The organism is Methylomonas methanica, assembly GCF_001644035.1.
GTDB lineage: Bacteria > Pseudomonadota > Gammaproteobacteria > Methylococcales > Methylomonadaceae > Methylomonas > Methylomonas methanica_A.
Genome location: NZ_LUUG01000090.1, coordinates 1 through 41,332, shown reverse-complemented (window position 1 = coordinate 41,332; position 41,332 = coordinate 1). Strand labels below are relative to the sequence as shown.

The following is a 41,332-nucleotide window of genomic DNA, read 5'->3' as shown; positions in this document are numbered from 1 at the left end:
CAGATTTAGTTATAACTCCCAACGGTGGCTTGCATAACCAAAGCCATCAAAAGTCCAGTAAATAGTTTTTTCATTCAGTTGCCTTTCTGTTGCCGGCTTAGGATTATGCTAATCAAGAGTGCTTTTAATATCGCACTCCAGGCATAAGCTATACCTGCCAGGTTACAGCCGCATGAACAATGCGACCTGCTTTCTTCAAAATTACGCGCTATCCATTTCAAAATGGCAGCCAAACGGCTTTCAGTATTAGCTAGTTTCGTTGCTTCAGAGTGCTGATCTTGGTTCTATATTCAGGCTGGAGCTGACCGTAGTATTTTGAGGTGATTTCCATGTGAATACCTTGCTAGCATTTTAGGTGCTGCCTTTTCTACTGCGTATCCGATAAACCCCGTCAAGCATGCCCATTGCCAAACCACCATTCATTCCGATACATATTCGGCCAGATTTTGAACGCCTCGTATCGGCCGATTGTGTTGAAAAAGGCCGTTTTGCACAAAAAGTGTTTTTTATAAAACTTTATCAGTTAAAACAATAGATTAGAAATTAGGCTGTTGGCAAAAATGGCCTAAAGTCACCCAAAACCGAGTTTTTCAACACAATCGGCCAAAACCCGCCGCGCGGGGGTAGCTTTCCAATTTCAATAGTTAACGCATCCCGTGGCCCAATCGAATGTCCGGTATTCGGCGAGCAAATTGACATTATCACTGGCTCTACTCAGCCTGCATATGGTTCTGTTCCCGACTAAGTCTTGCCTACTGATTCCGGGTCGTTCGGTTTAAGTTTCTATGGTAACTCGTTATACCTTTGTTCTGTTTTCCTGAACTAACAAATTGACCTGCTCCAACAAGGTATCGGTTAATTCCTGGAGTGCTGCCAGTCTGGTCAGCGCCTCTGAAGTCCGGGCAGACGCTTGTAGTTGACAAAGCTCTTTCGTCTGTAGATGCACATGGTCACACCACTGTTTGATAGCTTGAAAGGCGGGTTGGCCATTATATTGGGCGTGACCTTTGCCTTCTAACCATAGGCCGAGTCGAGATCGCAGATGGTTCAATGGCGCTGGCGTTTCTTGTCCACCTTTAAGGCATTTTTCCATGGCGGTGACCCAGGCACGGTGCTGAACACCCGCATATAACACGGATAAGTCATCGCGATTAACCAACACCAGATCGACCCAGCTCGGGTCCGGCGTCCAGGTGGAAGTCCAGTCCAATATTTTGTGCGCGGGCATGGGGCGTGCGATGCCGTAACCTTGAGCCAGTTCACAACCAAATTGGAGTAGTAGCCTGCCGTGCTCGATAGTCTCTACACCTTCGGCAATCGCATGACGATAGAAGGCGGTGGCCAAGCTGAGTACCCCTTCCACAATAGCGAGATCATCAGGATCAACCAGCATGTCATGCACAAAGCTTTGGTCAATCTTGAGCGAGCTGACGGGTAGGCGTTTCAGGTAGGTCAATGAGGAATAACCAGTCCCAAAGTCATCAAGTGCAAATTTTACCCCAATGTCCTGGCAGCCCTTAATAACATTGGATACATGCTCTAAATCCTCCAGCGCACTTGTTTCCAGCACTTCCAGTTCCAAGTCAGCGGGTTGCACATTGGGGTGGGCCGCCAAAATATCACTCAGATATTGGACAAAATCGGTCTGTTGTAATTGGCGAGCACAGACATTGACACTGATAGCTATATTCAACCCAGCAGCATGCCAGGTTTCCAGTTGCGTCAGGGCCGTATCAATTACCCAAGTGCCTAGTATAACAGCCAGCGGATGATCTTCAATCACCGGCAAAAACGCGGCGGGTAGCAACAGTCCTTTTTCCGGGTGATGCCAGCGAATTAAGGCCTCAGCGCCGATAACCTCTCCGGTGCGCATGTTCACTTTAGGTTGGTAATACAGTACAAATTCCTCTGCGCAAATGGCACGGCGAATATCCTCCACATTTTCATGATGACCACGGATACTGCTGTCTTGATGAGCATCAAAAATATGGTAACGGTTTTTGCCCGCTAACTTGGCTTGATACATGGCCTGATCGGCCTGACGTAATAGTTGATCCGCATCGATGTCTTCGCTTTGCGGATAAAAGGTGACTCCCAGACTGGCCGAGACCTGGAGTTGATGGTCCCCGTAATGAATCTGCTGCGCAGCAGCGGCCAGTAATCGGGTCAGCAACGGTTGGCAGGCGTTCACATCGGCCAAATCAACCAGTACCGCAACAAACTCGTCACCACCCAATCTGGCCAGCGTATCGCCGTCGCGCAAAGCCCGCTTCATGTGGTTAGCCAATGCGACCAACAACTGATCGCCAGCTTCATGTCCCTGCTTGTCATTGACTGCTTTAAATCCATCCAGATCAAGAAAGGCCACGGCAAGCTGCTGCCCGCGTCGCTGAGTTTGGGCCATTGCCAATTGCAAGCGGTCTGATAATAACACTCGATTGGGTAAGCCCGTCAGCGCATCATAGTGAGCGATGCGCTCCATCTGCTGGGCATGCATCTTGGTCGAGGTGATGTCAGAGAACAGGCCGACATAGTGGCGGGTTATACCATCAGCATCGCGAACGGCACTGATACTTAGATTTTCGGCATACATCTCGCCGTTCTTGTGCCGGTTCCAGAGCTCACCAAACCAGTAGCCTGTAGTGATCAGGCTATGCCACAAGGCTTCATACACCACTTTATCTTGTTTGCCGGAACTGAGCATGCGTGGGTTTTGGCCCATAGCATCATCACGGCTATAGCCTGTGATTTGGGTGAAAGCATCGTTAACGTCAATGATGGCACCATCCGCAGAAGTGATCAGAATGCCCTCGCGGGAGGTACTAAACACGCTGGCAGCGAGTTGTATTTTTTCTTCAGCCAGTTTGCGCTCACTGATATCGCGGGTGACAGCCAGTAACGCTAATTCACCGTGAGCCTGCATCGGCACGGCATGGGTCTCCATCCAGCGTCGCCGGCCTTTAAGGCCGACGATTTCATAGCGCATTTGCACGGGTTCGCCGGCAAGCACCTGTCGATGTAGATTGGCATAGGCTGAGCGATATTCGGGGGCGACGAAATCCAGAAACAGTCGTCCTGCCACCTGCGCCAACGCATCAGCTTCAATCATCGCCAGACCGGCGGGATTCATCTGAATCAATAGGCCTTGGGCATCCAATATATTGATGCATTCGGGTTCATTCTTGATAATGGTTTCTAGGTGATATTCGCTTTCTCTGAGCGACACTTCGGTGCTTTGGTCGACAAGGACTAACAAGGTGCGCATGTCTTCCTCGGATTCTTCGTGCAAGTGGATGACATGCACATCGCAAGGAATGGTTTGAGCCACTCCCACTTTAACGCCCAATAAATTAAGGATTTGCGGCGCCAGGTTGGTTCTATCGTGAAGTACCTGATAAATCTGGCTACGACTGTCCTGGTCGAACAGTTGCAACGCGGAACGATGTTGCAGTGCCGTATTTTGCCGCAAGCCAATAAACGTGCAGGCTTGACGGTTGGCCTCAACAATAAAACCGCGGCTATCTAAGATGATCCCTGGCAACGGCAGGTTTTCAAATAGAGCGCGATATTGTTCCAGTGCCGTCGAAATCTTGCTCTGTGCGCTGTTGAGCTCCTGATTTTGAATCTCAAGCTCTGTCTGATAGACACGCAGTTCTTCAACCAAATGTCCGATATCAATTTCTTCGAATCTTTCTGGTACAGAACTTAAACCCGAAGAGCCGTGTTCGATTACCTTTTCGGCCATCTCTCGCAACTTTGTCAGATTAACCTGTTGATGGCTCATGGCGTGTTCTGTAGATAGCTGCCGGAAATATTGACGTGACTGATCACAGCCCCGAATTCCTTTCCCGCCACAGGGGCGACATTCATGACGAACCAGCGTTGTTCGGTCGATGAGTGACAGGGATAGCCCATAGAAAACAAGGGCAAGGACCCTTCGAGCACACCTCGCAAGCCCTGAATGGCGGCCCTAGCGATAGCATCGTCTTCATGATTACCTGCTTGGCAAACATCGAGATAATTAACGCCTGGGCCGGAGCGTTTTAATTCTTTGTCGCCATTAGCCATGGCAAAACGCCGCCAGCCGGCGTTGATCATGACAATCGTACCTGCCGGGTCGACCACGGCGATATGTTCCGGCAGCGCGTCGATAATCGATTGCAGCCGATTGACATCGTGATAGGCCGTAACATCCACGAAAGTAGCGACGACGCCGCGCACTGTCGTCGACGCTACTTGGTAAGGTAAGATACGGACAAGATAGGTTTTCTTCAGATCCAGCGTGTTGATTTCGCGCTCAATCATGCGTTCGGTTTTGATCGTTGCCGTCAAGTCGTCCATAAGCTCCGGATAGTTCAAAACATTGGCAACTTCATCCAACGGCCGACCGATGTCCGCATCCCGCAGTTTAAAGATCAGGCTGGCGTCCGGACTGAATCGGGTAATCAGTAGTTGGCTATCAACAAACACCGTGGCTACCCCGGACGCTTTGGCCATGCCGTCAAGATCGGCATGGGCGCGGTTCAGCAGCAACATTTTTTCCTGAAACTCGTCGTTGACTGTATTCATTTCTTCATTAACTGATTGCAACTCTTCATTGGAGCTTTGCAGTTCCTCGTTGGAAGACATCAGTTCTTCGTTAGTCGCTTGAAGTTCCTCGTTGGAGGTTTCCAGTTCCTCAATGGTCGACTGCAAGCTGTCGCGGGTTGCGGCAAGTTCGCGCTGCAGAATGGCCACCCGCTCGACGGTGACGGCATCCAGATTGACCGACGCTATCTCCGAGACATTTTTCGTTTCTACAGCCTCGAAGCACAGCAGCGTCAGTCGCTCCTGATTTTCGTTTGGAACCGGGTGGACCGATATCCTTAGGGTTCGATGCTCACCGTTGTTTAGGGTTACATCCACCAAATCGGAAACTAAAGAGCAGCCATCATGGTTGGCTTTGTAAAGCAATGCCGAGGCGACCGGAATCAAGGGATCGGGTAACAAACGATTAATTTCCAAACTTGCCATGCCCTCCCGGTTATACAGATAGACATTGACATCACCATAGAGATGAACAGCCTCTTGATTTTCATTAACCATGATGGCGGGTGGCGCGAATTTGTTAATTAATGTGGCAAGCCCCGCATCTGACAAACTAACATCGCTTGAGCGCCGTCCGGATTTACTGACGACGGGCGACCTGCGTACTAACGGATGCGGATAAATTGCGCCACCTTGCCGATCCAGAAAAGGCAGCTTTGCCACGCCCTTTCGGCGAAACAACTTGTGTTTGGCGCTGATGCTCTGTAACCCTTCCGTTATAGTCGCTAACGATTCGCTCGGCCCCAACAGCAAAGCGCCATTCTGGTTGATAGCGTATTGCAGCGACCGCAAAGCCCGCTCTTGCGCGGCTGACTTGAAATAAATCAGCGTGTTTCGACACGAGACAAGATCTATTTTGGTAAAGGGTGGATCCGACAGCAGGTTGTGGCGTGCAAACACGATGCACTGGCGTAATTCCTTTTTTACCACGAAGCTATCGCCGTTCTTGTCGAAAAAACGTTCAAGACGTTCCGGCGATAATTCGGCCGCAGCCGACTCGGGATATTGGCCATTCGATGCGGTTTCAACACATTGTGGATCTACATCGGTCGCAAAAATTTTTAGATTGGGCCAGCGGCCTGCACACTCAAACGCTTCAAGAAACAACATGCCAATGGTATAGGCCTCTTCGCCGGATGCCACGCCAGCTATCCAGACCCTGATGGTGTCACCGGCCAGTTTTTTAGCGATCATGGGCGCAATCACTTTATTGGACAGCTCTTCAAAGGTTTCGGGGTCACGAAAGAAACTGGTCACCGAAATCAACATTTCTCTACGTAGCGTCAGCACTTCGCCACGATCATTTTCCAATAAATCAAGATATGCAGACAGTTCTTGCGTTTGGCGCACCTGCATACGACGTTCAATTCTGCGCATCACCGTGGCCGGCTTATAATCCGAGAAATCGATACCACCAATCTGATATAGCAATTGCAGGATGGCCGCCACTACGTCTTCTGGCGGCATCGCTGCATAGGGAATGACTTTTGATATCGCTAGGGCTTCCGTATAAGGCAGTCTGTTAATGTGAGCTACCAGGCGAGCAGGAAGTTCTTCCGCCGATAACACAGCGTCAACGACACCGGTACCGATTACGCTGCGTGGCATGCCGTCAAATTTGGCTGAATCCGGCTCCTGGGCCATCACAAATCCGCCCGCCGCATTGATCGCTACCGCACCACGCGTACCATCCGTCCCCGTACCAGACAAAATAATACCGACTGCCTGTTTGCCGTAGATGTCGCCCAAGGATGACAAAAATATATCGATTGCCAGCGTCAAACCGTGTGGGCTCTTCGGTGTCAGATGAAGATGACCGGCTGAGACATGCATGATGGCGCCGGGCGGTATCAGGAAGACATGATTGGCTTTAATCGGCATGGCTTCTTCAACCATGGTGACAGGCATTTTGGTGTAGCGCGTAAGCAGGTTGCTCATCATGCTTTTGTGATCTGGAGACAGATGCTGGACAACAACGAACGCTGCACCCGTATCGGCTGGACAGGCGTTAAAAAACTTTTCTAGCGCCTCCAAACCGCCTGCTGAGGCGCCTACGCAGACTATGTAACCGTCAAAGCCACTGGTTTTGATATCAGCGGGTAGATCTTTTTTCGATGTTTTTGGCATGATGATGCGTGTTCAATTGGGAGCGGCTGCATTCCGAACAGGGCAATCGCTACCAAAATTATCAAATTCCACAGGTGAATGAGATGGGTAGTAACAAATAAAGTTCGAAGTACTAATTGCACCATTCTGTGATGGAATGTCGGCTGGCGAGCAGAGATCTGCCTGGCATTTCTTTAACTTATTAAAGTGCACCATTTTGATCAAAATTTTTGTAAAAATTAAATTCGGGAGGAAACATGGCATTCGTAAAAAAAGAAAAAGCAGCTGCGATAAAAAATCTTCCACAACTACAGGCTCAGGAAATAACAGAGGAGCCGGTCCCACCATCTAGCCTTCAGTTCGCAGAGATTGCGTATTATAAAGCAGAGAGCAGAGGTTTTGCGCCGGGTTACGAACTGAGTGACTGGCTTGAGGCAGAGCTGGAATTAAGCCTCACCTAGCTCACTGGGTTTCGCCCTTTTAGTGAAAAGAGTGGTTATCCATAGCTGTTTTGACTTCGATTCCTGAAAGCGGCCAGTCTCCAATGACTGCTTTGTAGTCCTCCAGTTCGCGGTATATGGGTTCGGGTGTCTGGCCGGTTTGGAGAAGCGCGACAGCGATTTTGGTCGCCAGGTGACTGTCTTCTTCAGAGTTGTCACCGGAAAGTGGTCAATTGAATTCCGACACCCGAATGCAGCCAGTCTTCACTGCGTTCAACCGAGCCTTAAGAGACCTTGGCGAACGACCGCTATACCAGTCAATTCTCGGTGGCTAATTATTGCTTGGAGGTGCTCAATGTGCTTGCCAACAATCTCTCAAACTCATCGAGAGGCATCGGCCTGCCAAACAAATAGCCCTGTATCGCATGGCAGCCGTGTAGCTCCAGAAATACGCGTTGTTCTTCCGTTTCGACACCCTCTGCAATGACCTCCATACCCAAGCTCATTGCCATAGCAATGATGGTCTGAACGATGACAGCGTCATCCGGATCAGTCGTAATATCACGAACAAAACTTTGATCGATCTTTAGCTGATAAAGAGGTAGCTTCCTCAGGCTGGATAATGAAGAGTAGCCCGTTCCAAAGTCATCCATAGAAAAGCGGATGCCAATTTCACGTAAACTATGCATCTTGAGTATGGTGTTGTCGATGTCGTCAAGCACCAGGCTTTCGGTCAATTCCAGTTTAAGATTGCTTGGGTTAATGGCAGAGAGAATTGCGGTGGCGGGCAAAGCAATTCTCGATCCGGCCAGACCGACATTGGCTAACACGAGCACCATTTCGCGTGGACCTAGCTGAAATTCGAGAACCGTAAGGCTTGCTTCGTAAACGAGTAACAGGCAGGACAAGAAAGGCAAAATCAAGGCATTGAACCTTGTTTTGATTTTCGCAATGAGTTTTCGTTGCTATTTCCCGATCAATCCGGCGATTTTTTGGCCTAAGATAAACACTAGTTTTTCTAGCGGTTGGTATTTACAAGCCTGTCATACCAATGGTTACAGGGCAATTTTACACAGTTATGAAGCAATCCTTATGCTAACCCGACCACATTCAACACAGCCATTCGTCGATTAATGTCGCAACTAAGCTTGTCCAAGTTTGATGAGACGCACCCAGGCCTTGACCGGTTTCGGCATGAAAATATTCGTGAAATAGCAAATGGTCTCGCCAGTTCGGCAGTTGTTGAAAGTTCGGGTTGTTGCCGTAAATAGGCCGATGTTGGTTTGCATCCGGTAAAAACAGACTGATCATCCGTTTAGCCAGTTCCTCGGCCAAGCCGCCCAAACTCATCGAAACCGGCGTGAGTTTATCGTCCAAATGTACTTCAATTAGAAAATCGTCCCCCAGGGCCTTATTGAGTTTACGTAATGCTTCGATCATCAAAAAACCGGTCGGAAACCAGATTGGGCCACGCCAATTGGAGTTTCCGCCCTTTAGCTTCGACTCCGCTTCGGCCGGTTCATAACCCACTTCACCTGTCCCGTATTGAAAGGGCTGTTGCTGATGGATTTTGGAAAGGCTACGGATGCCGAATTGCGACAAGAATTCGTTCCGGTCGAAAACTCGGGCCAGGATACGCTTTATTTGGTTTTGATCTGGGATACTTAAGACGTACGTGGTTTGGCCATGGGGCGAGCTAATGTGATGAGTAAATTGGGCAAAAAAGCTGCGATTCTCTAAAAACCAGTTTAAATTGGCCCGGAAGTTGGGAAAGGGTTGCATCCAGTTTGTTTCCAGACGTTCCACCGCAAATAATGGTATTAGGCCGACTAATGATCTGACCCGGAATTGATGAAAGCTGTCGTCGGCATGGCGCAATACGTCGTAAAAAAAACCATCTTCTTCATCCCAGAGTTGGTAGTTGCGGCCGCCCATTTGTTTCATCGCGGCGCCTATGTAAACATAATGCTCCAGAAACTTGGTCGCCAGACCTTCGTAAGTCTTGTTTTCCTCCGCCAATTCCAACGCGATCCGCATCATGTTTAAACAGTACATCGCCATCCAGCCGGTGGCATCGGATTGCTCCAGTACTTCGCCAGCGGGCAGCGGTTGGCTACGGTCGAGCACGGTAATGTTATCCAGCCCCAAAAAACCTCCTTCAAATACATTATTGCCGCGGCTGTCGACTTTATTAATCCACCAGGCAAAGTTGATTAATAATTTGTGAAAACACCGCTCTAAAAATGCCCGATCCGGGGTGTGATGCCCGCGCTTTTCCATATTGTAAACTCGCCACACTACCCAGGCGTGCACGGGAGGATTCAAATCCGAAAACTCCCATTCATAGGCGGGGATCTGCCCGTTAGGATGCTGGAATTGCTCGAATAACATTAATCGCAATTGCTCTTTGGCAAACGCCGGATCGATTAGCGCCATCGGAATACAGGCAAATCCTAGGTCCCATGCCGCGAACCAGGGATATTCCCATTTGTCCGGCATAATCAGCACCCGCATTGAATTCAGGTGCATCCAGTGGCGATTGCGAATACCCAGTCTTGAGGTCGGTGGTGGGGCATGCGGGCTATCGCCCTTGAGCCACTTGTTTACATCGAACAGATAAATTTGTTTATTCCACAGCAAATTAGCGAAAGCTTGTCGCTGAACATCACGGAGCTCAGCATCCGCATTGACCGGATGAATTTTGTTATAAAAGGCATCAGCTTCCGCCTTCCGTTGACTGAAAACCGACGCGAACTCAGCGAACGGTGCTTCGCTTGCCTCTGGGGTTAAGCGCAATGACAATTGAACGTATTCGCCGGCCGGAATAGTCATCTGAAAATGCAGGCCGGCTTTACTACCTGATTGGGCGGGGTTGATACAGGCTTCCCCGTCGATAAGATAACGGTGGAAGGCATCTTTGGTATAGGGAGTGGTATCTATTGAAGAGGTACCATAGACGCGTTGTTGATTGGTCTCGTTATCGGTGAATAATGGGGTACAGTCTCCATCGGCATAAAGAAAATAGCTTGCCAGTTGATAGGGAAATAGTAGACCCGGCAGGGGTCCGCGTTCGGAGTTGTCGGCAAATAAACATGTGGTTTTAGTGGATTGACCTGCATCGATCAATTTAATCCTGGGTTCATAGCCGCGCGGTTCGCTCCACGCCCATGTATTACGAAACCAGAGTTGCGGCAAGACATGCAACGGCGCTGGTTCAGGTCCGCGATTAAATGCCGTGATGCGAATGCAAATATCATCCGGCGACGCTTTGGCATATTCCACTTCGATATCAAAATAACGCTCGTCGTTAAAAATACCGGTGTCCAGGAGTTCATATTCAGGGCCTTTGCCGGCGCGACGCCGATTTTCATCGATCAGCTCTTGGTAGGGAAAGCGGCCTTGCGGATATTTATATAGATAACGCATATAGCTATGCGTCGGGGTATTGTCCAGATAAAAGTAATAGTCCTTAACATCTTCGCCGTGATTGCCCTCCCAGGCATTGAGACCGAAGGCTCGCTCTTTCAGGATTGCGTCGCGGCCATTCCACAACGCCAAGCTAAAAACCAATAATTGGTAACGATCACAAATCCCCGCTAAACCGTCCTCACCCCAACGATAAGCCTTGCTACGTGCCAGATCATGCGTTAAATAACGCCAGGCGTCGCCATCCGGACTGTAGTCCTCGCGTACCGTTCCCCACGATCGTTCACTGACATAGGGGCCCCATCGCCACCAAGGCGGCATGTCCCCGGTATTCTGACTGATACGCAGATGCTCTTGAGTGGTCATGACAAGATTTTAAAGGTTGGCGGACGGAAAGAGAGATTTAGCTCGCGTAACGCGAGACCAGCATGTAAAAACAAAGCAAGATAGTCATACTGATCTTACCCCCTATTTGGGGTAGTGTGCACAGAGCTGCAAAAGCCGCTACGTAATTTTCGGGGTGCCGATTTACCTTTTTTCATTTTTATGTTTGGCAGTAAACCCAGCGACCCATTTTGAGACTGATTAGTCGAAGCACTAAACTTTACCCTAAACTTATTACAGTTATTTAAGACAAGAGTATCCTGGGCGTCTTATCTTTCAGTAGAATGCCATGGTCACAATTTCCCAGTCAGTCCTTTTATGGGGTCAGCAGTTGTCATGTAAAACCTGGCGAAATCGTGTCAGCCCATCAAGCGCTCATGAAGCCTAACAGCACCCCGCCGATTATCGGCATCGGCGCATCGGCGGGTGGATTGGAAGCCCTCCAACAATTCTTCGCGCACATTCCATTGGGGTGTGGCGCTGCATTTGTCGTCATTCAGCATCTCGACCCCACGCATAAATGCTTCCTACAGGAATTGTTGCAGCGGATCACACCCATGAAGGTCACCGAAGCCGGTGAAGGCATGCAGGTCAAAGCAGATGCGATCTATGTCATTCCCTCCAATAAAGACCTGTCTATTCGCCAGGGTAAACTGCATTTGCTCGATCCCAGCGCTCCAAGGGGATGTCGACTGCCAATCGATTTATTCTTCCAGACGCTGGCAGAAGACCAACATGAACGGGCTATTGGTGTAATTTTGTCGGGCATGGGCTCCGACGGGACAAAGGGCTTAAGGTCCATAAAAGACCAAGCAGGATTGACGTTCGTGCAATCCCCTGATTCTGCTAAATTTGATTCCATGCCGCTCAGTGCCATCGCGGTCGGTTTGGCTGATGTGGTCGCGCCACCCGATGAACTCTGGGAAAAAATAGCGACTTGCCTGCAGCAAATTCGGTGCGGAGAGCCTGTGGTCTTAGAACAAGTAGTGGCCATTGCGTCGCCCAGTGCTCTGGCCCAAATCATAAGCGTGCTCCTGGCGCGAACTGGTAACGACTTCTCTCACTATAAAGTAAACACCCTCTATCGGCGTATTGAACGGCGTATAGATATACACCAGATCAGCAGCATTGCTCTCTACGTTCGCTATCTAAACGAAAACACTCAAGAACAGGATTTGCTGTACAAAGAATTGCTGATTGGGGTCACCCAGTTCTTCCGGGATGCGGCCGTCTGGGAGCAACTCAAAAACCAAGTTATCCCGGCTTTACTGGCCGAATATCCACAGGGTAAGGAGATGCGTGCTTGGGTAGCGGGGTGTTCGACCGGCGAAGAAGCCTATTCGCTGGCGATAGTGTTTAAGGAAGCGTTGATGCAAAGCGGTCTTGAGCACCACTTCACGTTACAGATTTTCGCCACCGATCTTGATACCGATGCGATCGATAAAGCGCGGCAAGGTGTCTACCCTATAACTATTGCCAACGTCGTTTCACCTGAGCGTCTCAGTCGCTTTTTTATTCTCCAAGACAATGGCTACCGCATCCACAAGGACATTCGTGAAATGGTGATCTTTGCGCAGCAAAACCTCATCATGAACCCGCCCTTCACCAAACTTGACTTCCTCTGTTGCCGTAATCTGCTGATTTATTTTGACGTAGACTGTCAAAAAAAACTGATCCCCTTGTTTCATTACGCCCTAACCACTCATGGCCTGTTGTTGCTCGGCAATGCCGAGACGATCGGTAGCTTTACCCACTTGTTTACCTCGATCGATAATCAATTACGGTTATACCAACGCCTTAATGAACCCTTGCCTATCGCTAGTATCGAATTTCCAATCCACTATCTTCCTGTAACCGCCATGAGCCAGACAAACGTTCCTAGTACCCCAGCTGTTTTGAATCTGCAAAACGCAGTCGAGCACCTGCTACTGCAGCACTATTCACCCGCCGCGGTGGTCGTCAATAGCGAAGGGGATATTCTCTATATTCATGGCCGGACCGGTAAATTTCTCGAACCCGCTGCGGGTAAGAGTAACTGGAACATTCACGCCATGGCCCGAGAGGGACTGCGCCATCTACTCGCAGGTGCTCTCAAGCAAGCCAGGGAACAGCCGGAAGCAGTGGTATTACCCAACCTGACGGTAGGCACCAACGGGGGTAGCCAAATGATTAATCTTACCGTGCAGGTCATGACCACCCCGGAAACCTTGAAGGGCATGCTGTTAATCATCTTCACTGAGGTAGCGAAGCCAAAAGAGAGAAAGCGTAACAGCCACTCCCCAAATGCCGAACTACAGGCAGCACTGGATGAATTGCAAAAAGCCCGTGAAGAAAACCAAAGCTTGCGGGAAGAAGCGCAATCGGCTCAGGAAGAGCTGAAGTCGGCGAATGAAGAATTACAGTCGACCAACGAGGAACTACAGTCCACCAACGAAGAGCTCACCACGTCGAAAGAGGAAATGCAGTCTTTGAACGAAGAATGCCAGACCGTCAATGCCGAATTGCAAACCAAGGTCGCTGATCTGTCCTGGGTGAATAATGACATGAACAACCTGCTGAACAGCATGGAGGTGGCGACGGTATTTTTGGACAATGCGTTGAATATCCGTCGTTTCACCAATCACGCCTCGCATCTATTCAAATTGATCGCTGGCGATGCGGGCCGACCGCTGTCTGACATCGTGACCGACCTCGATTATTCGGAATTACATCAAGATGCACAGGGCGTGCTGCATACTTTGGTGTTTGTGGAAAAACAAGTCAGAACCCACGATGAACGCTGGTTCAAGGTACGCATTATGCCGTATCGCACCCAGGACAACGTGATTGATGGCGTAGTAATCACTTTAATAGACATTACTGAAACCAAGCGGTTGGAGGCGCAATTGCGCGGGCATGATGCATGAAAAATCAACCGTTAATCCCCACCCAATATCCTATCGAATTTCGTCGGCGCGCGGAACAACAACTCGCGGCAAAACCGGACATCGTTGCGACCACACTCAGCGACGACAAAGCGCTGATTCATGAACTGCAAGTGCTGTTGATTTGCGTCTAACCCCGACCCTGGTTGTATGATTTTATTTTATGAGAGCAATTTTTCAAATTGCTCTATTGAAACAGGCTTGCCGAATAGATGTAAGCGCCCTATTAACCACGTCTATACCTTCTGATTGAAAGAGCAGAAGATAGTGTCCACGGATAATGGGCTTTGTTGCACAAATCCTGTGATTACCAAACTACCCCTTACCCCAAATCAGCTAGGCGGATTTAGGGCATGGCAACGGTTATCGGCCTGCCCAGTTGGGTAAACCGATTGAGCAGTGCCGCTCGAATTTGCAGCTCAGCGACCTGGCTTTTGAAGAGTCGTGCCTTGACACGCTCTCCCAACAGTTTGAAACAGCGCATTTTGGTTTCGACCAAACTGCGACGATGATATCCACTCCATTTTTTCCAAATGGCCCGACCCAATCGCTGCATGGCCCGCAGCGTTTCGTTTCGAACGCTGGCGCCCGTGGTGTTTTCTCTCCAGGGCTGGCCATTTTTTCGCACGGGAATAATGGCCTGGGCCTCACGTTCTGCAATCGCGGCATGAGCCCTCTTGGTGTCGTAAGCGCCGTCACCGCTGACCGATTCGATGCGTTCGTCAGAGGGAATCTGATTCAGTAAATCCGGCAAGACTTGAGCATCGCCCACGCGATTGGAAGTCACTTCAATCGCCCGAATTTCTAAGGTTTCAGCGTCGATACCCAAGTGCACCTTGCGCCATTGGCGGCGATACTCGGCGCCGTGTTTCTTGGTTTTCCATTTATGCCCTTTGGGTACTCACCCTCGCCTAGCATCTTCACGCCTGTGCTATCAACGAGCAAATGCAGTCCCTTTAAGTTTGGGCGATAGGAAATGCAAACCTGTAAACGCTGCTGGCGACGACAAAGTGTTGTGTAATCCGGCGTCAACCAATCGAGACCTGACAACTTCAACAGACTGGCTACCATCCCACTAGCTTGACGTAACGCAAGCCCGAACAGGTTCTTGAGCATCAGGCAAAACTGGATGGCCGCATCGGAGAATTTATCAGCTCGTCCGCGTTTACCGCTGCCTGGCGACAGCCAGTGCATTTCTTTATCAATCCAAAGCAATAGCGAACCGCGTTGCTTCAAGGATTGGTTGTAGTCTCGCCAGTTGGTGGTTCGGTATTTCTGTGGTTGTGGCTTGGGCATTCGGGCTGCAGGTCAGTCAATTTGACCGTGACATGGGGATGGGATGACAGCGGATTTATGCAACAAAGCCCTCCGCAATCTGAATTAACTCTACCTAGCTGGCCTGAGGGTTATACCCACAGGGCACCTTGTCCACGCTTTGACCAACGCCGGAACCCTTCTCGCGCGTGGAGGGGTTGGGCAAAGGACGGATAACCCGGATTACGCTATGCGATAACAGCTTCATAAGCTCGATCCTGGCTAGCCATTGCCCATAAAGTTCGAGCATTTTTGTTAGCCAATGCCACGGCGGCTTTATTAAAATCGCGTCGTTCTACCAAGGCTTGTAGCCATCGGCTTAAAGGATCGGTTTTGCTACCGCAACATTTCACAACCGCTCGTGCACCGTGGATCAGTAGCGTTCGCAGATAGCTATTGCCGCGTCCAATAACACGTGTTTATCGCTACTGCTATGTTGACGCGGCACCAAGCTTAGGCTCGCGGCATAATCTAGGCTTTTGGCGTAACCTTTGCCTTCGCCGATTTCGGAAGCCATGATAGTGGCTGTGAGTGGGCCGATACCCGGCACCTCAAGAAAACGACGACTGAGCGTAGTTTGCTGACAGAGTCGGTTAGATTCGACAGTCCTGTGCTTTTATGGCGTCATCCAGCAATTTTAGTTGTTCATATTGTTCAGCAAACAGTTGTCGGCTTAAGGCTGACAACGTATTCTCCGCATCTTCCAAAATGAGCGGTAGGTGCCGTCTCACCTGATTAACGCCTTGAGGTAACGTAATGCCTCGTTCGCTCAGAAAACCACGAATTTGATTGACGAGCCCGGTGCGTTCAGCCACCCGTTGCTGGCGCAGGCGATGCAACATCTGTATGTCTTGCTGCGTCTGGTTTTTCACCGCAACCGTCCGCTTATTTGGGCGGGTCACTGCGGTGAAAATAGCCTCGGCATCGTTAAAATCGTTCTTGTTACCCACCACAAAGGCCTTTACGAAGCGAGCGTTTAGCAATATGACTTCGTGGCCAAGCTTGGTAAATTCGCCTGCCCAATAATGCGAACCGCCACACGCTTCGATGCCGATCAGACTTGCCGGCAAGTTAGCAATAAACGCCAGTAATTCGCTCCGTTTCAGTTTCTTCTTTACCACGTTGCCACCCGCAGATTGGCTGTACAAATGGAAAACGTTCTTTGCGATATCCAAACCCACTACGTTACTATTCATTTCGGACTCCTCTTTGTTCCGTCATTAATTGTCTGGTGCATTGTGACACCGTGGGAGTGAGGAGGAGTCCGTGTCATCATGTTGGGTCGAAACGAGGCGACGCGGACGAATCGTGGCGCCGCAGGCATAAGCGGTCGCGTAATTTTTGCCGATTTTTTCCTGCTGGGATGCTCGAAAAAATCTTTCGGCAAAAATAGCGACTCCCCGGTATCGTAACAGTCGCCTTTCCTGCGCATAATGCAAAACAACGGGTGTTTGCTCAACAGCATTTGGTGAGACGCTAAGTAATTCTGACTACCTTGATCCACATGCGGCATCAAACATTTTAGCTGGATCATAGGTACCCATCGGTTTGTACGGCACCGAACCGACATACCTCCAAATCAAACATTAGACTCTATGCTACGCCGTCAATTAACGCCGAGCATCAATAAAACAACATAGGGGATAACTAATGTTTAAAAAAATCGCGATAACCACAAACTTGATCGCCTGTTTGGCGAGTTTTTCGTTGGCTAATGCCGCTGATATCTGTATGGAAGTTAAAACTGAAAATACAGCTGCTGACATTTCCCCTATTGGTCAATTAGAAATTGCGGATTGCAAAGACATTTGGACAACACTCAAGGCAAGCCACAAATTCCCTGGTATTTTTTGGCAAACGCCGCCCAAACTGCTCAATCTCTGTTACGTTTCAAGCCCCGAAGGTATACGGGCAAAATTAGGTTCAAAGGATGTGCTTGTCACCAGCAAATCAGCCTGGACCTCGGATTTAATTCCCAACCCCGCCGGTGGAGACTTTTTGGCTAATGTCATCAGTGAGTGGACGATTCGGAATTCTATCAATAACGCCGTAATCGGCAAAATTCACTCGATGGAAACACTGGACGTCGTCAACTCCAAGGAACTCTCAGTCATCATTAGTGGAAGTGGAAAATTATCTGGCGCCAAAGGCTCCATTAGGATTCATTCCACCCCACTTGAAATTGATCCACTAACTCAAACCGTAACATTGCTAGAAATAAACCATCTTTCAGGTAATCTCTGCATCCAGAAATAAAGGTTTTAATTCGATCGGTTTCAACTTTAGATATTCAGCCGTCGAGCCCGACAGGGCCAGCGCAATACCAACAAGCCACTACGATTACTTCGTTGACGCTGCTCCATGCGCGTGAATACAGATCGAATCCCCGAGTTAGGATTGATTTGGAAAGCAAAATATCTAACGAGGTGGTTTGTAGATAGCAAATATCGATAGGTCTGATTCAACTTGGTTGAACGGCAGCTAGTTACCTGATATCGGCTCTGAGCTAGTACATGCGCGACAGGCCGGTTTGGGTCGAAACTGTTAATTCGTTACTTCCAAAAGCCGACATTCACTTCTGGCGTCATGGCATCGGAATCGATGGCCTTGGTTTGACTCGAAATCAATGGCGGTTTTCAATCGGAATGGGTGGCTGGTTTGGAGTGGAATATGCACCATTCCTTGAAATCGTCCGGTAATGGAATATCGATACCTGTTTTGCAACATCGGACAAAGCCTTCATTAGTGATATAACCAACGCCGCTCACTTCACGGGGTATTGGTTTTCTCTTTTTCTGTTTATCAGTTTCGCCTGGATGCCCATCGGTTATTAGTTCTTCAGTCATGATAATCATGTCTCCCGTAGGTATCTTCGTTAACCAATGTGGAGTGCGCATACCGGGTGTTTGCTGAATCAATAACAACCGCGGGGCTTGTTTTCAGTCGTCAGAAGCCGCAGATTGCGGGTGCAATCATGTCTCAATCGTTCGGGCTGATTTGCCACCAGATGATCGGACTGGACGGCATTACCATAAGCAGTAATTAACCATTAACTATCGTTCCACCGTTGGTATGGAGAACTTGCCCGGAAATATACGAAGCATCTTCGGACGCTAAGAAAACAAAGCAGTTGGCAACTTCTACCGGTTGCCCGGTCCTGCCCATCGGTACATTTTCACCAAACGATTTGACGTGCTCAGAAGAAAAAGTTGAGGGAAAAGCGGTGTCCAGATAGGTCCCGGAGCGACACCATTTACTCTGATGTGTTGTTCAGCTAGAGCGAGAGACAAGGATCGGGTAAATCCCACGATAGCTCCCTTCGTAGTCGAGTAGCTGTGGACTACCTTTGTAGGTAGTTACCGAAGTGGTATTAATAATCGTACTTCCGAGGGTAATGACGGTTTTCTCCACTGCCTCCCGGCAAAAATGTTCATCCCCAATATCTCCCGCGATAACCAAGCATTTTTGGCCATCCTCGCTGACCAAGCGCTTAGTCTCTTCAGCATCTTGATGCTCGTTGAGATACACGACAGCCGAATCAGCACCTTCCTTTGCAAAGGCCACGGCAACAGCTCGACCAATACCGGAGTCTCCGCCGGTAATTAAAGCTACTTTACCTTTGTTTGTCCTGATAGTTCGGATCATGGGATTGGGGCTTTGGATTCATCTCGGATTCCAGTCCAGGCTGGCGATCCTGATGCTGGAGAGGATTAGGGGGTTCTGGATGTTGCTTATCGGCCACGACGCCTCCACTATAATGTTTTAGTCAACAATAATTCAAAAATATTTCGACAGAGCATGAATGTTCAGATCTGCCCGGATGCAAAATGGGCTGACCTATCTCCCTATTGAATGATTGCCGTGTGCTTGGAGAATCGATTAAACATAGCTCCTTCTCCATTATTTAACAACGCATAGATTTAAGATAAGTTCTTCTGTGCAACAACGCGCATAAAATTAAACTTTGAAATACGGGAACGAAATATTGGTAAGCGGCCCGTGCTACCGCGTTAACAAACCAAACTTGAAGCGCTGTTGCCCTGACAAGGTGGTCGATCACCCAAGGGCTTGACAAGGCCGATATTGTAGGAGCATAAGGATTGCTTCGTAAACGATTAACAGGCGGGACAAGAAAAGCAAAATCAAGGCATTGAACCTTGTTTTGATTTTCGCAATGCGTTTTCTTGTGCTATTTTCCGATCAAACCGGCGATTTTGACCGTAAGATAATCGCTCGTTTTTCTTGCAGTTGGTATTTACAAGCCTGTCCTATCAACGTTTTCGGGGCAATTTTACGTATTACAAAGCAATCTTACGGTACCCCATGTTTAATCTGAAGGAATACAGATGCTTTCCGATGGGTTAAATAAAATACCGCTCTTGCCGCTAAAATCGGCCTCAATAATGTACGAAAAACTGCGTGGCTACGGTGTGTTATCGGAATCCGGGACAATTGACTTTCCGCGCATGATCATGGTCGCTATTGTCCAAATTCGCAAAAATACTTAAGGTCGCCACATGTCGACAGCTCTTCATCTGCATCCGATCCCAAAGCGCCCGGCTACTAATGCTGCTAACAATTTGCTGTCGGAATTGTGCAACCATGCATTCCCACTAGCGACGCCAACGCAAGAGTGAAACTCGATCAGCTCGTCTTCTCTCACGCTGGCAAGCCTCTGGCGCTCAGTTTCAACGGGTTTCACCTTTTCAACAACAGCGATACTAGGGTGTGGCCCGCGCCCTGGAGTCCACGGGATACTCCATGGGGTTGCCCTTGCCGTTCACGACCTGCCGGTTGTTGGCACGGGGGCGGCGCCTGGATTCGGCATGATCGGCCGCGCCGGCTTGTGGGCGCGGGATAGGGAATCCGGCTGTCATAATACGATGTCGTCCTCGTCCGCGATGTGTAACGTCTCCTTGGCTTCCAGCAAAGTGTTCTCACGGGTCTTGTCCAGGTAGCCTTTGCTTTTGTCGATTTCCCCGCTCAGCGATTCCACGGTTTTTTTCATGTTGGCGAGGGCTTCGAGCTTGTAATTGGCCACCATGTCCATGGTGTCGTAGATGTTTTTGAACGCCACGGCCAGTTTGTCCAGACTGACCGCCGCTTCGCCGGCTTGCTGCTGTATCTGCCCGGCCTGCTGTTTGAGCAATATCGACGTGGATTCGATCAGGTTGCCGGTGGTGGCGCGCAAGGCGCCTATCTGATCCAGCACCAGTTTCTGGTTGGCCAGCGCCTGCGCCACGATCACGGCTGTGCGCAAGGCAGAGACGGTGGTCGTGGTGGCCCGGTCAACACCCTTGATCAGTTCCAGATTGTTCTTGCGGATCAGATCCATCGCTAGATAGCCCTGGATGGTCACAGCGAGTTGGGTCATCAGGTCTTGCACCTTCTGGCGCAGGTAAAACAACATTTCCTCGCGAATGATGCGCGCCTTTTCCGGATCGACCGGCTCGATTTCGGCCAGTTTACCCTCCAGCGCCGCATCAATACTGCGGCCCACGTGGATGTACTGCTCCAGCTTCTCCATGCTCCGCCAGGCGTTGACTTTCTCCTCTTCAATGGCCGCATTGTCCTTGCGTAGCTCATCCTGGCCGCCGTAAAGAGCGACGATGATGGCATCGATATGACTTTGCGCCGATTGGTATTGCTGGAAATAATCGTGCAGCCGGTTACCCCAGGGAAACAGCCCGAGCAATTTGCGCGGTTGCAGCAGGTTGCCCTGGCGGGCGGGATCGAGTGCTTCCACCTGATTGCGCAAATCGACCAGCGAACGAGAAATTTTCGAACCCTCATTGAAAGCGCCAGCATCCAGCGCTTGTGCCGGACGCGCCAGCAGGCGGTTGGAAATGGCCGCCGCCTCCCGAGTTTCAGTGCCGCCCAGATTGTGAACGCTTTCGACCTTGGCCTTGAAGACAGGGCTTTGGCTGGATTCGGCCAACACCGTATCGATAAATTCGGCGACGCGCAGGTCCAGTTTGGCGACGGTGTCGGCCTGCAATTTGATCATGGAAACCGCTTGCTCCTTGGCTATCGGCAAGACCGGGGCCGGTGCGGTCAGGGTTTCCGGTGGGGTAAGTTCGGGGGTGTCGCTCATAGGTGTCTCCATGGTTCTGTCGTTGTTCGCGCGCTGGTCTGGAAAGGGAATCGACTCGCGGGGCCTCCACCGGTCGTTGTTGTCCGGCGCACAAGGCTATAATAACCCAGATTGCATTTGCGCCTTATCGGTGCCGGCCTTGCTTCCGGGGTGCGATTCAAACTGAAGTGTTTTTTATTTGGAGTATCATGGGTTTTCGACCAAGCTCACTTGAATATCGATTGTTTTGAGGGCACCATGCGATTTTTTTCGAAATCTTCCGAAACCCGCAAACTCGAGCGGGATCTCGACCATCGCCGCCTGGGCGGCGTGTGCAGTGGTTTGGCGCGTTATACGGGTTTCAGCGTTACCGCCGTTCGCTTCGTTTTCCTCGGTTCCGTATTCTTCAGTTTTAGCCTGACATTCTGGCTTTACCTTGTGTTGTGGATACTGCTGCCGGGCCGCCGGTCATCGGTTTCGGAACTGTCATGGCAACTGCGGCGCAAGGCCCAGCGCCTGGAAAAACTGATCGATGCCACCCATGCGCGATTGAGCCAGTCCTCGTCCCGGTTAGCGCTGGAGCATACCCATCAGCTCGTCCTCAGCTTGCTACCGGATTTCGATGGCCTACCCAATCGCAAGGACAATGAACTGGTCATGGCTAAACGCGCCGCACTGGAAGAACTACCGAATATATTGGAGCACTACCTGCGTCTGCCGCCTTCCCATTCGGAGCGTCCAGGCGGAAAAGCGGTCGAGGAACGTTTGGGGGAGGAATTAAGCCGCCTTGAAAACCTGTTGCGAGGGGTGACGGAACAGCGCTTTTATCAGCGGATTGAGGAAACCAGCGGCAATCCATATGTTTTCGAAGGTATATCGCGTAACCCTAGCCTTCTGTCCGTCAGGCAGGATCTGGAATCCCTGCAGCGACGCATCGCGGGCAGGGTTGACGGCGAGGTGGAACGGAAAATCGCAGGCATCATCGATGCGTTGCTGTCGCTGTTGTCCCGCCTCCCGCAAGACACCGACGCAACCGACCCCAATCTTTACAACGTCCGGCAAATCGCCCACGACTACCTGCCAAGCGCCATCGAGCGCTACCTTGCCCTGTCCCCCGCGCTAGCCCGCACAGAGCCAGTGACCCAAGGTAAAACGGCGCATGCCTTATTGTCGGAACAACTGGACGTACTCGACCAATCGCTAGGCAAAATGCTGACCAGTCTGCACCTGAATGACGCCCAGGGCCTGCTGATCCACGGACGGTTCCTGCGCGACAAATTTGTGGAACATCCGGACGATTGGCTCAAATAAGCATGCTGCCACACTGCCTTCTTGTAAGGTATAGTGTGTAACCCAGTCGTCTGTCCGATATTCGGCGGCAAAATTGACATCATCATTGCCTCACCCCGCCTATTTCAGTCATTCCACCATCCCAAATCAGTTCAGTAAATTCTCTTGCGGCTTTCAGCCCGTGAGCTTGAGACACAACCCATGATTTTCAGCACGGAAACAGTCGCGGTATGGGGTTACCTGTTCAACAAAACCGAAATGTAGTCGTCTGATTTCGGCAACTTTATTCATCTTTTCCACTCAAGGATTCTCGGAAAAAAGTTATTGAACAACCTGGGGGGTAAGAAATTTTTCGACACTTCTTTACGCCAGAGCTATGGAAAATTTTGCAGGCGGTTAAGCAACCTTCATCCATACACGCAGGATCTCCGCTACGCTCCAAGCCTGCGCGATACAGCCTCGCGGGGCGTATACACTTTCGGCATCGAACACTTCGCTGACGGAGCCGATACAAGCCTCATGCAAATGTCTCTCCAATAATTGATCGAGAAAATCACGCGCCTCTTTTCGCTGGTCTGGATAAACGCGTAACCAGGCATCGGTATAAGGTCCCAGTAGCCAGGGCCAGACCGTGCCTTGATGATAAGAGGCATCGCGGGCGCGAAGGTCGCCATGGTAATGGGATTTATAGTCGGGATGATCCGGGGACAAGGTCCTAAGCCCCACCGGCGTCAACAGCCGGTCTTTGACAGCCTGAAATACCGAGTGCCAATGCGCCTGATCCAATACCGGATGGGGTAGCGATAAACTGAATACTTGATTGGGCCGACACGCCGGGTCGTTTTGACCGCTTTCACCGTCGACCACATCGTACAGGTATCCAGTCTGGGCATTCCAAAACCGCTGATTAAAGCTAAGGCGGGTGACATCGGCACGCTTTGCCATCTCGATCGAGTTTGAGCTTAAGTTTTCCTCCTGCAGCCATTTTTCCATAAGACGCAGCGCGTTGTACCACAAGGCGTTGATTTCAACGGCTTTGCCGCGACGCGGTGTAACGACCCAATCGCCTAATTTGGCATCCATCCAGGTCAACGCGTAGCGCGGATCGCCCTGGACCAGCAGACCGTCACCGGGATCGCAATGTATCCCGAAGCGAGTGCCCCGAACATGATGTTCGATGATATCCAACAGTTTGGGCAGCAATTCCCTGAGCAAAGCCCGGTCTCCAGTACGCTCGATATAACGGTCCAGCGCATGGAAAAACCACAGCGTCGCATCGGCGGTGTAATACACGCCCTCGCTTTCTCCTTCCGGAAACAGGTTGGGAATCAGGCCGTCACGCAGATGATGGGCAAAAGTACGCAGAATGTGCCCCGCCTCGGAATGGCGTCCCGTAGCCAGCGTCAGGCCCTCGAGGCTGATCATGGTGTCCCGTCCCCAATCGGTAAACCAGTGGTAACCGGCAATGATAGTTCGCACATCGCCGCCGGTTGCACAGATACGAGACGTTTCGCTACCCCTTTCGACCGGCGCGATAATAAACTGGTCGGCTGCCAGCACCAACTGTTTGGTCAAGCCGTTATTCAGTTCCGGACGCGCCGCCGCCAGTAAACGTCGACGCCGTTCCAGTTCGGCCTGAAAGGTTTCCGCAGGCGTCAGCGCCATGGTGCTTTCCCGGCTTTCCGCAGAAGCTATCAAGGTGACATCTTTACCGACGGCCAGATCAACGCGAAAATAACCGGGGCTCCATAGATTACCCTGAGCTTCATAGCCTCTTTGTTCCTCTATACGGTAAAGAATGTCGCTGAAGCGTTTGGCTTCAATCGTGAATGCCGGGTTCTCGCCATCGACATACAGACGCAAAGGGGGCATTGAAAATCCATGGATTTCAAGACGTCCGGCGGAGGCTTTAAGATCGTAGGAATCCAGTGGAAAGCCTTCGGCCAAAGAAGCTTCATGGCGACGAAAATGCACGGCTAAACGAATCTTGAGCCTTAACGGCCCGGTGCCTGACACCAGGCGATATTTCACCAGAACGGTATTGCTCATATAAGGCATCATGATCCATTTTTCAATCACATGGTCTGCCACTTCATAGCGCCATACCGGTAAGCCCGATTCCAGGCGGAATTCGCGCAGACTGGACATGCCGTAAAGATCGAGCGATCCGTCCGCCAATTCGATGCCGCCTATTTTTTGGCTGCTGCCATCGGGAAACCGAACCAACTCGCTGAGTTGATTGAGCATCACGTAGCGGCCGCGAGGATCGGAAAGCGCAGCGGTTAAAAGGCTGTGGAAACGGCGGGTGGGTACGCCCGAAATGGTTCCTGACGCATAACCGCCAAGACCGTTGGTGACAAGCCATTCGCGTTTCAGTAACTCTTCCTGCTCCGCGGGGTCTCCGGTCCAAAGGGTTCGAATACCAATATCATTGTTCATGTTCAACACCATCCTTTGCTTGTTTAATAGGCTGTAACACCACGGCGGATTCGCCTTGAAGATACCACGGACCTTTCAAGGGCCAGCGCGGCATGCCCATTCCGCCGTAACGAGGATCGTCGCTGAACCACATGGCATCCCAGACACAGTCCTTCGGCGGGGCCAATAGCGGTTCCGGCGCCGGCACCAGATGAAGATCACGGCTCAGATTAACCAATAAAAGCCGGTCATCACCCGAATTCTCCCCGAAAAAACGTATCACCCAGGCATCCTGGCTTAACACTGCGCCATCGATGCGGCTGCTTCGCTGGCTGGCTTGAAACGCTTGATCGTTACGGCGCATACTTAACAAATCGAGGTGTAAGGCATATTCCTCCTGATGCTGAATACGCTCATTCAAATCCAGTTTTGAAGCGGTAAAGGTTTGTGGGTCACCGGGATCGGGTAGTTTGGCCTGCATTTCAGGTGTTGCCAAGGCACGAAATTGGGCTAGAAAATCTGCGCGTCCTCGCGCCACCAAATGGGCAGTTTCGTCCTTGTGGTCGGCGAAATAAAAGAATGGACTGGTGGCTGCAAACTCCTGGCCTTGAAACAACATAGGCGTCTGCGGTGCCAATACGAACAGGGTTGTCAAAGCCCGGTAGCGGTTAGGGCTGGTTAATAAGTGGACGCGTTTGCCACTGCCGGAATTGGCTAATTGATCATGGTTTTGGATGAAGTTGACGAACTTGGCCGGAGGCATGTCCAGACCTAGGGTTCCGCGTGCTTTGTTCTGCCATGAGTACCATTGACCTTGATACAAGAAACCTCGCTTCAACGTGGAGACAAATTCCTGAGCCACGCCCCGGTAATCGCTATAGTAAGCATCCGCGCGCCCTGTTAACGCCACCATCGCGGTGTGGTGGAAATCGTCGTTCCATAATGCATCGAGGCCGAAACCCCCGTGTTCGGTAGGCAAAAACAATTTTGCATCCTGCGGCTCATTCTCGCCGACAATAAATGTCTTACGCGGAGCTCCGGCGCTACGCACTGCCTTCACGATCGCGGCAATAATATTTTCAGCAGAGCTGTCGAAGATTTGCTGAGTTGCGTCAAGCCGCAGACCGTCAAGGTGAAACTCTTTAATCCAATAAGCGGCATTGGCGAGTACATATTCGCGCACGCCGACTGCATTCGTGCCATCAAAATTTAGCGGCTCTCCCCAATCGCACTGATAGCGACTAGAAAAGTAATGGCTGGAGAATTTCGATAGATAATTTCCATCCGGTCCCAGATGATTGAAGACCACATCCAGAATCACGCCAAGGCCCACGGAGTGAGCTTGGTTTACGAAATAGCGAAAATCGTCGGGGGTGCCATAAAGCCGTGTCGGCGCAAACCAGTTGACGCCATCATAACCCCAGCCGAACCGACCCGGAAAATCGGCCACCGGCATGATCTCCAGCACCGTCACGCCCAAGTTGGCCAGTTCAGGTAGCTCTCTGGCCGCAGCGAGCCAACTGCCTTCATGCGTAAATGTACCGATATGCATTTCATAAATGACCTGGCCATGGGGCTCAATACCTGTCCAGGCGGTGTCCGTCCAGTCGAAGGTTAAGGCATCGATCACTTGCGACGGCCCGTGAGGCCCCTGGGGTTGAAAACGCGAGGCGGGATCAGGATAGGGTTGCGGGTCATCATCCAGCAGGTAGCGGTATAGGCTCCCTACACAAGCATCTTGCAAAATCCCCGAAAAATAACCGTTTCCCTCGCTTGATAGTTCAATTTCGGTCGGCGGTTTAGGAGAATCAATCGCTTCAACCTGCGAATGAATGACCAATTTCACCGTTTTTCTTTCCGGTGCCCAGACACGAAAATGCACGCCTTTTCCGGGCACTCGCTCCGCTCCAATTGGGAAGCGGCGGCCATTGACTAATTCGCTGTTTATCGGTTCGCGCACGATTATTGCTCCAAGTAAGCCACTAAGGGTATCGTCATAAATAACTACCCGAAATTCGGATTATGCCGAATCACCCGATTATTGCTCCCCTCTTTGACAAAGACGACTGCAAGGATGCAGAAGGTAGGTCAACGCATGGAGCAGTTGGCGAGGGGCTGGGGGAATTTTTTAATAAATCCTCCCTTGATCCCCTTTATGCCCTGTGGGTACTTTTTCAAAGGGGGAAGTTATTTGTAGCGGGATCCTACAAATTCAAGTCAGGACGGCACTTTCTCTCCGATAACCAGTCCCACCGGAAACTCCGCCAGCACTTGCGCGATGGACATATGCCAATGAGACTGCCGTTTCTGAGGCTTAATTACCTTCCCGGTGAAGACGCAGGTATATGCCTTATCCTGCTGATGAATAGGTAGTTCCACCGAGGTATTCCCCCAAAACTTTTCTCCCAGCGGAAGCCCATCCGCTTCGCCCAGTCGCCGCGCGAGCAAGCGCGGCGCCACGGTAATGACGATACGCTCACCGGCAAGGCGTGCATAGGCGCACAAATGAGCTGCATGCTCGCCCCTGACTGTCAGGGGCAAATAGCTTCCCTGTTGAAACACTTTCGGCCAACGTTTCCGCAGCGCTAGGGTTGACTGGACAATCAGCAATTTGGCACGGCCGTCTTCCAGCGTCTCACTTAGCGCCCTTACCCCTGCACTACGTTGAGGCGATTCCTGGGCAACAAGCGTCTGCAATGCATTCAGCATGGTTTGTCGGGAATCGAAATCCACCGGCCGTCGGTTGTCGGGGTCCACCAAGCTGAAATCCCAACATTCGCAACCTTGATAAATATCCGGCACCCCCGGCGCAGTGAGCTTGATCAACGTCTGCGATAGGCTGTTGAACAGCCCGAGCCGCGCGATCCGCCGCTGAAAAGGCTGAAAATCCTTCAGGAATGCACCCTCTGCCGGCGAATTGATCAGCGCTTCGGCAAATGCTGTTACCGCATCTTCATAGGCTCTGTTTGGGTTTATCCAACTGGTATATACCTTAGCTTCGCGCAAGGCCTTGACCAGATATTCCCTGACTCGAACAGCGAGTCGCGCCATTTCATTGGCGCCGGGTTCACCTAGCGGCCAAATCCCTAGCAAGGTCTGATAGATGAAATATTCATCGTTGAGAGTGGGAACCACCACACCATCCACCATGCATTTAAGACGTTGGTTGGCACGGCTCCAATGTCTTAGCGCTAACCGCCAAGCAGCCGGCATTTCAGATAACACATTAATACGTGCGCGCATATCTTCACTGCGTTTGGTGTCGTGGGAGGCAGTGGCTAACATGGAATGCGGACTTAGTTCGGCGCGCCGCTGATTGGCACGGTGAAATGCGCTGCGGGTCACACCGAATCGACGCGGGTCGCCACCGACTTCGTTCAGCGACAGCAAGCGGTGATAGATATAGGCGCCGGTATCCTCCAGTCCCTTTGCCATGACCGGACTAGTGAACTGCTGAAATTTCATGGAAAACGCCAGCACCTGCGCGGCATATGAAGGCGACTTGCCCTCTGCTGTAACCAGCGTGAGTACATCTCGCACAAAATCGAAAATGCTGGCGTCTGCTGTGGTGCTTCGACGTTTTGCCGCTAGGGCGGCCTGTTCTATGTTACAGAGATCTTCCTGGGTTACTTCGCGGGCACTGATGTAGCCACGATAAACCGGAAAGCAGGCAACGATTTCAGCCAATGCCGTGCGCAATCCGTTCAAAGTGTAATCGCAGGTATGGCGGTCGGCTTCGGCAATTTTCGATAGCAAATTGGCCAACACATTTAACTCTCCCGACAGCGCAGACTTCATGATCAGCTTCTTGGATCTGTAGAGCAGATTATCGAAATCGACATGCTCGCCGATGAAGCTGTGATATGCACGCTGCATGCGTTCCGCGGCGCTGGTATCGACAAATAGCCCGTTAAGCAGATTGGTAAATTCATAACCCGTCGTACCGTGCACCGGCCAACTGCCGCGTAAATCTTCGTCTACCGCCAGTATTTTTTCGACCACCAGATAAGGTGCGCGTCCGACATGGTTACAATGTTCGACCAACTTGCGAAAATAGGCTTCCGGATCGTACAAACCATCAGGATGGTCCAGACGCAAGCCATCCAGTTTGCAGTCCTGAACCAGCCGCAACAATAACTGATGGGTCGCATCGAAGACCTCGTCGTTCTCCATGCGCAAACCAGCCAGACCGTTGATGTCGAAAAACCGCCGATAATTAATCTCATCCGAGGCTACCCGCCAAAATGCCAGCCGGTATGCTTGCGCCTCGATCAATCGGTGGAGATGATCGAAGCTCGAAGGTTCTCCGGCCTTACCATTTAGGATGCGTAAGTTCTCTTCCAAAAACCGAGCAATCTCGGCGAAATGCGTGACGAGACCGGCGAGTTGCCGCTTATGCACCTCCTTGTCGCGCCGGCGCTCGAGCTGGCGTTCAAGGGATACTTCACTCCGAGCAGGAAGGTTATGGAACGCGGTCACTAGACTCTGGTATTCCGCCAATAACGGGTTGCCCTCCCCTAAGCATGCGCTCAAAACATCCATCCGAAAAGCCAGAATATTCGGATATTCCGCCGGATCCACCGGAAAATGGTGCTCGTAGTAATAAATGCCAAATTCACCATGATCCGCATCAAAGTGCAGTTGTAGTTCGGCATTTTCCAGCACCGCGCCATAATGATTGCCCAGCACCGGCAACAATACCTTGCCGTGCAGTTTAGCCTTTATCGGCGCCCAGTCGATATCGAAGAACCTTGCATGAACGGCTGTCTGACCGTTTTCCAGTACGTCCAGCCACCAAGCGTTATCGCCACCCTGCACGCCCATATGGTTTGGCACTATATCCATGATTTGGCCCATGTCGTGCTGAGCGAGCGTTTCGCAAAGTCGCTCAAATTCTTCGTCCGTGCCTATCTCCGGATTCAGCGCGTTGTGATCGATGATGTCGTAACCGTGCCGACTGCCTGGCCGCGCCTTCAGACAGGGTGAGGCATAAAGGTGGGAGACGCCCAGCGCGCTCAGGTAGGGAACGATTTCACGCGCGTGATTGAAAGTGAAGTCGCCGTTGAATTGCAGGCGATAGGTGGCCAATGGAATGCGCGGTTCAGGCGGCGGTGGCAAGTCGGTTTGTTGTATTTGTACCAACCCGCCTTGATCACGTTCGGACGAAGGATCTTCAACAAAGTATTTCACATCATGATCATTCATGTTTGCCCATCCTCAATGAATCAGGCGGCCTACATCCAGCGACGCAAACAGCAGTACACCGTCGTAACCCCGGTTGCGATTCTCCTGAAAATCCGCGACCGGCATCAGCCCAATGGCGGAAACACCTAATTCCAGCAAATGATCGAGAAGCCGCATGGCGACCACTAAGCTACCTCCGGCAGTGAATGTGCCCATATGCGGTTGATAAATGATGGTCTCATGACAGTCATCATCCTGCCGGTCAAAGGCCTTGCCATCGGAAAGCACGCTAGCTTCAAACGGCATGTCCTGCGCGCGTTTCATGTGATCTACGCCTGCTTCAGTAATACCAGCGAGCGTCCGCCCAACGGATAAACTTGCTCGGATTTGTAACGTGTAACATCCGGCGTACCAATTGCATCCCGCGTGTCGAGCAGCACTTCCCAATGCTCATGATCCTCGAATTGCGGCAACATAAATGCGATCTCCTCATGATAAGCATTCAGCAGCAGCAAGAGATTATTGTCCTGTAAACGCCGTCCGCGCCCGTCAGTTTCGATCAGTTTGCCGCCTTCAAAATAAAGGCCCAAACAATGCGAAGTTGCCTGATTCCAGTCGTCGTCTCTGGTTTCGGAGCCATCGAAATTGAGCCAGACGATATCTTTTATCTCGCCGCCGTAATGGGGGCTTCCCTGAAAAAAATACCGTCGCCGAAACAAGGGATGCTGGTTGCGCAAGCTGATGATACGCCTCGTGAATGCCAGCAAATCCTTGTCTTGTTTCTTCAGTTCCCATGACAGCCAGCTAATCGCGTTATCCTGACAATAGGCATTGTTATTACCCAACTGGGTACGCCCCATCTCGTCGCCTGCCTGCAGCATCGGAACCCCTTGTGAAAACAGCAGCGTTGCAAGTAGATTGCGCTTTTGCCGGGCGCGCAAGGCATTAATTTCAGGATCGTCGGTTTCGCCCTCGACGCCGCAATTCCAGGAATGGTTATTGTCGGTACCGGAATTGCCTTCTTGATTGGCCTCATTGTGCTTGTCGTTGTAGGTTACCAGGTCATGCAAGGTAAAGCCGTCGTGGGCAGTCAGGAAATTGATGCTGGCATGTGTCCGCCCACTGCGTTCGTAAAGGTCGCTTGACCCTGTCAAGCGTTGCGCCAGTTCCCCGATCAAGCCTTCGTCGCCTTTCCAGTAGGCACGAATACTATCGCGATACTTGTCGTTCCATTCCGACCAGCCCAACGGAAAGTTTCCCACTTGATAGCCGCCCTCGCCCATATCCCAGGGTTCGGCAATCAGCTTGATGGTACTCAGCACCGGATCCTGACGGATGGTATTGAAGAAGGTGCCAAGCTGGTTCACGTCGTGTAACTCTCTTGCCAGTGAGGACGCCAGATCGAAACGGAAGCCGTCCACATGCATTTCCTGCACCCAATAACGCAGGCTATCCATCATCAATTGCAGCACGCAGGATTGTTGCATGTCCAAGGTATTGCCGCAGCCGGTATAGTCCAAGTAAAAGCGTGGATTATCACCGGCCAGGCGATAGTAGGACGCATTGTCGATACCACGGAAGGACAGTGTCGGCCCCAGGTGATTGCCTTCGGCGGTATGGTTGTAAACCACATCCAGAATCACCTCGATACCGGCTTTATGCAGGGTCTTGACCATGGTTTTAAATTCACTGACCTGGCCGCTGGCCGAATAGCGGGAATCGGGCGCCAGAAAGCCTATGGAGTTATATCCCCAGTAATTGCGCACGCCACGTTCCACCAGATGGCGATCATCAAGAAAAGCATGCACCGGCATCAGTTCAACGGTCGTCACGCCTAGCCGTTGCAGGTGCTCGATGACGGGGTCCATCGCCAAGCCGGCATAAGTGCCGCGCAACTTGGGCAGAATATCGGGATGTTGCATGGTAAAGCCCTTGACGTGCAGCTCATAAATCACCATATCGCACCATTGAATATCGGGGGGATGATCATTCCCCCAGGCGAAGGCCTGATCGATCACCCGGCACTTCGGCATGACATTGGCATTGTCGCGACGACTAAAAGACAGATCATCGTCCTTGGCGCCTATCCGATAGCCGAAATGGGCGTCGCTCCAGAGCGGCGTCCCCACAATATCTTTTGCATAGGGCTCTATCAGCAGTTTGTTCGGATTGAACCTATGCCCCTGTTGCGGACGGTAAGGTCCATGAACCCGAAAACCATAAAGCAGCCCGGGTCTGGCCTCGGGTAGATAGCAGTGCCAGACTAAATCGCTACGTTCTTTGAGTTCGACGCGCTGGACTTCGTCCTTTCCCCTGACATCGAACAAACATAATTCGACTTTTTCGGCATGTTCAGAAAAAACAGCAAAATTCACCCCTTCACCATCCCAAAATGCACCGCGCGGATAGGGTCGCCCCGGCCATACTGCCGTTATTGTCTTAGCCATCTTGAGCCTCTGGCCAAAATTTTCCGCGCTGCACTGTATTGCTTATGGTCATGATTGCGCCCCATGGCATGGTATTTACAATCGCGATAGTATGCAGTTGAGCGGAATCACTACCCAATCAGGGCGGTTAGCAAGTTCGTTGCGAACGTCATACAGCGCTTTTTCAAGTATAAAAAGATCGAGTAGATCACATGGCAGTGCGTCCGATGTATCCTCTGAATTGCCCACTGCTTCACGGTAGGCCGTAAGGAAAACCCGGCATACCTCTGCTTCCCAGTTACGCACAATTGGCTCAAACTTTGCCCTATCCGTTGGCTGTTCTGCGCAGTGCGCGAGAGCGGTGTTGGCGACATAGTTAAAGGATCTCAGCATGTCCGCGACATCCCTCAATGGAGAGTGTTTAGATTGGCGACCGACGAAAGTGCAAGTAGGATCACCCTTAAAATCGGTAATCACGAAATCATTCTGGCAGAGTAAGACGTTCCCCAGATGATAATTGCCGTGGTAACGTGTCTTGACTAATTTAAGCGGTCCGCTAGGCGCTTTGAGACGTTCTTCAAGCGCATTACGCTGCGCGAACAATGTTTGGGCAAGCTCATTAACCGACGCCGCAAGCCCTGCCCCCCGAATTTTCAGAAAATCCAATGCCGTTTGCGCTTCGACTTTTCCATGGTGGATCCAGTTCGAGAGATCAGAATCGTTAACTGGCTCGGGATCAAAGGCTGAATCACCGGTTATTTGTCCTAGCGCGTTGTGTAACTCGCCAGTCCGCTGACCAAGCGTGCGTATCAAAATTAGATAGGCAGCATGTACTTGGTTTGCGGATTTGGGTGACTCATCTGCTGTCCGGCTTGCCTCAAGGAATCGCCCAAGATATTCCAAGGTATAATTCCAAAAGTCACCTTGATTTCTGACATAGCCCTGCAACAAAGCCAGTGTCATTTTTCGACCTTCGCTGTCCTCATACTCAACTAGGCCAAATACTGGGGCTATATTGGGAAATTTGACCACCTCGGTTAAATAACGCCCCACTTCGAACTCCGGGTGCATGCCGATTTCCAGATGCCGATAGCCTTTCAGAAAATATTGTTCAGCTAATACGAGGGTAGTATTACTACCCTGTAGGCCAAGTAATCTTATTGAAAGATTGGCGGATGCCTTGCCGAGTGAAACAAAAGCGTCGGTAGCTGAAAAACGGATTGTGCCTTTTGCACAAGTTAGCGTGTCTCGTGAACGAATGGCCTCTTCCAACGCTTGACAAAACCACTCGTCGGCAAAAGCATCAGCCAGTATGCCAATTTGAGCCTGTTGGCGTACTTTGGCCACCGTGGTCGGCAACATGGCGCGCAGGTGTTTCTCGTCGCCGTTTTCCCACGCCAGTGCCAGTGACAAAAAGCAGAAATAAGGCTCGCCTAAATCAGCTTCAACGCGGCACAATGCTATCAGCCACTTTTTACCATCACGCTCCCACTCGGCATAATCGTTAATCACCACACGTCGTACCCCATCGCCTTTAGCGCCGGACCAGTGTTGCGCGGCGACAAAATGCGGTAATACCTCTTCTTCGAGCTGATGACGGACTTTCTCGGCAATGGCACTACGCGAAGGTACAACTTTATCTTTGAAGAAACTGTTCCAACCATCGAACAACACCAGTGTCGGCAGTTCCTCAGATAGTAAGTGCTCATCATGCCAAGCTGGAGCCTCTTGGTCACTGGCCAATTGGAACCAATAATGATTGTGGCCGGGTAAGGTAAGGAGATAGGGTAATTCACCAATGGGCGGAAAAGACGCTCGCCCCATTAATTCCACGGGTACGCAACCCTTATAAGAAGAAAGATCAAGCTCAACTGCCTGAGCGGCACGGGACAGATTGGCCACGCACAAGATAATATCGTCTTGATATAGTCTGAAATAGGCGAGTATCTTGCGATTTCTGGGATGCAAAAAAACCAGTTTCCCACGACCAAATGCCTGATGGTTTTTGCGTAGCGCCAGCATACGCTGCATCCAGTTCAGCAACGAACCACGTTCACGTTGCTGCGCCTCTACATTGACTGACCCGAAACCATAGACCGGATCCATGATAGGTGGGAGATATAGGCGTTGCGGATCGGCGCGCGAGAACCCGGCATTACGGTCCGGACTCCATTGCATCGGCGTCCGTACACCATTGCGATCGCCCAGGAAGAAATTATCCCCCATGCCAATCTCATCGCCGTAATAGATGCTGGGTGAGCCCCGCATGGACAAAAGCAAGCTATTAATCAGCTTGATTTTGTCGATTTCGTTATCCATTAGCGGGGCCAGTCGACGCCGGATGCCGACATTGACGCGCGCGCGCGGATCACCAACATACATCTGATACATGTAGTCACGTTCTTTATCAGTGACCATTTCCAGGGTAAGCTCGTCGTGATTTCGCAGAAAAAGAGCCCATTGGCAGTTCTCCGGAATATCCGGGGTCTGCGATTTGATATCAACGATGGGATGACGATCTTCCTGAGCAATCGCCATGTACATCCGAGGCATGAGTGGAAAATGGTAGGCCATGTGACATTCATCGCCGTCACCAAAGTAGTCGCGCACATCCTCCGGCCACTGATTAACTTCGGCGAGAAAAACGCAGTGAGGGTAATGCGCATCAAGCACCGCGCGCATTTGTTTGATAACGGCGTGTGTTCCCGGCAGATTTTCGTTTAGGGTCCGCTCCTGCACGCACAGATAGGGAATTGCATCCAAACGCATGCCGTCAACGCCTAAATCCAGCCAAAAACGCATCAGTTTTATGACGGCTTTCACCACCAATGGATTATTGAAGTTGAGGTCCGGTTGATGGTGGAAGAAACGATGCCAGTAATAAGCATGGGCTTCTTCGTCCCAAGTCCAGTTCGATCTCTCGGTATCTTTGAAGATGATCCGCGTCTCGGGAAATTTTTGGTTGGAATCGCTCCAGACATAAAAATCCCGTTTACTTGAACCGGCTGGAGCCCGGCGCGCAGCCTGAAACCAAGGATGCTGGTCGGAGGTGTGATTGATGACCAGCTCAGTGATAATTTTGAGGCCGCGGCGGTGTGCTTCCTTTACGAACAGTTTGAAATCGGCCATGGTGCCGTATTCGGGATGGATATTACGATAATCAGAAATATCGTAACCGTCATCACGCATGGGAGACGGGTAGAAAGGGAGTAACCAAAGCGTGTTGACACCTAAGTCCTGAATATAATCGAGCTTCCGGATTAACCCGGGAAAATCGCCGGTGCCATTATTATCGCTGTCATAAAAAGCTTTGATATGCAGCTCGTAAATGACGGCATCTTTATACCAAAGCGGGTCTCCCATCCATTGCGTAATATCGACCTGTTGTTCTTTAATAGCTTTGGACTTTGTCTGGTTCATAGTTCTCTTCAGAAAGCTGTCAAAACGCTGTCGGTTAACTTGCACCGAAGGTATTTAAGGATATGCGTAGTCCCATGCGATGGTAGGCTTTCTGCTGGGATAATCTATTGTCTGATTAAACGTAAACATGCATTATTCCCGCGCTAAAATAGCTATGCATTCGTATGTCAGGATGTTCAGCTAAACTTCCGATAGCTCGAAGAACACTCTTTCAATCAACCATTCCCCACAAGCACCGTTTGACTCAATTCTTATAAACCGTCTTGGAAAAGCACGGTCATTGTTTGTAATGATTTGTTCTGTTCAGCAGATCGGAAGTTATTGCTACCCAGTAGCAAATATAGCCAGTGCCACAATTGTCATGCTCGCGGTCGCCAGCCAGCCGAACCCCCTTAGTCGACGACCTTGCGAACAAAAATAGTCACTGACCAACACCAACCCAGAGCGGCATTTTTCGATGCAATTTAATCTTGGAGGCCATATGTATCAACAATCTCATGCTGTAAATTTAAGATATCTTCGCGCATTCTTGCTGGTAATTCATCAGCCCCCTCAGTGGCTAAACAGTCATTTCTGGAAAAAATCAGTTCGACCAGTTCTGGTTTTGTATACTCGTTTTTACAAGCGTCATCATGAGATTCCTGCAATTTTGAAATAACATTATTAACAACGTCTCGGTTTTGGTCCTTGATATCTAGATGGTCTGCCAAATCATTTATTTGTTGAATAATTGTTTTCATAGCGATCCTCTATAGGTAACCCCCGGAATCTGCCGGATCAGCCTTGGGTCTTTCAAGTCTGTATTGTATTTATCGCTTTTAGCCAAATTTGTATGTGCGCTTACTAACATAAAGCCTGGACTTGAAAATTTCGCTATTAGCGTAATTGCATTGCCCAACTCTGCTCCACCTGTGGCGCGTGCAATCTCAATCATCGGCGAATACCATCGAGATTGGCCGTCATCGGGTGCGCAGCCTGATGAAGGACTCCCGCTCAAGCCGATCTGGAAACCCAAGTTCTTGCATACCACCGATAGCAACCACAACCTGCCGGTGTACGAGAGCGTGTTGGATCGCCACAAGCCGAGGCCAACCGAGTTTGGCTCTAGGACATTACTTACATACGGACCTTTAGCGGTTGGCTTTATCTGGCGGTGGTGTTGGATCTTTCTTCGCGCAAAATCGTCGGTTGGGTCATGGCACCCAACATGCCGACGGAACTGTTCTGCACAGCCTTGCAGATTGCCATCGCCCAACGCCGGCCGGCGCAGGGCCTAATCGAGCATTCCGACCGGTGCAGCCAGTACGCCAGTCACCAATTTCGGGCGTTACTGGCCCATCATGGTTTTCAAGACAGCAAGAGTCGTAAGGGCAACTGCTGGGACAATGCCGTGATGGAGCGATTCTTTCTGGATCTGAAAAAGGAGCGCGTCTGGCACCGCCTGTATGCCAACCATACAGAGGCCATCCGCGACGTGGCCGACTATATCGTCAATTTCTACAACAGCCGGCGCCTACATTCGTGATTGGGCTACCTACCACCCAATCGCTATGAAATTAAAATGGCAGAGCAACAATCTATTTTGGTGTCCCAAAAAAGTTGACCGCTACAATCGATATACCATCGTGCTGAAATATTTGAACGCCCAGGAATAAGCTATTAAGTTTTTGATTTTTACTATCTCATTCACAACTAAAAAGGAGGCTGCGTCGAAATCTTCTTGCAGACTCATATTAAAATAAATCGTCGAATGCTCCTCTATTAAAGCCTATCGGTCTATACGTAAAAATACGGATCAACAAATTGTTAGCAAAAGGATAAGCTTGTAACGATACGTTGATTTCGATGTCAATAATTTAGCCATTGAAGCTGTGACTAAACTTAGAATTGATTTACACAGAGACCCACTTAATCCTCACTTGTTGCTCCTCCAAAACTTTTATTTGAGTTCGCCTTTTGACAATCATTAACACACCCACCGTGATCGGCGTAGGCGCTTCTGCAGGTGGTCTGGAGGCGTTAGAACAATTTTTTAGTCATGTTTCGACACCGTGCTATGCAGCCTTTGTCGTCATTCAGCATCTTGATCCTAATCATAGAACCCATCTGCAAGAATTATTACAGCGCATCACGCCAATGAAAGTCACCCAGGCGGGTGATGGTATGAATATTAAACCCAACTGGATCTATGTGATTCCGCCCAACAAAGACCTTTCCATCCTGCACGGCAAATTGCATTTATTGGAGCCGGTTACCGCCCGAGGCGTAAGGTTGCCCATAGATTTTTTCTTTAAGGCGTTAGCAGCAGACCAGCATGAACGGGCTGTCGGCGTGATTCTCTCTGGGATGGGCTCAGATGGCAGCTTAGGTTTGCGCGCCATCAAAAAAAATGCCGGGTTGGCGTGTGCACAAACGCCCGAATCGGCTAAATTCGACACCATGCCGCGCACTGTCATCTCAGTCGGACTGGCCGATATTGTGGCTGAACCAGAAGCGCTTTGGGGGCAAATAGACGCTAATCTGCATCGCATTCCCTCTGACAGTACCCCTCTGAAGGACGCGCTAGCCAAGCATAAATTGCAAAGTAACTTAGAACAAATTGTATGTTTGTTGAGAGAGCGCACCGGGAATGATTTTTCCCTGTACAAGAAAAACACGCTCTATCGCCGCATCGAGCGCCGTATGGATGTGCACCAAATAGATGCCATCGCCAACTACGTACTTTATCTACGCGAAAATCCACAGGAACAAGATTTTTTATTTAAAGAGCTACTGATCGGCGTAACGCACTTTTTTCGTGATATTGCAGTTTGGGAGGCTTTAAAATCCACGGTCATCCCGAATTTATTGGCCCACTATCCAGCAGGTAAGGAATTGCGGGCTTGGGTACAGGGGTGTTCTACCGGCGAAGAAGCGTATTCAATCGCTATTGCGTTTAAAGAAGTATTGGAACAAAGTCAGCTTCAACACCGGTTTAAGTTACAAATATTTGCGACGGATATCGATCAGGATGCGATAGCAAAAGCACGGCGAGGTTTTTATCCCGCCACTATCAAGGCCAATGTATCGCCAGAGCGACTGGACCGCTTTTTTATCTTAGAAGACAAGGGCTATCGAATCAAAAAACAGATTCGGGATATGGTGGTTTTTGCCACGCAAAATGTCATTATGGACCCCCCCTTCACCAAACTCGACTTAATTAGCTGCCGAAATTTATTAATCTACTTCAGTGCGGATTTGCAAAAAAAACTAATCCCGTTATTCCATTTTGCGCTGGCTGAAAAGGGCGTTTTGCTGCTTGGTAACGCGGAAACCATCAATAATATGAACTCGCTATTTGCTACCATCGACAGCCGTCACAGGCTCTTCGAACGTATTGAACAAGCACCATCATCACAGCCTAACATCGATTTCCCTATCAAGTATTTCCCTGTTGTCTCTATGAACCAACAAGACATCTCAGCAGTAAAACCCAGTAATAGCCTGCAAAGCCTGATCGACCAGTTATTGTTGCAGCGTTTTGCACCGGCTGCGGTCGTGGTCAATGCCGAGGGAGACATCCTCCATATCAGTGGCCGAACCGGAAAATACCTGGAACCGACTGCGGGAAAAGCCAACTGGAATATTCATACCATGGCGCGAGATGGTCTCCGCCACGAGCTTGCGATAGCCTTACGAAAAGCACAATTACAAACTGAGGCGGTTTTCCTGCCCGGATTAACCATAGGAACGAACGGCGGCACACAAACATTCAGTCTTACTGTACAAGCGATTAGCCAACCAGAAGCACTACGCGGCAAAGTAATTGTCGTGTTTAACGATTTACCGACTGCCGTTAAGCACAGGCGTTCGCGTAAAACAGTGAATGCTGATCATGAGACATTGCTGGCTGCATTCAATCAAGCCCGAGAAGAACTGCAAACTTTGCGTGAAGAGCGGCAGACCTCGCAGGAAGAACTTAATTCCTCCAATGAAGAATTGCAATCCACCAACGAAGAGTTGCAATCCATCAACGAGGAACTGACCACTTCAAAAGAAGAATTGCAGTCTCTAAACGAGGAATTGCAAACGGTCAATGCGGAATTACAAGCCAAGGTGACTAACCAATCGTGGGTTAACAATGACTTGAACAACTTATTGGACAGCATGGATATCGCCACGGTATTTCTTGACAACTCCCTAAATATCCGACGCTTTACCAGTCATGCTACTCAGTTGTTCAAGTTTATGAATTGCGACGTGGGACGGCCCTTGTCGGATATCGTGACCGTCCTGGATTATCCGGAATTGCATCACGATGCCCAGGAAGTGATGCGAACTATGGTGTTAGTTGAAAAGCAGGTACAAACTCACGGCGGTAAGTACTTTAAAGCCCGCATCATGCCTTATCGGACTCATGATAACGTGATAGACGGGGCGGTCATCACCTTTATCGACATCACTGAAACCAAAATCCTGGAGTTGCAATTACGCGAAAACAATCCATGAGAGATAACTCTCGCCGATTACCTGAGGCAGAAGAAAGATAGGAAAATTTCGGCGGCGATTCTCGTCAGGGGTCATAGGCACCGCCTAAATGCGCAGGCCGAAGGTGTCGAGATTGAAGAGAAAATTAATTTTCTCAAAATACAGGGTTACGAATTTTATCGGGACTACTACAAAAGTTCCCGATGCCGAGAGGCATTTTTTTTATTGCGCTAACAGGTCTGTTAGCCAGTCAGTTGCGGGGGCACCATTCTTGAACGAACAAAGCGACAAAGTAATTCAGCCTGCGGAGCTACGCAAACGCGCGGAACAGGAGATGCAAGCCCTTTCGGACGAGATCATTGATCCGTGGTTGACCGACGAAAAAAGGCTGTTGCATGAATTGCAAGTCCATCAAATTGAATTGGAAATGCAAAACGAGACCTTGCATGAAGCACTAACGCAAACAGAGGAAGCGTGCCTTGCCTTAGAACGTGAACACCAGCGTTATTTTGAACTGTTCGATTTTGCGCCAATCGCCTATTTCAAGCTTGAACAGAATCAGCTTATTCGCAAAGCCAATATCTGCGCGGCCAATTTACTGGGTTCTGACCAATCTCAATTAGTTGATCAGGATTTTTCCATTTATATTCCCTCCGCCTATCGTCCCGTTTTTCATAAATTTCTAAGTAATATCTTTTTGAGTGGAATTCGGCAAAGCTGCGAACTAGCACTACAGGTGGGTGAGACCCAGTATTGGGTAACGATTGAAGCGATTGTCGATATCTCCAAAAAATCGTGTCTTATGGCAGTATCCGATATCAGCGGGCGCAAAAGAAACGAGGAACTGTTACGGTGCGTATTCTGATTAATTTG

25 protein-coding genes and 2 pseudogenes are annotated in these 41,332 nt (G+C 50.3%); 8 read left to right on the top strand and 19 right to left on the bottom strand.

Translation table 11 applies throughout. The annotated features are described in order from the left end of the window. Positions 1-796 precede the first annotated feature (796 nt). On the bottom strand, positions 797-3,784 hold the full coding sequence (locus A1332_RS16555) for an EAL domain-containing protein (protein ID WP_082879740.1): 2,988 nt from the start codon (positions 3,782-3,784) through the stop codon (positions 797-799). Then, positions 3,781-6,714, bottom strand: coding sequence for a chemotaxis protein CheB (locus tag A1332_RS16550; protein ID WP_064009540.1), 2,934 nt, complete (start codon positions 6,712-6,714; stop codon positions 3,781-3,783). The genes A1332_RS16555 and A1332_RS16550 overlap by 4 nt, the downstream gene beginning before the upstream one ends. 236 nt (positions 6,715-6,950) lie before the next feature. Here A1332_RS16550 and A1332_RS16545 point away from each other — a divergent pair, with 236 nt between their 5' ends. Further along, a complete protein-coding gene (locus tag A1332_RS16545) occupies positions 6,951-7,154 on the top strand; it encodes a DUF2934 domain-containing protein (RefSeq protein WP_064009539.1) in 204 nt (67 codons plus the stop codon). 314 nt (positions 7,155-7,468) lie between these two features. Here A1332_RS16545 and A1332_RS16540 read toward each other — a convergent pair whose 3' ends face one another. Together A1332_RS16540 and A1332_RS16535 are read right to left on the bottom strand one after the other, a co-directional pair. Next, positions 7,469-8,056, bottom strand: coding sequence for an EAL domain-containing protein (locus tag A1332_RS16540; protein ID WP_331709883.1), 588 nt, complete (start codon positions 8,054-8,056; stop codon positions 7,469-7,471). Positions 8,057-8,243: 187 nt separating this feature from the next. Further along, on the bottom strand, positions 8,244-10,925 hold the full coding sequence (locus tag A1332_RS16535; RefSeq protein ID WP_064009537.1) for an MGH1-like glycoside hydrolase domain-containing protein: 2,682 nt from the start codon (positions 10,923-10,925) through the stop codon (positions 8,244-8,246). Positions 10,926-11,299: 374 nt separating this feature from the next. Between A1332_RS16535 and A1332_RS16530 the strand changes: the two genes are divergently transcribed. Beyond that, on the top strand, positions 11,300-13,849 hold the full coding sequence (locus A1332_RS16530; protein ID WP_231890333.1) for a chemotaxis protein CheB: 2,550 nt from the start codon (positions 11,300-11,302) through the stop codon (positions 13,847-13,849). Continuing rightward, positions 13,846-14,001, top strand: a complete 156-nt coding sequence (locus A1332_RS25380; protein ID WP_157204034.1) for a hypothetical protein — start codon at positions 13,846-13,848, stop codon at positions 13,999-14,001. The genes A1332_RS16530 and A1332_RS25380 overlap by 4 nt, the downstream gene beginning before the upstream one ends. Positions 14,002-14,213: 212 nt before the next feature. Here the strand turns inward: A1332_RS25380 and A1332_RS16525 are convergent. The 3 genes and pseudogenes from A1332_RS16525 to A1332_RS26080 all read right to left on the bottom strand — a co-directional run bounded on the left by A1332_RS16525 (position 14,214) and on the right by A1332_RS26080 (position 16,377). Continuing rightward, positions 14,214-15,163: pseudogene (locus A1332_RS16525) on the bottom strand (IS5 family transposase). Positions 15,164-15,554: 391 nt separating this feature from the next. After that, the gene (locus A1332_RS26085; protein WP_231890332.1) at positions 15,555-15,698 is read right to left on the bottom strand and encodes a hypothetical protein; all 144 of its coding nucleotides are present in this window, start codon (positions 15,696-15,698) and stop codon (positions 15,555-15,557) included. A gap of 76 nt (positions 15,699-15,774) precedes the next feature. Beyond that, the gene (locus A1332_RS26080) at positions 15,775-16,377 is read right to left on the bottom strand and encodes an IS110 family transposase (RefSeq protein WP_231890331.1); all 603 of its coding nucleotides are present in this window, start codon (positions 16,375-16,377) and stop codon (positions 15,775-15,777) included. A 454-nt stretch (positions 16,378-16,831) separates the two neighbouring features. On the opposite strand from A1332_RS26080, the gene A1332_RS16515 reads away from it, so the two are divergent. After that, positions 16,832-17,437: a hypothetical protein gene (locus tag A1332_RS16515; RefSeq protein WP_064009536.1), complete on the top strand. Its 606-nt coding sequence runs from the start codon at positions 16,832-16,834 to the stop codon at positions 17,435-17,437. Positions 17,438-17,817: 380 nt separating this feature from the next. Here A1332_RS16515 and A1332_RS16510 read toward each other — a convergent pair whose 3' ends face one another. The 5 genes from A1332_RS16510 to A1332_RS16500 form a co-directional block, all read right to left on the bottom strand. Continuing rightward, entirely contained in the window at positions 17,818-18,027 is a 210-nt protein-coding gene (locus tag A1332_RS16510; protein ID WP_157204033.1) for a hypothetical protein, read from the bottom strand. Positions 18,028-18,223: 196 nt separating this feature from the next. Beyond that, complete coding sequence (locus A1332_RS26350) at positions 18,224-18,346, bottom strand: SDR family oxidoreductase (protein ID WP_197492586.1); 123 nt, start codon at positions 18,344-18,346, stop codon at positions 18,224-18,226. Then, on the bottom strand, positions 18,322-18,489 hold the full coding sequence (locus A1332_RS26345) for an SDR family oxidoreductase (RefSeq protein ID WP_269454664.1): 168 nt from the start codon (positions 18,487-18,489) through the stop codon (positions 18,322-18,324). The genes A1332_RS26350 and A1332_RS26345 overlap by 25 nt, the downstream gene beginning before the upstream one ends. Then, positions 18,452-18,826, bottom strand: coding sequence for an SDR family NAD(P)-dependent oxidoreductase (locus A1332_RS26070; RefSeq protein ID WP_231890330.1), 375 nt, complete (start codon positions 18,824-18,826; stop codon positions 18,452-18,454). Before A1332_RS26070 ends, A1332_RS26345 begins: the two co-directional genes overlap by 38 nt. Positions 18,827-20,054: 1,228 nt before the next feature. Then, complete coding sequence (locus A1332_RS16500; RefSeq protein ID WP_064009534.1) at positions 20,055-21,275, bottom strand: toxic anion resistance protein; 1,221 nt, start codon at positions 21,273-21,275, stop codon at positions 20,055-20,057. Positions 21,276-21,512: 237 nt separating this feature from the next. Between A1332_RS16500 and A1332_RS16495 the strand changes: the two genes are divergently transcribed. Then, on the top strand, positions 21,513-22,565 hold the full coding sequence (locus tag A1332_RS16495; RefSeq protein ID WP_082879741.1) for a PspC domain-containing protein: 1,053 nt from the start codon (positions 21,513-21,515) through the stop codon (positions 22,563-22,565). A gap of 375 nt (positions 22,566-22,940) precedes the next feature. Here the strand turns inward: A1332_RS16495 and A1332_RS16490 are convergent, their stop codons facing one another. From A1332_RS16490 to A1332_RS16460, 7 genes are all read right to left on the bottom strand, one after another. Further along, positions 22,941-24,983 (bottom strand): amylo-alpha-1,6-glucosidase, encoded by a 2,043-nt coding sequence (locus A1332_RS16490; protein ID WP_064009545.1) that lies wholly within the window; start codon positions 24,981-24,983, stop codon positions 22,941-22,943. Next, on the bottom strand, positions 24,973-26,922 hold the full coding sequence (gene treZ / locus A1332_RS16485) for a malto-oligosyltrehalose trehalohydrolase (protein WP_197491489.1): 1,950 nt from the start codon (positions 26,920-26,922) through the stop codon (positions 24,973-24,975). The genes A1332_RS16490 and treZ overlap by 11 nt, the downstream gene beginning before the upstream one ends. A gap of 257 nt (positions 26,923-27,179) precedes the next feature. Continuing rightward, positions 27,180-30,167, bottom strand: coding sequence for a malto-oligosyltrehalose synthase (gene treY / locus A1332_RS16480; protein WP_082879738.1), 2,988 nt, complete (start codon positions 30,165-30,167; stop codon positions 27,180-27,182). Positions 30,168-30,179: 12 nt separating this feature from the next. After that, entirely contained in the window at positions 30,180-30,470 is a 291-nt protein-coding gene (locus A1332_RS16475) for a hypothetical protein (protein WP_064009533.1), read from the bottom strand. Positions 30,471-30,475: 5 nt separating this feature from the next. Further along, positions 30,476-32,593 carry a glycogen debranching protein GlgX gene (gene glgX / locus A1332_RS16470; RefSeq protein ID WP_064009532.1) on the bottom strand — a complete coding sequence of 706 codons (2,118 nt, stop codon included), beginning with the start codon at positions 32,591-32,593 and terminating at the stop codon, positions 30,476-30,478. 75 nt (positions 32,594-32,668) lie between these two features. Beyond that, positions 32,669-35,992: a maltose alpha-D-glucosyltransferase gene (treS, locus tag A1332_RS16465; protein ID WP_082879737.1), complete on the bottom strand. Its 3,324-nt coding sequence runs from the start codon at positions 35,990-35,992 to the stop codon at positions 32,669-32,671. Positions 35,993-36,456: 464 nt separating this feature from the next. Then, on the bottom strand, positions 36,457-36,732 hold the full coding sequence (locus tag A1332_RS16460) for a hypothetical protein (protein WP_064009531.1): 276 nt from the start codon (positions 36,730-36,732) through the stop codon (positions 36,457-36,459). Between the two features lie 211 nt (positions 36,733-36,943). On the opposite strand from A1332_RS16460, the pseudogene A1332_RS16455 reads away from it, so the two are divergent. The 3 genes and pseudogenes from A1332_RS16455 to A1332_RS16445 all read left to right on the top strand — a co-directional run. After that, positions 36,944-37,517: pseudogene (locus A1332_RS16455) on the top strand (IS3 family transposase); the annotation flags it as partial. 455 nt (positions 37,518-37,972) lie between these two features. Then, positions 37,973-40,480 (top strand): CheR family methyltransferase, encoded by a 2,508-nt coding sequence (locus A1332_RS16450; protein WP_231890329.1) that lies wholly within the window; start codon positions 37,973-37,975, stop codon positions 40,478-40,480. 250 nt (positions 40,481-40,730) lie between these two features. Beyond that, a complete protein-coding gene (locus A1332_RS16445) occupies positions 40,731-41,324 on the top strand; it encodes a PAS domain S-box protein (protein ID WP_064009530.1) in 594 nt (197 codons plus the stop codon). The last annotated feature ends 8 nt before the right edge of the window (positions 41,325-41,332 follow it).

Excerpts from the sequence above, each read along its gene's own strand:
- A1332_RS16555 (WP_082879740.1), bottom strand. The coding sequence starts at position 3,784 with ATGAGCCATCAACAGGTTAATCTGACAAAGTTGCGAGAGATGGCCGAA.
- A1332_RS16550 (WP_064009540.1), bottom strand. The coding sequence starts at position 6,714 with ATGCCAAAAACATCGAAAAAAGATCTACCCGCTGATATCAAAACCAGT.
- A1332_RS16545 (WP_064009539.1), top strand. The coding sequence starts at position 6,951 with ATGGCATTCGTAAAAAAAGAAAAAGCAGCTGCGATAAAAAATCTTCCA.
- A1332_RS16535 (WP_064009537.1), bottom strand. The coding sequence starts at position 10,925 with ATGACCACTCAAGAGCATCTGCGTATCAGTCAGAATACCGGGGACATG.
- A1332_RS25380 (WP_157204034.1), top strand. The coding sequence starts at position 13,846 with ATGAAAAATCAACCGTTAATCCCCACCCAATATCCTATCGAATTTCGT.
- A1332_RS26085 (WP_231890332.1), bottom strand. The coding sequence starts at position 15,698 with ATGGCTTCCGAAATCGGCGAAGGCAAAGGTTACGCCAAAAGCCTAGAT.
- A1332_RS26080 (WP_231890331.1), bottom strand. The coding sequence starts at position 16,377 with ATGAATAGTAACGTAGTGGGTTTGGATATCGCAAAGAACGTTTTCCAT.
- A1332_RS16515 (WP_064009536.1), top strand. The coding sequence starts at position 16,832 with ATGTTTAAAAAAATCGCGATAACCACAAACTTGATCGCCTGTTTGGCG.
- A1332_RS16510 (WP_157204033.1), bottom strand. The coding sequence starts at position 18,027 with ATGACTGAAGAACTAATAACCGATGGGCATCCAGGCGAAACTGATAAA.
- A1332_RS26350 (WP_197492586.1), bottom strand. The coding sequence starts at position 18,346 with ATGGGCAGGACCGGGCAACCGGTAGAAGTTGCCAACTGCTTTGTTTTC.
- A1332_RS26070 (WP_231890330.1), bottom strand. The coding sequence starts at position 18,826 with ATGATCCGAACTATCAGGACAAACAAAGGTAAAGTAGCTTTAATTACC.
- A1332_RS16500 (WP_064009534.1), bottom strand. The coding sequence starts at position 21,275 with ATGAGCGACACCCCCGAACTTACCCCACCGGAAACCCTGACCGCACCG.
- A1332_RS16495 (WP_082879741.1), top strand. The coding sequence starts at position 21,513 with ATGCGATTTTTTTCGAAATCTTCCGAAACCCGCAAACTCGAGCGGGAT.
- A1332_RS16490 (WP_064009545.1), bottom strand. The coding sequence starts at position 24,983 with ATGAACAATGATATTGGTATTCGAACCCTTTGGACCGGAGACCCCGCG.
- treY (WP_082879738.1), bottom strand. The coding sequence starts at position 30,167 with ATGAATGATCATGATGTGAAATACTTTGTTGAAGATCCTTCGTCCGAA.
- A1332_RS16475 (WP_064009533.1), bottom strand. The coding sequence starts at position 30,470 with ATGAAACGCGCGCAGGACATGCCGTTTGAAGCTAGCGTGCTTTCCGAT.
- glgX (WP_064009532.1), bottom strand. The coding sequence starts at position 32,593 with ATGGCTAAGACAATAACGGCAGTATGGCCGGGGCGACCCTATCCGCGC.
- treS (WP_082879737.1), bottom strand. The coding sequence starts at position 35,992 with ATGAACCAGACAAAGTCCAAAGCTATTAAAGAACAACAGGTCGATATT.
- A1332_RS16460 (WP_064009531.1), bottom strand. The coding sequence starts at position 36,732 with ATGAAAACAATTATTCAACAAATAAATGATTTGGCAGACCATCTAGAT.